At 30.2% G+C, this 44,747-nt stretch carries 44 protein-coding genes, 1 tRNA gene, 1 rRNA gene and 1 pseudogene; 30 read left to right on the top strand and 17 right to left on the bottom strand.

Annotation, left to right across the window (positions count from 1 at the left end; translation table 11 throughout):
- From BR66_RS0113510 to dnaA, 8 genes are all read right to left on the bottom strand, one after another.
- Positions 1-88 (bottom strand): 16S ribosomal RNA (locus BR66_RS0113510); the annotation flags it as partial.
- A 457-nt stretch (positions 89-545) separates the two neighbouring features.
- Positions 546-3,068: a DNA gyrase subunit A gene (gene gyrA / locus BR66_RS0113505; RefSeq protein WP_026883408.1), complete on the bottom strand. Its 2,523-nt coding sequence runs from the start codon at positions 3,066-3,068 to the stop codon at positions 546-548.
- Between the two features lie 32 nt (positions 3,069-3,100).
- On the bottom strand, positions 3,101-5,011 hold the full coding sequence (gene gyrB / locus BR66_RS0113500; protein ID WP_026883407.1) for a DNA topoisomerase (ATP-hydrolyzing) subunit B: 1,911 nt from the start codon (positions 5,009-5,011) through the stop codon (positions 3,101-3,103).
- 27 nt (positions 5,012-5,038) lie between these two features.
- Entirely contained in the window at positions 5,039-5,302 is a 264-nt protein-coding gene (gene remB / locus BR66_RS0113495; RefSeq protein ID WP_026883406.1) for an extracellular matrix regulator RemB, read from the bottom strand.
- 27 nt (positions 5,303-5,329) lie between these two features.
- Positions 5,330-6,415 carry a DNA replication/repair protein RecF gene (recF, locus tag BR66_RS0113490; protein WP_026883405.1) on the bottom strand — a complete coding sequence of 362 codons (1,086 nt, stop codon included), beginning with the start codon at positions 6,413-6,415 and terminating at the stop codon, positions 5,330-5,332.
- 58 nt (positions 6,416-6,473) lie between these two features.
- Positions 6,474-6,680 carry an RNA-binding S4 domain-containing protein gene (locus BR66_RS0113485; protein WP_026883404.1) on the bottom strand — a complete coding sequence of 69 codons (207 nt, stop codon included), beginning with the start codon at positions 6,678-6,680 and terminating at the stop codon, positions 6,474-6,476.
- Positions 6,681-6,723: 43 nt separating this feature from the next.
- Positions 6,724-7,830, bottom strand: a complete 1,107-nt coding sequence (gene dnaN / locus BR66_RS0113480) for a DNA polymerase III subunit beta (RefSeq protein WP_026883403.1) — start codon at positions 7,828-7,830, stop codon at positions 6,724-6,726.
- 254 nt (positions 7,831-8,084) lie between these two features.
- Positions 8,085-9,428, bottom strand: a complete 1,344-nt coding sequence (gene dnaA, locus BR66_RS0113475; RefSeq protein ID WP_026883402.1) for a chromosomal replication initiator protein DnaA — start codon at positions 9,426-9,428, stop codon at positions 8,085-8,087.
- 529 nt (positions 9,429-9,957) lie between these two features.
- On the opposite strand from dnaA, the gene rpmH reads away from it, so the two are divergent.
- The 13 genes from rpmH (at position 9,958) to BR66_RS0113410 (ending at position 19,961) form a co-directional block, all read left to right on the top strand.
- A complete protein-coding gene (gene rpmH, locus BR66_RS0113470; protein ID WP_026883401.1) occupies positions 9,958-10,092 on the top strand; it encodes a 50S ribosomal protein L34 in 135 nt (44 codons plus the stop codon).
- Between the two features lie 57 nt (positions 10,093-10,149).
- The gene (gene rnpA, locus BR66_RS0113465; RefSeq protein WP_026883400.1) at positions 10,150-10,524 is read left to right on the top strand and encodes a ribonuclease P protein component; all 375 of its coding nucleotides are present in this window, start codon (positions 10,150-10,152) and stop codon (positions 10,522-10,524) included.
- Positions 10,487-10,696 carry a membrane protein insertion efficiency factor YidD gene (gene yidD / locus BR66_RS0113460; RefSeq protein ID WP_026883399.1) on the top strand — a complete coding sequence of 70 codons (210 nt, stop codon included), beginning with the start codon at positions 10,487-10,489 and terminating at the stop codon, positions 10,694-10,696. The genes rnpA and yidD overlap by 38 nt, the downstream gene beginning before the upstream one ends.
- A 16-nt stretch (positions 10,697-10,712) precedes the next feature.
- Positions 10,713-11,507 carry a membrane protein insertase YidC gene (gene yidC / locus BR66_RS0113455; RefSeq protein WP_026883398.1) on the top strand — a complete coding sequence of 265 codons (795 nt, stop codon included), beginning with the start codon at positions 10,713-10,715 and terminating at the stop codon, positions 11,505-11,507.
- Between the two features lie 30 nt (positions 11,508-11,537).
- Positions 11,538-12,164, top strand: coding sequence for an RNA-binding cell elongation regulator Jag/EloR (gene jag, locus BR66_RS0113450; protein ID WP_026883397.1), 627 nt, complete (start codon positions 11,538-11,540; stop codon positions 12,162-12,164).
- Positions 12,165-12,240: 76 nt separating this feature from the next.
- Positions 12,241-13,620 (top strand): tRNA uridine-5-carboxymethylaminomethyl(34) synthesis GTPase MnmE, encoded by a 1,380-nt coding sequence (gene mnmE, locus BR66_RS0113445; protein WP_026883396.1) that lies wholly within the window; start codon positions 12,241-12,243, stop codon positions 13,618-13,620.
- A gap of 9 nt (positions 13,621-13,629) precedes the next feature.
- Positions 13,630-15,510 (top strand): tRNA uridine-5-carboxymethylaminomethyl(34) synthesis enzyme MnmG, encoded by a 1,881-nt coding sequence (gene mnmG / locus BR66_RS0113440; protein ID WP_084156520.1) that lies wholly within the window; start codon positions 13,630-13,632, stop codon positions 15,508-15,510.
- 62 nt (positions 15,511-15,572) lie between these two features.
- Entirely contained in the window at positions 15,573-16,292 is a 720-nt protein-coding gene (gene rsmG / locus BR66_RS0113435; RefSeq protein WP_026883394.1) for a 16S rRNA (guanine(527)-N(7))-methyltransferase RsmG, read from the top strand.
- Between the two features lie 155 nt (positions 16,293-16,447).
- Complete coding sequence (locus tag BR66_RS0113430) at positions 16,448-17,254, top strand: ParB/RepB/Spo0J family partition protein (protein WP_026883393.1); 807 nt, start codon at positions 16,448-16,450, stop codon at positions 17,252-17,254.
- Between the two features lie 217 nt (positions 17,255-17,471).
- Positions 17,472-18,239 carry a ParA family protein gene (locus tag BR66_RS0113425; RefSeq protein ID WP_026883392.1) on the top strand — a complete coding sequence of 256 codons (768 nt, stop codon included), beginning with the start codon at positions 17,472-17,474 and terminating at the stop codon, positions 18,237-18,239.
- A 7-nt stretch (positions 18,240-18,246) separates the two neighbouring features.
- Positions 18,247-19,104: a ParB/RepB/Spo0J family partition protein gene (locus tag BR66_RS0113420; RefSeq protein ID WP_026883391.1), complete on the top strand. Its 858-nt coding sequence runs from the start codon at positions 18,247-18,249 to the stop codon at positions 19,102-19,104.
- Between the two features lie 45 nt (positions 19,105-19,149).
- Entirely contained in the window at positions 19,150-19,653 is a 504-nt protein-coding gene (locus BR66_RS0113415; protein WP_026883390.1) for a DUF4446 family protein, read from the top strand.
- Positions 19,654-19,706: 53 nt separating this feature from the next.
- Positions 19,707-19,961, top strand: a complete 255-nt coding sequence (locus BR66_RS0113410; protein WP_026883389.1) for a YkuS family protein — start codon at positions 19,707-19,709, stop codon at positions 19,959-19,961.
- Between the two features lie 95 nt (positions 19,962-20,056).
- On the opposite strand, the gene yyaC is transcribed toward BR66_RS0113410, so the two are convergent.
- From yyaC to BR66_RS0113395, 3 genes are read right to left on the bottom strand one after another with little or no spacing between them, the layout of a single operon-like run.
- Positions 20,057-20,626 (bottom strand): spore protease YyaC, encoded by a 570-nt coding sequence (yyaC, locus tag BR66_RS0113405; RefSeq protein WP_026883388.1) that lies wholly within the window; start codon positions 20,624-20,626, stop codon positions 20,057-20,059.
- 49 nt (positions 20,627-20,675) lie between these two features.
- Positions 20,676-21,728, bottom strand: a complete 1,053-nt coding sequence (gene ytvI / locus BR66_RS0113400) for a sporulation integral membrane protein YtvI (protein WP_026883387.1) — start codon at positions 21,726-21,728, stop codon at positions 20,676-20,678.
- A 34-nt stretch (positions 21,729-21,762) separates the two neighbouring features.
- Positions 21,763-22,446 (bottom strand): LysE family translocator, encoded by a 684-nt coding sequence (locus BR66_RS0113395; protein ID WP_026883386.1) that lies wholly within the window; start codon positions 22,444-22,446, stop codon positions 21,763-21,765.
- 256 nt (positions 22,447-22,702) lie between these two features.
- Between BR66_RS0113395 and BR66_RS0113390 the strand changes: the two genes are divergently transcribed.
- From BR66_RS0113390 to rpsR, 5 genes and pseudogenes are all read left to right on the top strand, one after another.
- Positions 22,703-23,563: a mechanosensitive ion channel family protein gene (locus tag BR66_RS0113390; RefSeq protein ID WP_026883385.1), complete on the top strand. Its 861-nt coding sequence runs from the start codon at positions 22,703-22,705 to the stop codon at positions 23,561-23,563.
- A complete protein-coding gene (locus BR66_RS0113385) occupies positions 23,556-23,759 on the top strand; it encodes a DUF951 domain-containing protein (protein ID WP_026883384.1) in 204 nt (67 codons plus the stop codon). Before BR66_RS0113390 ends, BR66_RS0113385 begins: the two co-directional genes overlap by 8 nt.
- Positions 23,760-23,865: 106 nt before the next feature.
- Entirely contained in the window at positions 23,866-24,153 is a 288-nt protein-coding gene (rpsF, locus tag BR66_RS0113380; RefSeq protein ID WP_026883383.1) for a 30S ribosomal protein S6, read from the top strand.
- An 18-nt stretch (positions 24,154-24,171) separates the two neighbouring features.
- Positions 24,172-24,570: pseudogene (locus tag BR66_RS0113375) on the top strand (single-stranded DNA-binding protein); the annotation flags it as partial.
- 87 nt (positions 24,571-24,657) lie between these two features.
- Positions 24,658-24,933, top strand: coding sequence for a 30S ribosomal protein S18 (gene rpsR, locus BR66_RS0113370; RefSeq protein WP_026883381.1), 276 nt, complete (start codon positions 24,658-24,660; stop codon positions 24,931-24,933).
- Between the two features lie 150 nt (positions 24,934-25,083).
- Here the strand turns inward: rpsR and BR66_RS23875 are convergent, their stop codons facing one another.
- Positions 25,084-26,148, bottom strand: a complete 1,065-nt coding sequence (locus BR66_RS23875; protein ID WP_051624241.1) for a pectinesterase family protein — start codon at positions 26,146-26,148, stop codon at positions 25,084-25,086.
- A gap of 406 nt (positions 26,149-26,554) precedes the next feature.
- On the opposite strand from BR66_RS23875, the gene BR66_RS23870 reads away from it, so the two are divergent.
- From BR66_RS23870 to BR66_RS0113350, 3 genes are all read left to right on the top strand, one after another.
- Positions 26,555-27,148, top strand: a complete 594-nt coding sequence (locus BR66_RS23870; protein ID WP_051624240.1) for a hypothetical protein — start codon at positions 26,555-26,557, stop codon at positions 27,146-27,148.
- Between the two features lie 70 nt (positions 27,149-27,218).
- Positions 27,219-28,709, top strand: coding sequence for a MocR-like pyridoxine biosynthesis transcription factor PdxR (pdxR, locus tag BR66_RS23865; protein WP_084156519.1), 1,491 nt, complete (start codon positions 27,219-27,221; stop codon positions 28,707-28,709).
- A gap of 20 nt (positions 28,710-28,729) precedes the next feature.
- Positions 28,730-29,551 (top strand): hypothetical protein, encoded by an 822-nt coding sequence (locus BR66_RS0113350; RefSeq protein WP_026883380.1) that lies wholly within the window; start codon positions 28,730-28,732, stop codon positions 29,549-29,551.
- Between the two features lie 150 nt (positions 29,552-29,701).
- On the opposite strand, the gene BR66_RS0113345 is transcribed toward BR66_RS0113350, so the two are convergent.
- A complete protein-coding gene (locus BR66_RS0113345; RefSeq protein ID WP_242841161.1) occupies positions 29,702-30,610 on the bottom strand; it encodes an alpha/beta hydrolase in 909 nt (302 codons plus the stop codon).
- Between the two features lie 174 nt (positions 30,611-30,784).
- Between BR66_RS0113345 and BR66_RS0113340 the strand changes: the two genes are divergently transcribed.
- From BR66_RS0113340 to BR66_RS0113315, 6 genes are all read left to right on the top strand, one after another.
- Positions 30,785-31,102 carry a MazG-like family protein gene (locus tag BR66_RS0113340; RefSeq protein ID WP_026883378.1) on the top strand — a complete coding sequence of 106 codons (318 nt, stop codon included), beginning with the start codon at positions 30,785-30,787 and terminating at the stop codon, positions 31,100-31,102.
- A gap of 26 nt (positions 31,103-31,128) precedes the next feature.
- A complete protein-coding gene (locus BR66_RS0113335) occupies positions 31,129-32,112 on the top strand; it encodes a DUF2232 domain-containing protein (RefSeq protein ID WP_026883377.1) in 984 nt (327 codons plus the stop codon).
- A 9-nt stretch (positions 32,113-32,121) separates the two neighbouring features.
- The gene (locus BR66_RS0113330) at positions 32,122-34,155 is read left to right on the top strand and encodes a DHH family phosphoesterase (RefSeq protein WP_026883376.1); all 2,034 of its coding nucleotides are present in this window, start codon (positions 32,122-32,124) and stop codon (positions 34,153-34,155) included.
- Positions 34,156-34,157: 2 nt separating this feature from the next.
- On the top strand, positions 34,158-34,601 hold the full coding sequence (gene rplI / locus BR66_RS0113325; RefSeq protein WP_026883375.1) for a 50S ribosomal protein L9: 444 nt from the start codon (positions 34,158-34,160) through the stop codon (positions 34,599-34,601).
- A gap of 14 nt (positions 34,602-34,615) precedes the next feature.
- On the top strand, positions 34,616-36,532 hold the full coding sequence (gene lonC / locus BR66_RS0113320; RefSeq protein ID WP_026883374.1) for a Lon family ATP-dependent protease: 1,917 nt from the start codon (positions 34,616-34,618) through the stop codon (positions 36,530-36,532).
- An 87-nt stretch (positions 36,533-36,619) separates the two neighbouring features.
- A complete protein-coding gene (locus BR66_RS0113315; RefSeq protein ID WP_026883373.1) occupies positions 36,620-37,951 on the top strand; it encodes a replicative DNA helicase in 1,332 nt (443 codons plus the stop codon).
- A gap of 257 nt (positions 37,952-38,208) precedes the next feature.
- Here the strand turns inward: BR66_RS0113315 and hsp18 are convergent, their stop codons facing one another.
- On the bottom strand, positions 38,209-38,649 hold the full coding sequence (hsp18, locus tag BR66_RS0113310) for a heat shock protein Hsp18 (RefSeq protein ID WP_026883372.1): 441 nt from the start codon (positions 38,647-38,649) through the stop codon (positions 38,209-38,211).
- Positions 38,650-39,048: 399 nt separating this feature from the next.
- Between hsp18 and BR66_RS24875 the strand changes: the two genes are divergently transcribed.
- Positions 39,049-39,699 carry a histone H1-like repetitive region-containing protein gene (locus tag BR66_RS24875; protein ID WP_026883371.1) on the top strand — a complete coding sequence of 217 codons (651 nt, stop codon included), beginning with the start codon at positions 39,049-39,051 and terminating at the stop codon, positions 39,697-39,699.
- A gap of 242 nt (positions 39,700-39,941) precedes the next feature.
- Positions 39,942-40,017, top strand: a tRNA-Thr gene (locus BR66_RS0113300).
- A 130-nt stretch (positions 40,018-40,147) separates the two neighbouring features.
- Here the strand turns inward: BR66_RS0113300 and BR66_RS26255 are convergent.
- The 3 genes from BR66_RS26255 to BR66_RS0113285 all read right to left on the bottom strand — a co-directional run bounded on the left by BR66_RS26255 (position 40,148) and on the right by BR66_RS0113285 (position 42,959).
- Positions 40,148-40,297, bottom strand: a complete 150-nt coding sequence (locus BR66_RS26255; protein ID WP_207641262.1) for a hypothetical protein — start codon at positions 40,295-40,297, stop codon at positions 40,148-40,150.
- Between the two features lie 164 nt (positions 40,298-40,461).
- Entirely contained in the window at positions 40,462-41,817 is a 1,356-nt protein-coding gene (locus BR66_RS0113290; RefSeq protein WP_026883370.1) for an acyl-CoA reductase, read from the bottom strand.
- Positions 41,814-42,959 carry a LuxE/PaaK family acyltransferase gene (locus tag BR66_RS0113285; protein ID WP_026883369.1) on the bottom strand — a complete coding sequence of 382 codons (1,146 nt, stop codon included), beginning with the start codon at positions 42,957-42,959 and terminating at the stop codon, positions 41,814-41,816. The genes BR66_RS0113290 and BR66_RS0113285 overlap by 4 nt, the downstream gene beginning before the upstream one ends.
- A gap of 429 nt (positions 42,960-43,388) precedes the next feature.
- Between BR66_RS0113285 and BR66_RS24870 the strand changes: the two genes are divergently transcribed.
- Positions 43,389-43,709: a hypothetical protein gene (locus tag BR66_RS24870; protein ID WP_156946290.1), complete on the top strand. Its 321-nt coding sequence runs from the start codon at positions 43,389-43,391 to the stop codon at positions 43,707-43,709.
- The last annotated feature ends 1,038 nt before the right edge of the window (positions 43,710-44,747 follow it).

Raw genomic sequence — 44,747 nt, 5'->3', positions numbered from 1 at the left:
CTAGAAACCCGAAGGTTTCTCGCTCGACTTGCATGTGTTAAGCACGCCGCCAGCGTTCGTCCTGAGCCAGGATCAAACTCTCATAAAAAAGTGTTTGATTAAGCTCATTTCGCTTAATATAAATATTTTAAATCTTATTTCTAAGATTCAAAGAAATTTGCTGGTTTACTTAATTCTTATTCTCTGTTTAATTTTCAAAGATCACTGTGTTGCCGTTAGGCAACTTTTATATAATATCACAAGTTCAAACCCTTTGTCAATACTTTTTTTCAGTATCAATTTCAGTTTGTTGTTTCTTTTTTTTCTCGTTTGTTTCTTGCGACGTGTTCTATAATACCATAATTATTTGCCATAGTTTAATACGCATTCCTCAATTATTCAAATTAAATTGTGTATCCTTTATTTAATTGTATATATTCATTAATTTATTGTAATTGATACACACGGCATAGTATATGAATTGAAAAACAATTTTAACCATAATATTATCCATCTAGATTAAAAAAGCCAGCAATATTAACTACATATTGCTGGCTTTAAATTAATTAATTTTCATTATTTTCTTCTGGATTTACTTTATCAGCATCTATACTTACTATATCTTCTTCCAAAACATCAACTATATCATCATCTAAAATCAATTTTTCGTCTTGAATATCAATCTTAGCCAATGCTACAACTTGTTCATCGTTGCTTTTTCTCATTAATGTTACTCCCATGGCATTTCTGCTAGTAGTTGAAATATCAGATACATTTATTCTAATAACAATGTCATTGCTATTTATAAGCATCATTTCATCTGTATCTTTAACAAGCCTTGCACCAACTAGTTCTCCAGTTTTTTCAGTTACTTTATAGGTTATTACTCCTTTTCCGCCTCTTTTTTGAAGGGAATATTCGCTAACCCGTGTTCTTTTTCCAAAACCATTAGCGCTTATTACAAGAACTTCTTGCTCTGGATCTATAATCTCTAAACTAACAACTATATCGTCACCTCTAAGCCTTATGCCTCTCACACCAGCAGCATTTCTACCAAGTGGTCTTGCATCTTGCTCGTTAAATCTTATAGCATAACCTTGTTTTGTAACAATTAATATTTCACTACTACCTGTGGTCATTCTTACATCAATAAGTTCATCATCATCTTTAAGGTGAATTGCATTAAGTCCACTCTTTCTTATAGATGAGTATTGATCTAATGATGTCTTTTTAATAACACCTTTTTTAGTACCCATTATTAAATAGCTATCCTCATTAAATTCCTTTAATGTTATTATAGCTTGAATCTTATCACCTTGGTTTAACTGAAGAAGGTTTATTAAATTTGTTCCTTTTGCAGTTCTACCTGCCTCTGGAATTTCATATGCTTTTAATCTATAAACTCTCCCTTTATTACTAAAGAATAAAACATGATCATGTGTAGATGTTATAAATATATGTTCTACAAAGTCATCATCTTTTGTAGCAAGTGCTTGTATACCTCTTCCTCCTCTTCTCTGAGAAGTGTAAGTATCAGCTGGTATCCTCTTTATGTATCCTGCGTGCGTAAGTGTTATTACAACATCTTCTTCTGAAATAAGATCTTCTATATCTATCTCATTTTCAACACTTTCAATTACTGATCTTCTTTCATCACCATATTTTGCTTTAATTTCTGTGAGTTCATCTTTTATTATACCTAAAACTATTTGTCTATCACCAAGTATACTTTTTAAATACTCTATATTCTTCATTAATTCTTTTAACTCATCCTCAATCTTATCTCTTTCTAAACCAGTAAGTCTTCGTAATTTCATCTCAACAATGGCTTCTGATTGTATCTCTGAAAGATTAAATTTATCCATCAAACTCTGTTCAGCTTCACGTACTATTTTAGATGACCTTATAATTTTAATAACTTCATCAATATGATCAAGTGCAATTTTAAGACCTTCTAATAGGTGAGCTCTAGCATTTGCTTTTTCTAATTCAAATTGAGTTCTTCTTGTAATAATTTGTTCTTGGAATACAAGATAGTGCTCTAACATCTGTTTTAAATTAAGATATTCAGGTTTCCCATTAACTAGTGCAAGCATTATAATACCAAAACTATCTTGGAGTTTTGTATGCTTATATAGTTGATTTAGTAGCACCTGAGGATTTGCATCCCTCTTAAGCTCAATTACTATCCTCATTCCATCTCTATCAGATTCATCTCTAAGGTCAGATATTCCATTTATTTTTTTATCCTTAACAAGTTCTGCAATATTTTCTATAAGTCTTGCTTTATTAACTTGATATGGCAGTTCAGTTACAATAATCACATGTCTTCCGTTAATTTCTTCAATCTCTGTTTTTGATCTTACAATAACCTTACCTCTGCCTGTTTCATAAGCACTTCTTATACCAGCTTTGCCCATTATACTTGCAGCTGTAGGAAAATCCGGACCTTTTATTTTAGTCATAAGTTCTAGTATTGTTGCTTCGCTATTGTCAATTAGCATAAAGACGGCATCAATGACTTCATTTAGGTTATGAGGTGGTATGTTTGTTGCCATACCAACAGCAATACCTGATGAACCATTGACAAGTAAATTAGGAAATCTTGACGGCATTACAGATGGCTCTTCTTCTTCACCATCAAAATTTGGAACAAAGTCAACTGTATTTTTACCAATATCTCTTATCATTTCAAGTGTTATTTTATTCATCTTAGCTTCTGTATATCTCATTGCAGCCGCTGAATCTCCATCTACAGAACCAAAATTTCCATGTCCATCTACAAGAGGATATCGTAAGTTAAAATCTTGTGCCATTCTAACTAGGGCACCATATACTGATGAATCTCCATGTGGATGATACTTACCAAGAACGTCTCCGACTATTCTTGCACACTTTCTATATCCTTTTTCAGGGCTTAATCCTAGTTCATGCATTGAATATATTATTCTTCTATGAACAGGCTTAAGACCATCTCTTACGTCTGGGAGTGCACGATCTACTATTACACTCATGGCGTAATCTATATAACATTTTTTCATTTCACTACTTAAATCTACTTCTAAAACTTTACCTTCATTTTTATTCATGTGACACACCTCTTTTACTGTGCTTTATAATATTAAACATCTAAATTTTTAACGTTATCAGCATTTTGTTGAATAAATTCTCTACGTGGTTCTACTTTATCACCCATAAGAATGGTGAATATTTCATCTGCTTCCCTAGCATCTTCTACTGTTGCCTTTAAAAGTATACGTCTCTCGGGATCCATAGTTGTCTCCCAAAGCTGTTCAGGATTCATTTCTCCTAGTCCTTTGTACCTCTGAATATTTGTATTATTGTCTTTTCCACCAAGCTCAGCTATAGCATTCGCCAGTTCGTCTTCTGTGTAACAATATATTTCTTTCTTTCCCTTAGCAACCTTAAACAATGGCGGTTGTGCAATAAAAACGTGTCCTTTGTCTACAAGTTCCTTCATGTATCTATAAAAGAATGTCAATAACAGTGTCCTTATGTGAGCACCATCAACATCAGCATCGGTCATTATTATAATTCTATGATATCTTATTTTTTCTAAATTAAAATCCTGACTTATTCCTGCTCCAAAGGCTGTTATCATTGCTCGTATCATTTCAGAGTTTAAAATTTTATCTATTCTCTGCTTTTCAACATTCATTATTTTTCCTCTTAGCGGAAGTATTGCTTGAAACTTTCTATTTCTACCTTGTTTAGCAGAACCTCCGGCAGAATCACCCTCGACAATATAAATTTCACATTCCGATGGATCCTTTGATGAACAATCAGCAAGCTTACCTGGTAATGTTGTACTTTCTAGAACAGATTTTCTTCTTGTAAGTTCCCTTGCCTTTTTAGCAGCTTCTCTAGCTCTTGCTGCAATTAATGACTTATCTATTATCACTTTTCCAAGTTCAGGATCTTCTTCTAAGTAATTACTTATCTTTTCTCCAACAATATTATCTACGATTCCTCTTACTTCACTATTTCCAAGTTTTGTTTTAGTCTGTCCTTCAAATTGTGGATTTGAAAGTTTAATAGATATAACTGCAGTTAAGCCTTCTCTTATATCATCTCCAGATAAATTCTTATCGTTCTCTTTTATAAATCCGAATTTTCTAGCGTAATCATTTAACACTCTAGTTAACGCTGATTTAAACCCAGCAAGATGAGTTCCGCCCTCTACAGTATCTATATTATTAGCAAATGAAAATAAATTTTCCACATAACCATCGTTATATTGCATTGCAATTTCCACTGCATAATCTTCTCTGTGACCTTCAATGTAAATAGGCTCTTTAAATAATGGTTCTTTGTTTCTATTCAGGTATGAAACAAAAGATTTTATACCACCTTCATAGTGAAATAATTCATGTTTATCACTTCGTTCATCAACAAAGTTAATCTTAATACCCTTATTCAAAAATGCCAATTCTCTTATTCTTTGAGACAATGTATCGTATTCAAACTCTATACTTTCAAAAATTTGAACATCCGGTTTGAAATTAATTTGAGTACCATGTTCATCTGTATCACCCAATTTTTCAAATGCACTGGCTGTCTTACCTCTTGCAAAACTTTGCCTCCAAATGTGCCCTTCATTTTTTACTATAACTTCGCATGTTTCAGACAATGCATTAACTACAGATGCTCCAACACCATGAAGTCCACCTGAAACTTTATAGCCTGAACCACCAAATTTTCCACCTGCATGAAGTACTGTCATAATAACTTCAACTGTAGGTATTCCCATTTTATGATGTATGCCTACAGGCATTCCTCGGCCATCATCCGATATTGATACTGAGTTATCCTTATGGATGATGATATTTATATTGTGACAAAAACCTGCAAGCGCTTCATCAATACTGTTGTCTACTATTTCGTAAACAAGATGATGAAGTCCTCTAAGTGACGTACTACCTATATACATTCCTGGTCTTTTTCTTACTGCCTCTAATCCTTCAAGTACTTGAATCTGACTTTCATCATAAATTCCATTATTTTCTGACATTAAAATCCTCCTATCTAAAAAAACTATCTAAGGTTCTAAATAAAACATTTGACTTCTTTTACATAAAGTCGAAGAAGATATTGGAGACAAAAATATCTTACTCTTCTTATCCACTTCTGCTATTACAAATGATTTCGATTTATCTTCTGTAATTCTCTCAACAAAACCATCTTCTTCTGCCATTCTTAAAAACTGACTAGTATCAGAGCTATACATAGTCGTTTCTATATCAAAAATCCCAATAACATCTTTTATTGGCACCACTACATTCTCACCTAAATGCAAAAACATGATAATCCTCCTTATCTTTAATCTTACTCATGATATTTCTCCGTCTTTAACATTAAATATTTTAAAATTGCCCTCTATATATTTTTCTATTTCGTTAATTCCTGTACAGGTAATTATAGTTTGTATTTCACTTATAGATTTTAAGATGTATCTTTGCCTTGAAGTATCAAGCTCTGATAAAACATCATCTAGCAGTAGCACAGGAGTTTCACCTGTAAATTTTTTTAAAATATTTATTGTAGCAAACTTTATTGTAAGAATAGCAGTTCTTTGTTGCCCTTGAGATCCGTAACTTCTTGTATCTATACCATTTATATTTATACCAAGATCATCTTTTTGCGGTCCAGATGATGATCCCCCCCTATCTATATCTCTTTTTCTATTATTTTTGTAAATATTTAATAAATCTTTTTCTATATTTTCAAAATCCTTAACAGCTGTAATATATTTGAATTCTATATTTTCTTTTTGGTTCGTTATATCGCTATGTATAACGCTACCATACCTGTTTAATTCATCTATATAGTCCAATCTATATTTTATTATTGAACTTCCATATTTTGAAAGTTGTACATCATAAACATCTAAAATATCTAAATTAGTATAGCTCCTACTTCGAAGTACTGCATTACGTTCGTCCAAAACCTTATTGTACTGTACTAGGTTATAATAATACCTATCATTTAGCTTAGTTAACTCTATGTCTAGAAATTTTCTTCTGTAACTTGGTGAATCCTTTATAATTTTTAAGTCTTCAGGTGAAAATATAACCGCATTAAAAACACCAAAAAGTTCAGATATTTTTCTTAACTTAATAGAATTTACATTTATTCCTTTTTTACCTTCTTTAAAAATTTTTATTTGGATTTTTTTATCAAGTCTATCTTTACAGACATAGAGACTTATATATGCCTCATTTTTATTCCAAGAAATAAGTTCCTTATCTCTATTAGTACGGTGGGACTTTCCAATACTGCAGTAATATATACTTTCAAGTATATTTGTCTTTCCTTGGGCATTGTCACCAGTGAAAATATTTATACCTCTGTTCATCTCGATACTAAGTTTTTCATAATTTCTAAAATTAATAAGTTCTAATGACCTTATATGCATAATTCACACCTTATATATTATAGCATAAGTTTTTAAACTTATGGAGAAACTAATTTCTTTATACTATCTTATAACTTTCACCATCAAATTCTACTATGTCACCTTTTACCAGTTTCTTACCTCTTTGAATTTCAATTTCACCATTTAGTTTAACATTACCATTTTTAATATAAAACTTAGCATCAGATCCCTGACTTACAATACCTGACCATTTTAAAAAGCCATCAAGTTTTATTATTTCAGTTTCAACTTTTATCTCTTTCATGCAATTCACCCCTCATATTACATTATAACCAATTTTTATTATTTTAACTATTTAATAACCTTACAGGTAATACTAGATAAGTACAATTATCACTTTCCTTATCTTTTACAACACAAGGGCTTACACTGCTAGAAAATTCCATAAACACTTCTTCACCTTCAATTATTTTTAGTAAATCAATCATGTATTTTGCGTTAAATGCAATTTCTAAAGGCTGACCTTGCAAATTTATATTTAATTCTTCTCTTACGTTTCCCAATTGAGAATTGGAAGTGAGAATCATGTATTCATCCTTAATATCAAACTTTATAAGATTGGTGTTTCCTTCCTTTGCTACAAGGGATGCTCGTTCTATACAACTTAAAATTTCGCCTTTATTTACAGTGATTTTTAAATTGTATTCTTCGGGAATTATTGCTGTATATTTTATGAATTCTCCCTCAAGTAGTCTAGATATTATCTTTGTTTCTCCAAGTGTTATAAGAATGTGATTTGTTGTGAAAGTAATATTCACATCACCTTCATCTTCTAAAATTTTAACAACTTCATTTAAAGTTTTTGCCGGAATTACTGCTTTTACAGCACTTTCAGTGTCTATATCTATATATTCACTTTTTAGAGCCAATCTATATCCATCTAATGCAACTAAGTTTATTTTTTTATCTTTTATTTCAAACAAGACACCTGTTAGTATTGGTCTTGATTCATCTTGTGCCACTGCAAAGATTGTTCCTTTTATCATATTCTTCAATAATTTTTGTTCTATAGAAAAAATATTGTTCTCATCAATAGTCGGAAGCGTTGGAAAATCATCTGCGCTCATATGAACTAAATTAAATTTGGTTTTTTCACATATTATCTCAATAGAGCTATCTGTAGTTGAGCTTAGTTCTATTTCGTTATTAGGTAATTTTCTTACAATGTCACCAAAAAGTCTAGCGTCTACGACTATTTTTCCACTTTCTATTACTTTTGCATCTATTGTAGTTTCGATACTTAAATCTATATCTGAACCTATTATTGTTATTTTTCCATCTGAAGCTTCTAGTAGCAATCCTTGAAGTATAGGCATAGCTGATTTTCCAGTGACTGCTTTTTGTGCTACTGAAATGGCTTCTTGTAATATTGATTTTTTACATATAAATTTCATGTAAGAGCCTCCTTTATTAACATTAATTATAGTGGTTTATTTAGAGTAGATATGATAATAAATATAATAGTAGTAGTAGTAGGGGCTGTTGATATGTGGATAACATCAAAAAACCCATATACTGCGTAATTTTAGCCAAAAATAATTGTGGATAAGTAAACTGCAAAAAAAACGAGTTATCCACACTGTTAACAACTAAATTAAATATACTTTTTATCCACAGGGTTAAAATGATTTATTATAAACAATTGTTATTACTTTTGATTTATCTTTTTAGTAATTTCACTAATTGCATTTTTTAATGAATCATCTTTTTTTAAACACTCAGATATTTTTTCATATCCATGAATGACAGTGGTATGGTCTCTACCACCAAATTCCTCACCTATTTTAGGTAAAGACATATCAGTTAATTTTCGTGATAAGTACATGGCTATTTGCCTAGGATAGGCTATATTTCGAGTACGTCTAGGAGATTTAAAATCTTCAATTCGAAGGTTATAGTAATTAGCAACAATATCTTGTATTAGTTCTATTGTTACTTGCCTTGATTGCCTGTTTGAAATTATGTCTTTTAAAGCTTCAGACGCCAGATCTATACTTATTTCTCTATTAGTTAGAGAAGAAAAAGCAACTATCCTTATCAAAGCACCTTCTAATTCTCGTATGTTAGATTTAATTTTGGTAGCGATATAGACCATTACCTCATTTGGTATGTTTATTGTCTCTACATCTGCTTTTTTCTTTAAAATAGCAATTCTTGTTTCAAAATCAGGTGCTTGAATATCTGCGATAAGTCCCCATTCAAAACGTGATCTTAATCTGTCTTCAAGGGTTGGTATCTCTTTTGGGGGTCTATCACTTGAAAGTATAATTTGTTTGTTATTTTCATGAAGTGCATTAAAGGTATGGAAAAATTCTTCTTGAGTACGTTCTTTTCCACCAATAAACTGAACATCGTCTATAAGAAGTACATCTATATTTCTATACTTAGTTCTAAATTCTTCATTTTTATCATCTTTTATAGAGTTAATAAGTTCATTAGTAAATTTTTCGGATGAAACATATACAACTTTTGCTTTTGGATTATTTTGCAGTATATAATGTCCAATAGCATGCATTAGATGTGTTTTACCAAGTCCAACTCCTCCATATATGAATAATGGATTGTATGCTTTAGCAGGTGCTTCTGCAACAGCCAAGCAAGCAGCATGAGCAAAACGATTACTATTGCCTATAACAAAAGAATCAAATTTGTATTTTGGGTTTAGCATTGTAGGCATATCGTCATTATTGTCTGATAAATTGCTTTCATCTCCATTATGTTCATCTACTTCTGCTGTTTCTTCAGATAGTATATTAAAAATCAGAGAATACTTTTTTGTTGTGATTAATTTTACGGCGTTAGAAAGTAAATCTTTATATCTACTTTCTAGTATTTCCTTAGTAAACTGATTGGGGACACCAAGTCTTATGTAATTGTTATCTATAGATAAAGGAGATATACTTTTTATCCAAGTATTAAAACTAACTTCAGTAAGCTCTCCTTTTATTATGTTTAAGGTTTTTTCCCATATTTCATTTAATTGGGTGCCCATGTTTTATCCTCCAGTGAAAAAAAATTTTTGTTGAAAATAAAAAAGTTATTAACAATGATATCAACAAATTTAGTGTATATATCTTAGGTTGTTGACAAACTAAGCAAAAGTTATTCACATGTTTATAATATTGTTGATAGAAATATTATAATAAAATTATCCACAATATTTTAAATATATATATTAACAGGGTAAAATCGTATCAAAACAGAGTATTTTTGATAGAAAACAAGATAATTGATGGTTTATACTCATTAATTAAACAAGTTATGCACAAATTTGTCCACAGTCTGTGTATAACTTTTTATTATTATAATTATTAACAACCCTTTTTATAATAGCAAAACATAAACATCTATTCAAGAAGTTATCCACAAATAAAATTTTTTTACTTTTATATTTATCAACAAAGGGCTTTATATTGACATTAATATAAGGTGAATATATAATATAAAAGTAAAACTAAAATTAAGTTAGTAAGTAAATTGCTATATAAAAAATTGATTAGCATAAAGGAGGTGCATGCAATATGTTTATGACTTATCAACCAAAAAAGAAACAAAGGTCAAGAGAACATGGCTTTAGAAAAAGAATGAGCACACCACAAGGAAGAAATATTCTTAGTAAAAGAAGATTTAAAGGAAGAAAGAAATTGACAGCATAGAGGCCGCTTTTGTGGCCTTTTTCCATAATTGCAGAGAAAAGGAGCAACAGAATTTATATGAAAGAAGACAAAATAAGAAAGAATTCAGAGTTCAGAATAGTCTATAGAAAAGGAAAATCTTTCTCTAATAAACTTCTTGTATTATATGTATTTAAAAATTTCAAGAATAAGGATATCAATAGAGTTGGAATATCTGTAAGTAAAAAAGTTGGAAAAAGTGTAGTGAGAAGTAGAGTTAAGAGATTAATAATAGAAAGCTATAGATTGAACAAAGAATCATTTAAAAAAAGTTATGATTTCGTATTTATTGCTCGATTTGCTTGTAATGATAAAGGATACAGTGAGGTTGAAACTTCTATGAACAATCTGTTTAGGAAAGCAGGTTTGTATTTTGATGAAAATAATGCTAATAAAATTAATAAAATTTTATAGAAAATATATATCAGTTTTGAAAAGACCAAGTTGCAGATTTTATCCCACCTGTTCCCAATATGCAATTGAAGCAATAGAAAAATATGGTGCAGTAAAGGGTAGTTTTATGGCAATTTGGAGAATCTTTAGGTGTAACCCTTTTAATAAAGGCGGATATGATCCGGTTAAATAAAATATAGGAGGATATAATATTGAAAATCCCTTTCTTAAATAATATGTTCATTAGCTTTTTTAACGCTATAAATAATGGTATTTTAGGTATTGTACCCAATAAAAATATCTCATATGGGTTATCAATAATCATTCTTACAATTATAATAAGGATGATACTATTTCCGTTCAACTATAAACAGTTAAAATCTTCGTTTCTAATGACAAGAATTGCCCCAGAGGTAAAAAAAATTCAGACTAAGTATAAGAGTGACCCAAAAAAGCTTCAGGAAGAAACTTCGAAGTTATATAAAGAAAAAGGGGTTAATCCTTTCGGAGGATGTTTACCACTTATACTCCAATATCCTATATTGATTGCATTATATTTCGTATTCTCCACATTAGCAGGCATTAAAGGCGTTGGATTTTTATGGATTCATGATTTGTCTAAGATTGCCAGTTTTAAAGATTGGACATCATTAATATTGCCTATTTTTTCTGGTGTAACTACATATGTTTCTGGAATGCTTATGACAGCAAACAATGCGGATAAAGCTCAAGCAAAGCAATCACAAAGCATGAATTTAATTATGTCCGGAGTATTTTTATTTATGAGTATGAGATTCAATGCTGCACTAGTTCTTTATTGGACCATAGGTAATTTAATACAAATGGTGCAAACAAGAATTGTTATGCTTATGCTTTCTAGGAAAATGGACGATGAAGATGATGATAATAGTAATAATAATAAAACTATTGGGGATGCAGATTCTTCAGAAAACAAAACAAATAAGAAGGATAAATACAAAAAGAGAATATCTAATAATAACTAGATTTAACCTGCAAAGGGGGTGTCTTACGTTATGAAATGTATGGAATTTGTAGGCAAAACTATTGATGAAGCAAAAAAGAATGCACTTAGTGAACTTGGTGTTGATGAAAATAGGGTTCAAATTCAAGTTATTGATGAAGGTAGTAAAGGAATTTTAAGTTTTATAAGAAAAAGACCTGCCAAAATATCAGTAACGGTAAGTAAAGATTATTGTGAAGAGGCAAGAGCCTTTTTATCAAGTATTCTTGAAAATATGAAAATAGAAGCAGAAATAGACATAAATGAAAATAACAATGTACTTAAAATTGAACTTAAAGGTTCTAGTATGGGTATTTTAATTGGATATAGGGGTGAGACTTTAGATTCTATTCAATATCTTGTTAATTTAGTTGTAAATAAAGGTCAAGATGGACAATATAAAAGAGTTGTACTTGATGCTGAAAACTATAGAGATAAAAGAGAAGAAACATTAAAAAGATTAGCAGTGAGGATGTCTCATAGAGTTGAAAAAACAGGTAAACTTATGAGACTGGAGCCTATGAACCCTTATGAAAGAAGAATAATTCATTCAGCACTACAAAGTGATAAATACGTTAGAACCTACAGTGAAGGTGACGAACCTCGTAGATATGTAGTAATTGATTTAAAGAAAGCCTAATGGCTTTCTTTTTACTTGTTATGAGATTAAAATGAAAAGAGGAGGGAGTTGGTAAGAATTTCTTACCATAAATAATATGAAAGAATTTGATACTATAGCAGCAATAGCCACTGCAATAGGGGAAAGTGGAGTTTCAATAATAAGAGTTTCCGGAAGTAATTCATTAGAGATTGTAAATAAAATTTTTAGGGCCAAAAACGGAGAAAATATTTTGGATATAAAACCATATAGTATGCGTTATGGAAATTTAATAGATTCAAATAACGGTAGTATTATTGATGAAGTAATAATTAGTTTTATGAAAGGTCCCAAAAGTTTCACTGCTGAAGATACTGTTGAGGTTAATTGCCATGGTGGAATCTTTGTTACAAGTAGAATATTAGAAGAAATTTTAAAATGTGGAGCTAGAATTGCCGAGGCAGGTGAATTTACTAAGAGAGCATTTTTAAATGGAAGAATAGATCTTAGTGAGGCAGAGGCAGTAATGGATATAATAACAGCAAAAACAGAAGCAAGTATGAAAGCTGCTGTTATGCAAGCAGAAGGTAGGGTGTCCAAAGAGATAAATATTCTGAGGGATGAACTATTGGAAATCATTGCTCATATAGAGGCCACTGTTGATTATCCCGAGGATGATTTAGAAGAAATGACATCTGAAAAGACTACAGCGGTACTTGAAGTCGTTTTAGATAAAATCACAAAACTTATTTTAACTGCAGATGAAGGTAAAATATTGAGAGAAGGCCTAAAAACTGCAATTGTTGGTAAGCCTAATGTTGGAAAGTCTTCACTCTTAAATGTATTATTAGAAGAAAATCGAGCAATTGTCACAGATGTTGCAGGAACAACAAGAGACGTTATTGAAGAATATATAAATATTGATGGTATACCAATAAATATAATGGATACTGCAGGAATACGTGAAACAGAGGATATAATAGAAAAAATTGGCGTTGAAAAGTCAAAACAAAAGATAGAAGAAGCTGATTTAATAGTATTCATGTTGGATTCCAGCTCCGCTTTAGATGAAAAAGATTTAGAGATAATTGAGTATATAAAGAATAAAAAGTATATTGTTTTATTAAACAAAATAGATTTACCTAGAAAAATAGACGAAAAGAGTATAAAAGATATTAATCCTGAATTTATAATTGAAATTTCAGCGAAAAATGCTCTTGGTATAGTTGAATTAAAAAACAAAATAAAAAATCTATTTTTTAAAGGCGATATTAAATTAAATGATTATATTATTACCAATACTAGGCATAAAGCTGCATTAATAAAAGCAAAAAATAGTCTAATTGATTCATTAACAGCACTAAAAAACACACAAGCAATTGATTTAGCTTCAATAGACGTAAGAAATGCTTGGTACGCTTTAGGTGAGGTTACTGGAGATACATTAGAAGAAGATCTCATTGATAAAATATTCAAAAATTTTTGTTTAGGGAAGTAGGTGAATGTTATGATTAAATATGATAGTGATAGTTTTGATGTAATAGTAATTGGGGCTGGACATGCGGGATGCGAGTCAGCACTTGCATCAGCTAGAATGGGAGCAAAAACGTTAGTATGCACAATGAATTTAGATAGTATAGCAATGATGCCTTGTAATCCCAATGTAGGAGGAACTGCCAAAGGACATTTGGTTAGGGAAATTGATGCATTGGGTGGAGAAATGGGTGTAAATATTGATCATACCTTTACCCAATCAAAGATGCTTAATTTATCAAAAGGACCAGCAGTTCATTCTTTAAGAGCACAAGCGGATAAAAAAAGATACTCAGAAAGAATGAAATATGTGCTAGAAAATCAAGAAAATTTATATATAAAACAGATAGAAGTTATTAGTATTGATATGGATGGTGAAAAAGTCAAAGGGGTTCTTACTAAAAATGGCGCTTATTTTCATGCTAAAGCTGTTGTTTTAGCCACGGGAACATATCTTAAAGCAAGAATAATCATTGGAGAAGTAAATTATAGTGGCGGACCTAGCGGACTGTTTCCGGCAAATGAATTATCACAAAGCCTTATAGATGCAGGTATAGAGCTTAGGCGTTTTAAGACAGGTACTCCAGCTAGAGTAAATAAAAGGTCAGTGGATTTTTCAAAGATGATAGAGCAGCCAGGGGATGAAGTACTTACGCCATTTTCATTTATAAGCGAAAAGATAGAAAGGGAACAAGTACTTTGTTATCTAACTTATACTAATGAGGAGACTCATAATGTAATTAGAGAAAATATAGACAGGTCACCATTGTATAATGGAACCCTTAAAAGTATTGGACCAAGATATTGTCCGTCTATTGAAGATAAAGTTATGAGATTTCCAGATAAAAATCAGCATCAAATATTTATTGAACCAGAGGGCGAAAATACCAATGAAATGTACGTTGGAGGAATGTCTAGTTCTCTTCCTGAGGAAGTTCAATTAAAGATGCTTAGAACGGTAACTGGACTTGAGAATGCGGAAATACTAAGAACTGCATATGCTATTGAATATGATTGCATTGATCCCATTCAATTAAAGTTGTCTCTAGAATTCAAAAAAATACAAGGATTATTTGGTGCGGGGCAATTAAATGGAAGTTCAGGGTATGAGGAAGCTGCAAGCCAAGGTCTTATGGCAGGAATTAATGCGGCATTAAAGGTAATGAATAAAGAACCTCTAGTGTTAAGCAGATCAGATGCTTATATTGGTGTGTTAATTGATGATTTAGTGACTAAAGGTACAAATGAACCTTATAGAATGATGACGTCTCGTGCAGAGTATAGGCTTCTACTTAGACAGGATAATGCTGATTTAAGGTTAACTGATATGGGTAGAAAAGTTGGATTAGTTACTGACCTAAGATACAATAGTTTCACGAGTAGAAAAAAAGCTATTGAAGATGAAATATATAGATTAAAGAAGCTTCAAATTACTAACAAAGTTGAAGTGAATGATTTCCTTGTTACTTTGGACTCAACACCATTAAAAAAACCGGTTAGCTTATACGAACTTATAAAAAGACCTGAGCTTAACTATAATATTTTAGAAGGTTTAGATAAAGAAAGACCGGATTTATTAAAGCACATAACTGATGAAGTTGAAATTATGACTAAGTACGAGGGATATATTTCTAAGCAAATTGAGCAGGTGGGTCAGTTCAAAAAATTTGAAAGTAGAGTCATACCTGATGATATAGACTTTAATATGGTTAGAGGCTTAAGAGTAGAAGCAATTCAGAAGATGGATAAATTGAGACCGGCTAATTTAGGTCAGGCATCACGAATTTCAGGAGTTTCACCTGCAGATATATCAGTTTTAATGATATATTTAGAGCAATACTTCAGAACAGCATAATAATATACATTAATGCAAACAAATATCAATAAATAGCAATAATATAACTTAAAGGAGGAAAAATGATATATTTTGATGCAATGAGCAAGGCATGTGAAAAAGTAGGGTTAACCTTTGATGAAAATAAATACAATAAATTTATTAAATATAAAGAAATGATACAGGAATGGAATAAAAAAATTAATCTTACAGCTATAACAGATGATTCGGAGATAATCCAAAAACATTTTATTGATTCTATAAAATCCTTTAATTTTAAATTTTTAAAAGATGCAAAGAATATTATTGATGTGGGTACAGGTGCTGGATTTCCTGGCATACCAATAAAAATAGTTAATAGTGGCAAGGAAGTTGTACTTCTTGATTCATTAAATAAAAGAATAAACTTTCTTAATGAAGTGATAAATGAACTAGATTTGAAGGATATTAAGGCAATTCACGGTAGAGCAGAAGATTTTGCTAAAGATAAAGAGTATAGAGAAAAATTTGATATAGCAACCTCAAGGGCTGTGGCTAATATGACAGTATTAAGTGAGTTTTGTATGCCATATGTAAAAGTTGGAGGATATTTTTTGGCTCTTAAAGGTCCAAGTATTGAACAGGAGCTTAAAGATTCAAAAAATGCTATAGGTACTTTAGGCGGTAGAATACAAGAAGTTATAAAAGTAGATATGGAAGATAGTGAAATGAATCATAATTTAGTTATAATAAAGAAGATGAAATCAACAGATATAAAATATCCAAGAAAAGCTGGTATGGTTACAAAAAAACCATTGAAATAAATAAGTTTATTAAATTATTGTTAAAAAGAAGGATTTTATCATTTAATGAAGAAAAATATAGGTTAGGGCATCTTGAAAAAATAACTAGTAAGTATTCTAAGTTATTCCATTTCACCTGCCTAATGAAATATATATGAGGGATGGTTTCTACTATGATTAGTGAGGATATACTATATATACCAACAGATTGTGTTTATGCTAATGCGTATCAGCCAAGAAAGTTTTTTGATGAAGGAGCACTTAATGAGCTAGCGCAATCAATAAAAAATTATGGTATAATACAACCATTATCAGTTAGAAAAGACATTGAGGGAAAATATGAACTTGTGGCTGGTGAAAGAAGACTAAGAGCAGCAAAAATTGCTGGGTTGAAATCTGTTCCAGCGATAGTGGTAGATATTTCTGACAAGGACTCAGCTGCTATTGCGCTTCTTGAGAATCTTCAAAGGGAAGATTTAAATTTTATAGAAGAGGCAGAGGCTTATTACAATCTTATTAAAGAGCATGGATATACCCAGGAAAAGCTTGCATTAAGTATTGGTAAAAAGCAATCAACAGTAGCAAATAAGATAAGGGTATTGAAACTTGATAGTGAACTTAGAAAATTTATCTTGAAAAATGCATTAACTGAGAGACATGCTAGAGCATTATTGAAATTGCCCAATTTAAGGCTACAGAAAAAAGTCTTAAAATTAATAATAAAGCAGGAATTAAACGTTAAAAAGACTGAAGAATTAGTTGAAAGAGAATTATTTAAAATTGCTAACGTAGATATAGCATCAGATGGAACGAAACGAATAAAAGGAATTTTTAGTCCTAAAATTTATATTAATACAATTAAACAGGTATTTGATAAGTATGGAATAGATGCTAACTATAGATCACGTGAATTAGAAGAATTTATTGAAGTTACAATTAAGATACCTAAAAAAAATGTTTCACGTGGAACAAAGAAAAAATAGACTCACATTTTATGTGAGTCTATTTTTTATGAAAATTCATATATTTGTAGCTAAAGTTATGAAAAATCAAAGTTTATTATAAATGTTTTGTAAAATCTATTTATAAAGTTTAAGTATCATATTATAATGATAATGTGAAATAATAAAATTTTGTTGTATTATTTTATATTATATCTGCTAAAATAAGATAGACATTAATGGAAAGAGGTGAAATTAAATGAAAGTAGTGAGCATATTCAATCAAAAAGGTGGGGTTGGTAAAACTACAACCAACATAAATCTATGTTCATATTTAGCAATGCAAGGTTATAAAATATTGACTATAGACATTGATCCTCAAGGAAACACAACAAGTGGATTAGGATTTGATAAAACAACAATACAAGAATCAATGTATGATGTTATTACCACAGATCAAAAATTACAGGATATTATAATTAAATCAGAAATTATTGATAATTTCTTTATAGCTCCATCAACTTTAGAACTAGCGGGAGCAGAAGTTGAAATAATTGATATTAAAAATAGAGAATCTATATTAAAAGATAAGATTAAAGAAGTTGAAAATGAATATGATTATATATTTATAGACTGTCCACCATCTCTTGGGCTTTTAACAATTAATGCGTTATGTGCATCAGATAGTGTGTTGATTCCAATACAAGCTGAATTTTATGCATTAGAAGGGGTTGGACAGCTTATTAATACAATTCATTTAGTTAATAAATCATTAAATAAAAACCTTGCTGTAGAGGGAGTAGTCCTAACTATGTATAGTAACAGAACAAAACTTTCAAACGAGGTTTATAATGAGGTAAATAAATACTTTGGTGAAAAAATTTATAAAACCACTATTCCAAGAAACATTAGGCTTGCGGAAGCACCGAGTTTTGGATTACCAATTTTGCTTTATGATGAGAAATGTAAGGGTGCGGAGTGCTACAGAGAGCTAGCTGAAGAGTTTTTAATGAGACAAAAGAGGTGATTAAAGTATGAATAAAAAAGGTGGATTAGGTAGAGGTCTTGGAGCATTAATCAATCAAAATAATGTGGAGGAAGCTAGAAATAGTAGTGTGAATCTCATATCAATTAATTTGATTAAAGCAAACACAGACCAGCCAAGAAAAAATTTTGATGATGAAAAAATAAAAAATTTAGCTGAATCAATCAAGGAACATGGAATTATTCAACCTCTTGTTTTAATGAAAAAGGATGATAATTATGTAATTGTCGCTGGAGAAAGGCGATGGAGAGCTGCAAAGAGCATTGGGCTTTCTGATATACCTGCAGTAATAATGGAATTAACAGATAAAGAACTGCTTGAAGTTTCATTAATAGAAAATATCCAAAGAGAGGATTTAAATCCAATTGAAGAGGCTTTAGCATATAAAAAACTACTTGGAGAATTTAATCTAACTCAAGAGGAGTTAGGGAAAAAAGTGGGGAAATCAAGAACTGTAATCACAAATTGTATTAGATTATTAAATTTAGATGGAAGAGTTCAAGCGTATTTAATGGATGGTATAATTTCAGAAGGACATGCTAGAACAATTTTAGGAATTGATGATAATGAGCTTCAATATAAGTTAGCACAGCAAATAATAGATGAAAGCCTTAGTGTAAGGGAAACAGAGAAACTAATTAAAAGATTACAAGAAAAAAAAGAAGACGTAATTAAAGAAGATGTGGATGAAAAATTTGCAGGATATATAAGGGATATACGTGATAGATTAGAAGGAGTATTTGGTACGAAGGTAAATTTGAAAAGTAAAAATAACAAAGGAAAAATCGAAATAGAATATTACTCCAATGATGATTTGCAAAGAATACTTGAAATACTAAAATTGTAAATGTTTCACGTGGAACATAGCGTAATTATGAAAGGAAGAATCTAGATGCAAAATATAATGGAAATTTATAATGCCTATAGTATATACATAGTAGCAGCACTGATTTTACTTGTTATTATATTGTTTATAATTATAATAATTTATGGCAAATCAATTGATAGAGTTGAAGTGAGACTTAAAAAGCTCACAAGGGGTATAGATAATACCAATCTTGAAGAATTAATATCCTCATATATGGATAGAGTGGAAAAGACAACTGAGGAATCAGACGAAATAAAAAAATTATATTCTGATATACATGAAAAAGTTGATAAATGTTTGCAAAACATTTCAGTTTTACGGTTTAAAGCTTTTGAGAATGTTGGAAGTGATTTAAGTTTTTCAATAGCGATGCTTGATAATAATAAAGATGGTGTAGTTATTACAAGTATTTATGGAAGAAATGAGAGCACAACATATGCAAAACCAGTTGATAAAGGTATATCAAGATATGAGTTGTCTGTCGAAGAAAATACAGTATTAAATAATGCTATTGAAAAAATAGGATAAAATGAATATAAAAACCTCTCTATGGAAATAATATTCCAAGGGAGGTTTTTTATATGAAAATATGTGTTTCAGATGAACTTAGGTATGTAAGTGAGGAATTAAAGAAAAGAGGTTATACAATTGTAACTATAAATTCAAATAATGATTGTGATGCACTTATATGTGATTTGAAAAATGGAGGATTAAATCATATTGGTTGTGAAAATAGCATAAAAAAAGATGGTATGTTAATAATCGACATAGGTAGTAAAAGTATAGATGAAATAGAATATATACTAAAGAACAGACTTTATACATCAATTTTTTAACTTCTCATAGGTGAAAATTCTCATTCAAACAAGCTTTATAAATAAAAAAACAAAATAAAAAGTTAAATCATTAATATAAAATTCAAAGGATTAAATTAGATAGAGGAAATTTTTTTGAAATTTAGAGTTTTAATTATGGAGTGGTAGATTCCCTTTGAAATAATATCAGCCAGTTGCATAACAGTAAAAAGTCTTGTATTTTGCAGAACTATAAATTCTAATGTTCCAGAAATATTTACAACACCAGTAATACTTAAGTCACCAACAGGTGGAAGGAGTTTATGCATTGCTGCACCAGGGAAAAGAGGCTTACTTTCTATTATTATATTACCTACACTTTGACTACTACCTAGACAGGCATCTATAGCTATTATGTACGGATTATTGTATGTTTTTTTTATTTCATTTAGAGTGTTAGTTAAGTTTTTAGCATGTACAGGGGATTTTAGATTTCCATAGCAAAATATTTTATTTCTTAAAAGTAAAGTTAATTTATCGCCTACAAGAGGTCCTAAGGAATCACCAGTAGATCTATCTGTACCGATGCATAAAAATACAATTGGTCTGTCTTCTTTTAGTACTAATGAAAATTCTTCTGATAATATATCTGTAAGTATGAAAATAGATCTTGTTTCATTGGAATTAATTATTGTTTTATCAATCATAAAAAAACCTCCTTTTTTGTAATTTTCACCTAAAAGGAGGTTTTTTATACTATAATATTTCTATATTCTTAAGCATATTAAAAATTAGTACGTAGAACATACAGAATATTATGCCCATAACTCCACCAGCTTGTAGTCCAATAAATAATGCTGCTAATGCGGCAACAGGGTGTATACCCATGGTGGATGAAACAATTTTAGGTTCAATAATCTGCCTTATTATTGAAATTACAACATAGGCAATTACAAGACCTATTGCAGTAAAATAATTGCCCATTAAAAGGTAGATAAGTGCTGCAGGGAAATATATAATTGCTATGCCCACTATTGGTAAAAAATCACAAATAGCAGTTATTAAGGATAATAAAATTATATAATTAACCCCAAGTACTGAATAAGCAATTAGTGTTTCTACAAGAGTAATACCTATTATAATTAGTTCTGACAAAAAGTAATTAAAAAACATTTTCTTAACATGAGTAATTATATCAAGAATTTTATCACTTTTATCCGAAGGTAAAGAGTCTTTAAATTTATGTTTAGCATTAGAAAGATCTCTTGTAAAAAAGTAGGTGGAGATAAAAGTGAAGGTTATAACCATAACTACGTAAGGTATAGATGATACTAAATTCACTATATAAGTCATTAATTTTCCAGATATATCCAAAGTAGTACTTAATGTTTTTGTAACATAACTAGAAAGATTTTGCTCTATAGTATTTGCTATTGAAGGATCCAGGTTTTTATAAATTTTCTGTAAGCTATCTACTAAATTATTTACCTTTGGAGATGCTTGAACAACATATGTCTGAGCATTTTTAGCCAAAGTAATTCCTTCATTAGTTATAGAGGCGATTATAAATACCATAATGAAAATAATAGTCAAAGAAAAAATAGTTGTTGTAATAAGAGCAGCAATATAATTTTTTAACTTTAATTTTTTAATAAGTAAATTTGTTGGAATCTGAATTATAAATGCAAATAATAAAGCAAGTACAAATGGTAAGGTATAAGCAATGGTTTTAAAAAATATTACAAAACAAAATGTATAAATAACGGAAAAAATTATAGCTCTGTCAAGTTTAGCTAGAAATCTATCCAAATGAATTAAACCTCCTTACAGTATAAAATGTTTTTTAAATATGAGGTAGCAATAATAAATTAAAGTCAAAATACCGATAAATCCCCCAAATAATAAAAGCAAAACCAGTAAGAATTGTACCTAGCATTAAAAATGAAACTGTGTTTGTTGACTTTTCATGTGATAAAATATTAAATCCTTTGTAGGCTAGGAAATTTAATAGAGAAAACCATAAAATCATTCCTATAATTATAGAAATAATAAAAACAAAGTAGCCTACTTTACTTATATGATACCATGCTTTAAGTACAGTTCCACTCATTGCTAGCCATATTGATGGAGTCATTGGGTTAGATGCTGTTATCATGAAACCAGTGGCAAAGGATAATGAACTTATATTTGAATTTTTCATAAATCTAGAAAAAACAGTAGTATTACCCTTGTGGTTCCTAATTGAATTATACCCAATTAGGGACAATAATAAACCGGATATTATCCAGAATATTGCTTCTGTTTTTCTATTTCTGCTTAATATGTTTGCTAGGCCTGCATTTATTAACAGTAGATAAAATATATCAGCACTTACTGCACCTAATGAAACTTTAAGACCCTCCTTATAACCCATAGATGCGGTTCTTTTAACTGATTCAATTCCACTTGGACCAATAGGAATTGACATTATAAAGCCGGTAGCTATTCCTATAATTGTTGCTTTCATTAAGAGCATAAGCATGTTCATAAATATACCTCATTAATATTATTAAATTATATATCATTTAAGTGTGCAGTTATATATTCTATAAAAAGGCTATCAAAGCTAGAATATGGGTGCACAAACGTTAATACAAGGATATATGGTGTATTATACCATATATATTATTAACTTTATAAATAAATATTATTTATTTATAAAATGCGTAATACATGTATAAGTTAACTTTTGAAAACAAAGAATTTATGATATATTATAATAAAAATATTAAGGTGGTTGTAAAATGATAAATATGACGTCAATATTTACAGATTTGAGTGTTAAGCTAGATAAACTCAGTGGTGTAAATTTAAATATCAGTAAATTTTTTGATGATTGCTTTCAAATAGTAATAACCATTTTACTCATGTATGCTACCATAAAGATAGGTAGTAAAGTAATTGAAAAAACATTAAAAAAACAACATACAATGTTTTCCACAGATTTAAAAAAAGCAAAAACTCTTAGTGCAGTACTACAAAGTTTGCTTAAATATGTGGTGTATTTTTTTGGTATTATGACCATATTTGGAACTGTAAATCTTACATTAGCTAGTATTGGTGGTGTAACAATTGGACTTGCATCACAAAATTTAATTAAAGATGTTATAAATGGATTTTTCATACTTTTTGAAAATCAATATGTAGTAGGAGATCATGTAACAATTGAAGAGAAATCAGGTATGGTTGAAAGCATAGAATTAAGAGTTACAAAAGTAAGAGCATTTAACGGAGATTTATATATTATACCCAATGGTACAATTAAAGATGTAACTAATCATTCTAGAGGAAACATAAGTATTAGTGCCTTAATATGTATAGATTACAAGGAAGATATAGATAATGTTTTTAAAATAATAAATTTGGCATGTGATAATTTTTATAACCAAGCGAAAGATGAAGTAATTATGAAACCTGAAGTTTTTGGAATAACAGAATTTAAAGTCATTGGCATGAATATATCTGTTATTGGAAAGGTAAAACCATCAACTCAGGCTCATAATGAAGTTGATCTTAGAAGATTTATAATGTACGAATTAGAAAAAAACAACATAAAAATAGCCAGTAATAAAACAGATACAATAACGGAGGGGAAAAATGAATAAAATATTTAATTTGGGCGATATTGTAAAGATGAAAAAGCAACATCCATGTGGAGTAAATGCATGGGAAATAATAAGAAATGGAGCAGATATAAAAATAAAATGTACAGGTTGTGGAAGAATAGTTATGATACCAAGAAGCAAGTTTGAAAAGGATTTAAAGGAGATAATTCAAGCAAAACAAGAAGGTGTTGAGTAAAAAAAATTGATATTTTTTAATAATTATGATATAATTATTTTTTGTAATCCCTGCTATGTAAAATGCATAGCCATAGACCAAGGGGAGGAGGTGAATGTAAATGATAATGAGAAAGTATGAAACTCTATTCATATTGGAACCATCATTAGACGAAGAAGCTCTTAAAGCTGGCGTCGAAAAGTTCAAAGGTGTAATTGAAAATGGTGGTGGAACAATCGATAACGTTGATGATTGGGGCAAGAGAAAACTTGCATATGAAATAAAGAAAGTAAACGAAGGTTTTTATACATTGATAAATTTCACATCCGGTACTGAATTACCGAAAGAATTAGATCGTGTATTCAGAATTACTGATGGTGTTGTAAGACATATGATAATAAGAGAAGAAGAATAATTTAACGGTGGTGTTAAAATGAACAAAGTTGTTTTAATAGGCAGACTTACTAAGGACCCCGAGCTCAAGTTTACTCCGGGAAATGGAAATGCTGTTGCCACCTTTACTGTAGCAGTTGATAGAAGACTTCCAAATAAAGATGGTGTGAGAGAAGCAGATTTTGTTCCAATAGTAGTATGGGGCAAACAAGCTGAATCTACAGCTAACTACATGAGCAAAGGAAAGCTTATAGGAATTAGTGGTAGAATACAAACCAGAACTTATGATGCAAAAGATGGCACAAGAAGATATGTGACGGAAGTAGTTGCTGAAGAAGTGCAATTCCTTGAATGGGGAGGCAATAAAGCCTCTGCAGGAATGGATGAAAATCAATCTGATTCAATGAGAGATACAAATAGACCGAGTTCCGGTAGAGATATGAATAAATCAAGTATTGGTGAAGATATTACGCCAATAGACGATGGAGATATACCGTTCTAAATTTTTAGGTAAGGAGGAGAAAAAATGAGCAGAGATAATGGAAACGCAAGAGAAGGAAGAGACGCTAAAAAAGGTGCTCCAAGAGGAAGAAGAATGAAGAAGAAGATTTGTTCTTTCTGCATCGATAAAGCTGTCCACGTGGATTACAAAGATATTAATAAATTAAGAAAATATATCACAGAAAGAGGAAAGATTCTACCTAGAAGAATTTCTGGAAACTGTGCAAAACATCAAAGAATGTTAACTGAAGCTATTAAGAGAGCAAGAAACATAGCTTTACTACCATATACAACTGAGTAGTAGTAGCAATTTTAATAATTGTTATTAATATGTTTAGGAATGTAAAAAGACTTGTGTAAACAAATCCTTTTACATTCCTTTTTTTTATTGATTTTTTAGGTTCTATCCGAAAAATCTTCTATAACTTGTCACTCTTAACTTTTAACCGTTTCATTTGGGTTCCCAGCCACATAAAACATTTTTTTCGGTACAGTTTTTTGCCTCTTTTTTTGAAAGTTGTTTTCTAGATGGATTTTGAGCTACGCCAGGTCCTTTATTCTCATATTCATAAAATCTTGAAGTCTCAGGCATAAACCAAATTAGATCACCCTTTTTATCCCTGCCCTGCATCTTCTCCCAACCGTTTATAGTAATGTGTGAGAACATAGTGCAATTCATATATATAACGCTACCTACAGCGTTTGGGTCTGCCTCCCGAGTACCATTAGGAAATGAGGTTGTAGGGTGCCATGGCCTTCCTAAAGAGACAGTGTGATCAGTGATTTTATTGTGTCCTTTTTTTATAGTGCATTTGTAAAAAACAAATCCATATTTATTTAATATATTTGTACTTGCAGCAGTTATATAACCATTATTAGTATTACTACCCATATCTAAAGACACTATGTCGCATTTGTTAAAAAAAGCTTGACCAGCACCAAAGATAAAATCAATACATCCAGCGATGTAGCAGTTTGTGAAGTATAAAGTACCGGAATTAGCATATAACGTGTCTTGATATCCGGTAATTATGCAATCTTTAATGTAGGCGCGATTACAGCCATTATCAAAGCTAAGTGCAACTGCTTGTGGATTTGCCAGTTTTGTTTGATCATTATCAGGTTTAGATTTATTTTTAAGGTAATCAAAGGCATTTTCAAAAGTTAAATTTTCTGCTTTAAAATTTTCCGCAATAACAGAGACACTTGCGCTACCGAAAGTTCCATAAGTTGTTCCATCCGGTTTTAGCATTGAATTTGCTGCGGCGAAGGTGATTTTTGTTTTACTCATGTTTTGGCCAATAAGAGTTATATTTGGCTTATCCACTGTTATTTTTTCATTATATCGTCCGGATTTTATGAATATTATATATTCAGTTTTTGATGATTTTGGAGCTTTTGATAAAGCTTCTGTAATGGTTTTATAAGTTTCAATTCCGTTGAGTTTTGTTCCATCAGATCCTTTAAAATTAATATCAACTACAGTATTGTAAGATATAATTGTTGAATTTTTCATTTAAATCCCCCCATAATATAGAACATATATAAGTTGCAAAAAAGATTTTAACTATATGGAAACGTTAACAGCAATATACAATATTAGTATAATAAACACTAGCATAAAAATCAATATAAATACTCAAAAGGTATAAATATGTTTTCATGTTAAAATATATAATTAAAATTCATGTAAAATTCTATGTTATGATTGCATATTTGTGGTAGAGGAATATAATAAACTATAAGGCAGATTAGTTAAAAATCATAAAAGATAAATTTATATAAAATAGGAGTGGTTTATTCAATGGAAAGTGGCCCGAAATTTTGTTCTATAAAAATAAAAAAGAATAGTATCAAAGGGGTGTACTGAAAACATAAGTAAATCATTTTAGTGCATTCTTCTGATACAAGGGGGATGTACTATGGAAATGAATGGTTTTTATTTAAGTAGGATCCTTGGAGGTAAAGTTTTTACAAAAGACAGCAAATTTTTTGGAAAAATAAAAGACATTGGCGTTGTAAATAAACTAAAGAATCCAATAGTTAAGGCTGTAAAAGTAAAAACTTCAAAAGGGATTATAAATTTTAAATGGCAAGACATCTTTGTAAAAAAACAAGATGGTCAATATATAATGATTATCAATAAAATTGAAGATATTAATTTGGAGCATGTGGTATTTTTGGCACAACATGTATTAGACAAACAAATAATTGATGTAAACGGTAGAAAAGTAGTTAGAGTAAATGATATAAGATTATTAAACTACGGTACAAATATTTTTGTAGTTGCTGCTGATATTGGAACAGAAGGAATTCTTAGAAGAATGGGAATTGCAAAGCCAATGGTTAGATTGGGTTTCAAATTATCAAGTAAGCTCATATTATGGAATGATGTAGAGACAATTTTCAGATCAAATGAAAATATTATGCTCTCAAAGACTTATAATAAAGTATGGATTCTTAACCCATCAGACTTAGCAGATGTCTTTCAAAAAACCACGGATTATGGAGTTTAAAACAGAAACATAAGACTAAAAAAATTATTTTTTTTAGATAATAAGGGCTAGGAATATAAAGGTGAAAGTTATGCTATTTGATATAAATTTACATGGTAAGGCACCAGCGTATATACAGATAAAAAACTATTTTAAAGATATGATACTAAAGGGAATGCTTTTAAAGGGTGAAAAATTACCATCAACTAGGGAACTTGCTGGGATTATTAAGGTAAGCAGAAATACTATAATAACAGCATACGAGTTTTTAGAAGATGAAGGTTTAATATACATTAAAAAAGGTCAAGGTGCTTTTGTAGACCATATACATGTTACCAATTTACAAAAATGGAGTTTGACTTGGGAAGACCAAATAGCAGATTATGCTAGAAACTCAGAAAAATTAGATATAATGAAACATGAAATTTTATATAAAAAAGGTATGATTTCATTTAAAAGTATAGCCCCTGATGAAAATTTGTTTAATATTGAGGATTTTAAAAGAGCATTTTTAAACCGTATTGCCCTAGAGGGAAGCAAACTTTTGAATTACGGTTATGCAATAGGTTATAAGCCTCTTATTGAATACCTCATGCAGTATATGGAAAGCAAAGGAATTAATACATCAGAAAAAAAGATTTTGGTGACAAATGGGTTCACTGAAGGGATGGATATAATTTTAGCATCAATTACTAGGCCTGGAGATAATGTAATTACAGAAAATCCAACCCACAATACAGTAATAAAGCTTATGAGGCTTCATGGCTTAAATATAATTGGCATAGATATGGATAAAGATGGTATGAAAATTGACGTGCTTAGAGAAAAACTTAAGGAGAACAGAGTTCAACTTTGTTATTTGATTCCTTCATATCATAATCCAACTAGCATTGTTACATCATCTCAAAAAAGAGTAGAGATATACAATATTTTAAAGGAATTTAAGGTTCCAATTATAGAAGATGGCTTTAATGAAGAACTTAGATATACAGGATCACATATAGCACCAATTGCAGCACTTCAAGGGGAAGGAAATAGTGTAGTCTATGTGGGGAGTTTTTCAAAAATACTTTTCCCTGGACTTAGAATAGGTTGGATATTGGCAGATGAAAAGCTTATATCTATATTAGAGAGTGTAAAAAGAAGTAGAAACATACATACATCTTTTTTAGATCAGGCTGTGCTATATGAATATCTAAAAGAAGGTAACTTAGAAAGGTATATTAAATCCATAAGAAAAGAATACAAAAATAAGTATGAATTTGCGCTAAAGTGTGCAGAAAAATACATAGCATACAGTTCTATATATGGCGAAGGTGGAATGCATATATTTATAAAATTAAAAGGAATAGATGCTAGAGCGGTTTTAAAAGAATGTGTTTACAAAAATGTAATATTTACTCCAGGTGATATTTTTTATGTAGATGGTGGTGGTAAAAACACGCTGAGGCTTGGAATTTCAAGGAATTCCTTAGAAGAAATAGAAAATGGATTTAAAATTATCGGAGAAGTAATAAACGGTTTACATAAACTACCATTGCACAATAATGGTGAAATTGACTATAATGAAAAAAGGTTATAAAAAAATTAGGTGGGATATTAATGAAAAAAGGATTTATAATAATTGTTACAATAGCTATTGGAGCATCTTTAGCAGGTTGCAGTTCATTAACGACTAGTACTAGTGCCGGTAATAAAAAAGCTCAAACAAAACAGATTGCTAATGTAAATGATACTGAGTTGCTAAAACCTATTGATGACAAAGTTAAAGCAATAAATAATAAAAATATTAATGATTATCTTTCATCTTATATAAGTGGGACAACTACTTACAATGTACAGAAAACAACAGAGACCAAGTATTTAAAGGATTACACTGTAAAGGCTAATGTAACAGATAAGCAGGTTATTAATAAGGACAAGAGTACTGCACAGGTTCAGTATATAATAAGTACTTCCAAATTAAAGGGACCAGCATTTCTTGACAGTAAAGCCCTTTATGTAAGTAATTTAAAAATGGTAAACGGAAAGTGGAAAATAGACAGTGAAAGTGTACTTAAAAATGAATTTGGCAATGATGTGTTTAACAGTGTGAATGATAATATAATAGCATTAAATAAAAGGGATATAAATGCATATATGGCAACCATTGACGGAACAGATACAACTGTATATAGTAAATTTAAAGATGATCAATTGGATCAGTTTGATAAATATAATTTAACGTATACCCTAGAATCAGCAGATATTATTGGGTCGGTTGACGATAAAGACACTGCAGTTAAGGTTGTTGAAACTATTGTTAAAAATGGAAGTTCAGATTATCAGAACAATAGAACAACTGAAATGATTCAGTTAAAAAAAGTACAAGGCTTATGGAAAATATATAAGGTTGAAACTAAGAAGACGGAAAACATCAATTAAAATAGTTACAAGTGACAGGTTCAGGAAGATTTTCGGCTAGGCCGAAAATGAATACAATAGGAAGCAGGTAGATTTGTTTACACAAACCTACCTGCTTCTTATTGTATTAGAACAAGGTAAATTAAAAGATTTCGTCTTTTAATTTGTCACTTAACAAATGTTAATACTATTTAAAAATTCGCCAACTAGCATATCATAATCTTTCATGTTTTTTAAGTATGACTGAACGTGGTCAGCATTTGGAGCAATGTACAGCTTTTTAATCCCACGTTTTTTTGCGTTATGTAAGTCTATACTCATTTTATGTGGAATATAATTATCTTTTTCTCCGTGAATAAAGAACATAGGAGTTTCAACATCTGCTATATCTTTAATAGGTGAAATTTCATCATAAAACACATTGGTAGTTAGTTTATATAACAAGCTTGATATTGGTATTAGTGGAAACGCAGGAAGATGGTAATCAGCTTTTATACGTACTTTAAACAATTCAGTAAGATCTGAATATGGACAATCAGCTATATAAAAAGCTATTCGTTTGTCGATGCGAGAGTTTTGAAGAATAGTAGCGGCACCCATAGATTCGCCAAGGATACCAACAATGGAATCTTGTCCACATTTTTCAAATACCCAATCGGCTACATTTTTTAAATCAAATTTTTCGAAGTAGCCATAACTACAGTTTGGACCACCACTTTTCCCATGAAATCTATGATCATAGATAACTACATTAAAACCTCGTTTTATGAATATATCCATATATTTCATAGAGGCAAATAAAGAATCTGTAATGCCATGACAAAGAATTATAGTCTTTTTTGAATTATTATTTGGGAAAAATACTGTGTGAAGCTTGTATCCATAATTTGATTTCAAATAAAATTCTTCATTTTTTAGAGTATTTATGAAATTGTCTTTTATTGCACCTAATTCCTTCTGTAGTCTAAAGGTCGCATCATAAGCACGTATTTGTGGGAAAAGTACTATTCTAGATAGGTATATGGAAGGTATAAATAAGAGCAAAACTATTATAAGTATTGTAATAACAATTAAAATCAAAATGTCACCTCCTTGCTATTAAAACTATTTTATATTACTATTAAAATTATATCTTAAAAACAACTTAAAGTCTTTATGAACCAGTTTTAAATTTTTATATGAATGTGGTGGTTGCATAAACCTATAAAAATAACTAAAATAGATATAAAGGGTTTAAGGGGATGAGAGTTTTTTATGAAGCAGGAAGATTTTAAGATAATGTCAAATATTAAAATTATAGAGGAGTTAAAGGCAAATATAATATGTATTATAGGTGATTTATATAAACTTTTTGCCAAGGGAAGTAATGTAGCGCAAAATTCTATATTAGAATGTATTTCCGGGGCAATAATATTATTGTATGTTTTAGGTGGTAGAATAGGTTATACTCATGTAGAAATTGATGATGAGATGAAAAAAAAATTGAAATTGGGTATAATTGAAGAAGATGACATTGAAAAAGACGGAAGAGATTTAAGTAAGTTGTATAGTCACTTAAAAGAAAGAAATTAATTTGTGGCATAAAGTAGGAGGAAAAAATGCAAAATAAAATAAATAGTACTAAAGCAATGGTTGAGTCTGGAATAATGGCAGCAGTATTAGTGGTAATAATGCTTTCATCAAATTACATTCCTGGACTTGATATAGTAGCATACGTCATATTGCCAACAATCATTGCTTTGATTTATGTTAAAAATGGATTTAAATATGCACTTTGTTCTTCGATTATTGCATTAATTCTTGGATTTGCTTTGATAAATATAGTTACAACTGTATTATATGGGGCAGTTTTGATTTTTGTTGGTTTAACTTTAGGTTACTTCATAAAAAATAAAAAGAAGCCAGTTAATACTATTATATTTTCCAGCATAGGTTTTGTAGTTGTTGAGGCAATAGATTTTTTTATATTACCTTTGTTGTTATTCCCTGATGGATTTATTGGTTTAACTAATAGACTTGTAAATACCGTTAATGAGTCATTAAAAACAGTTAAAGACATGTACATAGCGGCAGGTATAAGTAAGGCACAGATAGATCAATTGATTCCTTCAACCTTTTCACTTTCAAATACCAAGGTATATGAAATTATAACTCCACTTATAATTATAATGGCTTTTATACTTGCTTTTATAAATTATAAAATAACTGAAATGATATTTAAAAGAATGAGAATTGAAATGGAAGAGAGAAAAACCTTTACATCTTTTTATGTTCCCAATTTATTGTTAGCCTTTTTAATAATTATTGTTTGCATAGGGCTTATGCTACAACATTTTAATATACCTATTGGAGAATATGTATTTATTTTTTCTTGGGAAATCTTTCAGTTCATATTGATTCTTGATGCCATAGCATATATAGCGTATTTACTGAGACGTAGATTTAACATGGCAAAACCTCTGTGTGTTTTAATAATAATATTATTAATGATATTTCTTAACAGTTGGTTTGTTATAATAGGTGTTGTAGATAGCACATTCGATTTGAGAAAGCTTGATTCTAATAGAATTAAAAAGGATTAGGTGAATAATATGGAAAACAAATATAATTATATGTCTCCAAGCAATTTATTATATATGTTAATAATTGGAGCATTGGTATTAACACTTTTATTTTACAGTCATTTTGTAGTTGGTATTATATTTTTATTGTTTTTGCTAGGATTAATAGTATACAATATAAAATACAATAAGATTAGGAAGGATGAATGGAAAAAATTTATCCTGGATTTTTCATCTAAGATGGATTCTGCTACAAGAAATACATTAGTTAAACTTCCATTTCCACTCATTATTATAGGAGATACGGGAAATATACTTTGGTATAATAAAAATCTTTCATTGATAATAGAGTACAAAGATATTCTTGGAATGAAGATAGATGACGTAATAAATAAAATAAATGTTAAAGATATATTAGAGGAAGATAAAAATTATTACAGGTTTATAAAAATTGGGAAAAAGTTTTATGATGTACATATAAGTATTGTAAATACTACAGAGAGTAAAAGTAGTAAAAGTAGTAAAGACAGCATGATTCTTTTATATTTTTATGATGTAAGTGATAAATATGAACTTTTAAATCAAATTGAAAATATAAAAGAATCTGTTATGCTTATTGAGGTGGATAATTTAGATGAAGTAGTAAAAAGTACTCCAGAAGATAAAAAACCACTTTTGGTTGCAGAAATTGATAGAAATATTAATAGTTATGCTCAAAGTATAAATGCTATGTTTAAAAAATATTTATCCGGTAAATATGTATTAGTAATTCAAAATAAAAATTTACAAAAGGAAATTGAAAAAAAATTTGCAATATTAGATACTATGCGAGAAATTAATGTTGGAAACACTTTAGCTGTAACCCTTAGTATTGGTACTGGAAAAGGGGGAGAAACCCCTATTGAAAATTATAATTTTGCAGTATCAGCCAAGGAGCTCGCACTTGGTAGGGGTGGAGATCAGTCAGTTGTTAAGAAAAAGGATAAACTTTTGTTTTACGGTGGTAATGCTAAAGAAGTTGAAAAGAGGACTAAAGTTCGGGCAAGAATAATAGCTCAATCTTTAGTTGACCTTGTAAAAGAAAGTAGCAACATAATTATAATGGGACATAGCAATCCAGACGTAGATTGTTTTGGTGGAGCAATTGGTATATATAGCTCAATAAGACTGTTTAATGATGAGAGCTACATATTAGTTGATAAAGTAAGTGATAATGTAAAAGGAATACTGGATAAATTCAAAAATGACGTAGATTATAAAAACAGCTTTAAAAATATAAAGGAAAGTGAAGACATAGTTGATGAAAATAGTCTTCTTATATTGGTGGATGTAAATAGTAAAAGCTACGTTCAGAGTCCAAATCTTTTAAGTAAATTCAAGAGGGTTGTGATTATAGATCATCATAGAAAATCTCCTGATTTAGTTGAGGATGCAATACTTAGTTATATTGAGCCATATGCATCATCTACTGCAGAACTTGTAGCAGAAATGGTTCAATATATGAATGAAAAATACAAGATGAAGCCAATAGAAGCAGAAGCACTACTTGCAGGCATATGTGTGGACACTAAAAATTTCTATTTTAAAACAGGGGTAAGAACTTTTGAAGCAGCAGCATATCTTAGAAAACAAGGTGCAGATACAATTGATGTTAAAAAGCTTTTTTCCAGTGATTTAAATAGTTATATTAAAAAAGCAGAAATTATAAAATCAGCAGAGATAATTGAAAAAAATGTTGCTATTGCAATATGCCCAATTGAAATTCAAGATAATATATTGGCCGCTCAAGCAGCAGATGAGCTTCTAAATATTAGTGGCATTGAAGCCTCGTTTGTATTAGTTAGGATAAAAAATGAAATTTTAATAAGTGGAAGATCCTTCGGTGATATAAATGTTCAACTTATAATGGAGTCACTAGGTGGCGGAGGGCATATGACAATGGCAGGAGCAAAGATAGAAATTACATCTAAAAACAAGGGTTTAAGTGATAATAAAACTCAAATGGACGATGTAGTAATAAAATTAAAAAAATTAATTACAAAGTACGTAAAGGAAGGGGAATAGATATGAAAGTTATACTTTTAAAGGATATAAAGGGCGTAGGGAAAAAAAGTGAGGTTATAAATGCATCAGATGGTTATGCTAGGAATTTTTTGTTTCCTAAAAAATTTGCTGAAGAAGCCAATGATTCCAATTTGCATATACTAAACAGAAAAACTGAGGCAACTAGAAGAAAAAAACTTGATGAAACTGAAGCAGCACAAGGTTTAGCAGATTCACTTAAAGGAAAACAAGTAAAAATAGCCGCAAAAGCAGGAGAAGCTGGTAGATTGTTTGGAGCTATAACAAGTAAAGACATTTCAGCTGAAATTAAAAAACAATTTCAAATTGATATAGACAAGAAAAAAATAATTACAGATGCTATAAGACAACTAGGGAATCATGAAGTTGAACTTAAAATTTATCCAGAAGTATCCACTAAGATAAATGTATTTGTAGTAGAGCAGTAGAGAGGAGAATAAATTTGAAACTACAATTTGATTCAGATAAAAAAGGTAATAATGATGATAACAAATATATACCCTTAGATATTAAGGTTGACATACTATTTAACACGGTGAAAAATGTATTTGATCAAGGAACTATTAAATCAAAAGTAGTAAAATACAAACTGCAAAAATTTATGAAAAGTGATGATGTTTATAAAAGAATATATGCACTGAATAAAATAGTTTGTGATAGTGAATCAATTGATATAATACCAACTGAAAAAAATGCAGACCAAGTAATTGAGGATACAAATAAATTTTTAGTTGATTATATCGCAAGAGAATATGTTGAAAATAAACTTCAAAGTGATGTTGAGCAGGCTTTGATGGAAAAACAAGATAAATACATTGAAGAAGTAAAACTTGGAATTATCAAGAAGAAAAAAGGCGTTGAAAATGCTAAAACAATGCAAAAGCTAAAACACTTAGAAGATTTAGATGCAAATAAACTTACAAAAAGCATACAGTCACTATTAAGACCAGATTCTTTCCAAGAGATTATAGGACAAGAGAGAGCAATTAAAGCAATTTTATCAAAAATTGCATCACCTTATCCTCAGCATATTATATTATACGGACCTCCTGGTGTTGGTAAAACAACAGCGGCAAGAATAGCACTTAATGAATCAAAAAAACTAAAATATACTCCTTTTGGAGAAGATTCTAAATTTGTTGAAGTTGATGGTGCTACATTAAGATGGGATCCAAGAGAAATTACAAATCCCCTTTTAGGATCTGTTCATGACCCAATTTATCAAGGAAGTAAGAGAGATCTAGCTGAGGGTGGAATACCAGAGCCAAAAACTGGGCTTGTTACTGAAGCACATGGAGGAGTTCTATTTATTGATGAAATAGGTGAACTTGACAATATACTTCAAAATAAATTATTAAAGGTTTTAGAAGATAAAAGGGTTGAATTTTCATCTTCTTATTATGATCCTGACGATGAAAATATACCAAAGTATATAAAATATCTGTTCGAAAAGGGAGCACCAGCAGATTTTGTTTTAATCGGTGCAACTACAAGACAGCCTTCTGAAATAAACTCTGCACTTAGATCAAGATGTACAGAAGTTTATTTTGAACCACTTTCCGCAAAGGATATACAAATTATAGTTGAAAATGCTAGTGAAAAGCTGAATGCTAAATTGGGAGCAGGAGTCAGTGAACTAATTAGTAGATATACTATTGAAGGAAGAAGAGCAATAAATATTTTAGCAGATATATACGGGTTTGTTTTATATAAGAAAGGGATAGATCCAAAGGATAAAGTTACTATTACTGTTAAAGAAGCAGAAGAAGTAATAGGAATTAGCAGACTTGTACCCTATGAGAGTATAGATAAAAAAGATAACTATGAAGTAGGGCATGTCTATGGACTTGGAGTTAGTGGGTTCATAGGTTCAACTATTGAAATAGAGGCAGCTGTTTTTGAAGCTAAACAAAAAGGTAGAGGAACATTAAGATTTAATGACACTGCTGGAAGTATGGCTAAGGATTCAGTATTTAATGCTGCATCTGTAATAAGGAATATAACAGACAAAGACATAAAGGACTATGATATACATGTAAACTTTGTTGGTGGTGGTAAGATAGATGGACCATCAGCAGGAGCTGCTATAACAGTCTGCATTATAAGTGCTCTTTTAGATAGACCATTAAGACAAGACATCGCAATAACAGGAGAAATATCTTTAAAAGGTAAAATAAAGCCTGTTGGTGGAATATTTGAAAAAGTATATGGAGCAAGAAGAAAACAAATAAAACTAATTACTGTTCCTAAGGAAAATTTAAAAGAAGTTCCAAAAGGATTGAAAGACATTGAAATAAAGTCCGTTGACAATATAAAAGAGTTAATGGATATAGTTCTTAAGGAAGATTCAAAAAATTAAGGAAGCTTAGGGAAAATAGCTAGCAAACATGCTAGTCTATTTTCCCTAAGGTGCCTAATATTTAGATACACATAGGAGAGATTATAAATGGATGCACCTCTTAGGAGTTTACCACAAAATATAGAAGCAGAGCAGTCAGTTATTGGTTCCATGATTCTAGATAAGAACTCAGTAGCTGAGGCATCAGAAGTTTTAAGGGGTGAAGACTTTTATAGGGAGAATCACAAATTGATTTTTGCTGCAATAATGGAGCTTTATCAAAAAGATATGCCTGTAGATATGATAACCCTAATAGATCATTTAAGGTCAACAGACAAAATTGACGGAGCAGGTGGAATTACGTATATTACGGAACTATGTAATTCAGTACCATCCACTGTAAATTTACATTCATATATTGAAATAGTAAAAAACAAAGCAGTGCTTAGAAAGCTTATTAAATCTTCTAATGAGATTATTGATGAAAGTTACAGCCTACAAGACAATGTGCCAAAGGTACTTGATAGTGCTGAAAAAAAGATCTTTGATATTGCTCAGAATAAATCAACTAATGATTTTGAAGCCTTGAGTACAGTACTTGAAAGAGGTTTTTCTGAAATTGAGAGATTATATAATAATAAGGGTGAAGTTTCAGGTGTTCCTTCAGGTTTTCCTGAACTTGATGCAAAAACCTCTGGTTTTCAAAAAGGTGATATGATTCTTGTGGCAGCGAGACCATCTATGGGAAAAACTACTTTTGCTTTGAATTTAGCAGAATTTGCAGCTTTAAGACATGCAAAAAGTATAGTTATATTTTCACTGGAAATGTCAAAAGAACAACTTGCCTATAAGCTTTTATGTTCAGAAGCAAATGTAGATATGCTAAAACTTAGAACTGGAAATCTTGAAGACAGTGACTGGGATAACATAGCAAAAGCTTCAGGACCACTTGCAGAAGCAAAGATTTATATTGATGATACAGCAGGAATATCCGTAATGGAAATGCGTTCTAAATGCAGAAGAATTAAAATAGAACACGGCATAGATATGATAGTAATAGATTATCTTCAGCTTATGTCAGGTTCTGGAGAAAGCAGACAGCAGGAAGTTTCAGAAATTTCAAGATCTATAAAAGCACTAGCAAAAGAAATGCAATGTCCAATAATAGCACTTTCCCAGCTTTCACGTGCGCCTGAACAGAGAACAGACCATAGACCAATGCTTTCTGACCTTAGAGAATCAGGATCTATTGAGCAGGATGCTGATATAGTTATGTTTCTATATAGAGACGAATACTATGATAAGGAAACAGAAGATAAAAATGTGGCTGAGTGTATTATTTCAAAACAAAGAAACGGCCCAACTGGAACAGTTAAACTTGCTTGGCTTGGGCAGTTTAGTAAATTTGCTAGACTTGATGTTATCCACAGAGAAGAATAAAAACTTATCCACTTTGTGTATAAAAAATCATGTTCAAATATAATTAACATGTGGATAAGTTTTTATTTTTGTAATTTTAAAACAATCCACAGGAGTGGACAGTTTTAAAAAACAGTGACAAGTTACAAGGTAATGAGGATTTTTCCGCCTAAGCAGAAAAATCAAAAAAATGGAAATGGTATAGATTTTATTAGATCTATACCATTTCCATTTTTTTTCACCATTGTAATTTTTAATTAATCTGAGAAATTTTCTAATTAATTAATATCAATTTTTTTTCGTTGAATTCCTTTTTCTTTTTTTGGAAGAGTTATTTTAAGTACACCATCAGTAAAGGAAGCATCAACAGTATTTTCATCAATATTATCTATATAAAAACTTCTCTTAAATTCTCCGTAAGTTCTCTCACGTCTTACAAAATTATTATCATTGTTTTCACTTGTTTCATCTCGTTTTGCAGAGATAGTTAAATAATTATTGTCGTATTCAAGTGAAATGTCTTCCTTTTTAATTCCAGGTAAATCCGCTTCTATTGTATAATTGTTTTCATCTTCTTTAAGATCTACGCTAAAATTACCGCTACCTGTAAGCATTGGTGAAAAAAAATCATCCCTTAAAAAATCGCTGAATAAATCATCTAGGCCAAACCCTTTTTTTGCTAGTACATTGTTTTTTCTAAATGGAACCATATCAAACATAAAAAAACCTCCTCAATACTTTTATATTATTAATTTTGTCTAGGAAAGTTATTAGTGGCTTTCCTTGACTACACCTATATAATACAACTAAGGTCAAAGAAAGTCAAAGTCTATAAAATTTAGATTTTAAGAGAAAATAAAAGAAATAAATAGATATTTTAATATAAATGATTTATTTATAATTATTTACAGAATATGCGGGATATTTTATAAAATTAGAGGGATTAGCTAGATGTATAAAATAATGTGTATATAAATATTTAGAGTGCTGGTCAGAACAATTAAACATAGAATTTGTAATCATACAAAAATAATTTTATTAAAAAAGTCATATTAAAGGACTATGGCAATATATGTAGAAACTTATATATAGGACTATAAATAAAGGGGACTTTAAAAATGTATAGTAAAGAAAAAATCTATGAAAAAACATGGTTTATGTGGGCTACATTGATTTTATTTGCTCCAGTTGGTATTTTTCTTATGTGGAAATATAAAAGGTTAAATAAAGTTCCTAGAATAATAATTTCATGTGTATTTGCAATTTGTTTTGTAGCATTTTATGGGAATCAATTAAATACGTATAATACTGTAAGCAGTACGCAAACCCAGGCGAATGAGCAGACAGTAACAAATAAAAAATTGGCAGCCGATAAAGTGGCAGCAAAGAAAGTAGCAGCAGATAAAGTTGCAGCGGATAAAATAGCGGCGGATAAAGTAGCAGCAGATAAAGCAGTGGCAGATAAAGCAGCAGCAGATAAAGCAGCAGCAGATAAAGCAGTGGCAGATAAAGCAGTAGCGGATAAAGTAGCAGCAGATAAAGCAGCAGCGGACAAAGCAGTAGCAGATAAAGCAGCGGCAGATAAAGTAGCAGAAAGTAGTTCAGCAACTGCTCAAAGCCAAAATAATGAGTACACTGTGTATATAACAAAAACGGGTGATAAATATCATAGAGCTGGATGTAGGTACTTAAGTAAAAGCCAAATAGCAATATCAAAATCTGATGCTATAGGTAGTGGATATTCGCCTTGTAGTGTTTGTAATCCATGAACGTACAGAAATAGAAAAGTCATGAGGTGTAAAAATTTTTTTTCCACCTTTTTACTGTAAATTATAAAACCAAGAAAAAATAACCCAAACAAGTTGAATGTTTATAGTAGAGCGATTACAAACATTGACTAAAAGTGTACAATTGATTATTATTATATAGGTGGGTATTTAATATTCAATTATATACTTTTGATAAAAATACGATATGATGCTAATAAAACTTAACTTTTAACAAAAAATATGCTTCCGTAGCACAGCTGGTAGTGCAACTGATTCGTAATCAGTAGGTCGAGTGTTCAAATCACTTCGGGAGCACCAAGACAAAGCTTGTAGCCTCAATGGTTACAGGTTTTTATTGTTTTTTGTAAAATGGGTTGCAAATGGGTTCCAATGATATAAAAAACCACTGAAGTTTAAGTTAATTTACAACAAAAAAACAAGGTTATTTCTAGCCTTGTTTTTTAACCTCTTTATTTTTATTAAATAAATTTTCTAGTTTATCAGCTGTAGTAGCAGTAATATTCGTCTTTCCTGCAGTGACTCCCTTTAAAGTTCCATTCACAAAAACCATTTCAATTGTTAGATTATGAAATGTCAAATAAATCAACATATTTATGTGGAGAATTTACTGATTTAGAAAACTCTATTCTATGTCACTTGTATAAGCTGGATAAGCGCATGAAAAAAGAACACTAAAGAACACAATGCCTATCAATAGTTTTTTATCATTTTTTCTCACTTAAAACATCTTCTTGAAACTTATCATATTTGGTTACTCACCATGTATGTCATTTCTTTAAGATTGTGGATACCATCATGAGTAGTACCAGGATAGCGTACAGACATCTCACCAGGTTTTGTTACTATGCTTACACCAATTTGCGTCATCTTTTCTATGAAATTTTCATCATTCCCACTATACCCCATAGTCTGTAAATAATCTTTTAAATTTTCATCTATATATTCACAAACTTTATCCTTACTTTCATAAGGACAAATTAACACAAATCTGTTAAAGCATCTATTTATATCCTCTTGATCTGGGAAGCTTTCTTCTAAAAGAACAGTATAATCTGCATTAAACGAAGAATAAAGCTTTACTTTTTCACCTTTATTTATTCCATATTTAAGTAAACAATATTGCCTATCTTGTATTGTTTTTATAGAACTCCATGCATTCAAATATGCCTTCGGAAATACTTGACTTAAAAAATTTAGTGCTTTAGACAATTTTACAGCAAACTGGTTAACATCTAAATTTTTGTTTACAAATATTATCCTAGGAGACAAGCAAGCTTTTTGCTCCCACAAAACAATATCTCTGGCAACATTTTTTGCAACAATATTCCCATCATCTACCTTTTCTATAACCTCAAAGCTTATCTTTGCTCCATGCATTACTAAATGTGTCCCATATTTTGCACATAACTCTGCCATAATCTTACCTGAATGTTCTCCACCCCAGTGTACTATGCAATCACTCTGTTTTGCTACAGTTTCATATATATTTTTATTACTGCTATCAAAATAAACTACTGAAAGTCTATCTTTTATGCTTTCATCTATTTCACATAAACTTTTGTAAAACATATACGCAAAATACGGTTCATCTGCAGAAACTTTTACAAGATTGCAATTTTTTGATAACAATCCCATAGATATGCTTGTAGGTATGACCACAAAGGCATTTCCAGAGACATTATGAAACAAAATCCCTCTAGGCTGTCTGTGCACCTTTCCAAAGCTTGTCCCAACCCATTCATCCATTATTTTCAAATCACCAATTTCTTCTGATATGGTTTTTACAATATTTTCTCTAAGCAACATTTTCATAGATCCTTGTAATTCATAAGATACTAATTCATAACTTTGATTTGTAATCTTTGAAAGCATTTCAATATGTCTATTTGAATATTCTTTATTAAGCCAAAGCTTTGCACACTTATCTAAAATATCTATGGTCTTCTCAGTAGCTATATCATGAGCCTTTATTTTATTTTCCTTAAGTTTTTTAATCTCACTTTCTATTTCTTTTTCATTTGAAATCAAAAGCAACTTCTTGTAATAATCTATTTCTTTCTCTACTGATACATTTTTAGTATCATATTCAACATTCATATCTTTTCGATCTCCTTTATATCCAGTGTAGCTCCACAGCCCTTAGCTTCTGCGCCTTTAACTCTACCAATAATTTTTATTGTCATAGCCTCAGTTCCACATTCTGGACACCTTTTTTCTGAAACTATTTCTGCCATATCATCTACTATTACAGATGCTCCTGCAAAAGATGAAGTCCCATATGCATTAAGCATTTCAATGAAGCCTCTTTCACCTTCATTATGAAGTGGTTCTAATGTTTTTATGTCTCTTATAATAATTCTGCCCCAGCTTGGCACATGAAAAAGATAGTTTTTATATTCTTTAGAATAGTGTCCATTTATAGGAAAAGTATTTTCTGTAAATGAATAAGAATCAATAAAATTTTCTTCAGGTATGCCAAGAAAATTAGAAATTTCTTCTACAAATTTTGATCTTTCTATTTTAGTCCCTAAATTCACATTTCCTTTTTTGCCATCCCAACCTCCTCCACAAGTTTGTACCGTACAACTCTGACCAAGTTCAAATGGTTCCATTTTATCTTTTAAACTTTCTACTGCATTATAAAGTAACAAAGTTGAACCTCTTAAAGATACACGTTGATTTTTCTTATTGTGTTCATTCAAAAACTCTACAAATTGTTCCATGTTAATGGAAAATTCACCTTTATACGGATACAATAAAAAATTAGTGTTTTTACTAAATGGGAATATTCTAAGCATATTTCCTATAAATGATTCGGTAGGTTTATCCAATATTTGGATACTTTTGTGTTTCATCATAACTTCTGGTTCCGGATAAAAAACACAATTATACTGATTTGATGAATCTAAAGTCCTTTGTTCAAGTTGAATAAATTTTTTTATTTGTAAAATATCCTCCTTGGTTCTTCCAACAATACTTGGATCACCGCTTGTACTACTTGATGTTGTCCATTTTTCCAAATTTTTGGGTTCTGTTCTAAGTAGATTTCTATACATATTAGCCGATTTTTTAAAGAGAGTTGTTGTAATAAACGGTACATTCTCTATGTCTTTCTCCACTTTTAATTCTTTAATTGGATCATAGTTTTGACTATTACACAATAGTTTATAAGCATCACACTCATCATACTGCCCAATTACATTAGTTCTAAAATCCTGAAAAAAATTATACTCTTCCATATTATCCCTCCTATTTATAACTCACTTTTCGCACATAAGAATTAAGATGAAAGCCTGTAAAATAAGCACATAAGGCAAAATGAAATTTCAATTTTTCTATAAATAAATTTTAATTGGCGTAAGTTCTTATTTTTGTTATCTTCATCTATAGTGAAAGGTATCCTTATACCACTTGCATTTACTCTCCTTTCTTCAGCTAATGAAAAAACAGATTATGCTCTGAAAATCAAAGCATGGTTGAGAGAAAGAATGGAACTAAAATCCATATGAATGCTATTTTAAAGTCGCCTGCGGAAATGCTTAAATTGGAAATACAAGCTGTAGAATATGGAATTCCAGCTTTATATGTTCTATTTGAAAGTTGGGTTCACTTATCATAAAATTATCATACAAATTTGTTCTTTAAAACTTAATACTGTTGTTCTGGTTATGCCAAAGGTTTATTACAATCATAATTGTAAATTTGTAAATCTTAAGACACTTTATGCTTCTGTAAGAAAAAAACGAGGTAAATCTAAAAGGCTATCATCTGCAATTGTAGTAACTGGCAATTATGAAAATAGTAACGAAGTTAGTGCAAAAACAGTATTTGTGAGAGATAGAAATCATAGTAGACAGTGGTTAGCTCTTATTTCTACAAATATATCGCTATCTGATGATGAGATTATCAGAATTTATAGTAACTGTTGGCCTATAGAAGTTTTCTTTAAAATGAGTAAATCATTCTTAAATTTTGTCAAAGAGATCTAATGCTATTCTTATGATTCCGTAATTTCTAACACATCTATAGTTTATACAAGATACATTATGTTGTCTTTAGAAAACCTTAACAACAAAAATTTACGCACCATTGTGGATTATGTTAGCAATGTTGTGACGAACTTCAAGATATTCAATTCTATGAAGCTTTACAACTTATAATTAAAATGATTTAAAGAAAAATTTAACACTTTCAAAGGAGACTATTGATTCTATAATTCATAATCTTATTCAGTCTCTGCCTTGCTATATTAAAAAAACTAACCTTTTTCTCCTGCGAAAGTTAAGTTATAAGATTATTATAGTACTAATATGTAAATTTGTAAATTTATGTTTAAAAATAAATTCCAATTTTCATGTGGCAATTCATTATTTACTATATTTATTTCAATATCACCTATAATTCTTATTGAGATTTTAGTCATGTACACTACCTATTAACCTTTAAAAACAATTGACTAAAGATTTTCAACCAATATTGGAGAAGCTGAACATCTTTAGTCCCATCTTAAGCTTGCCCAATTAAATGGTATTTTCCCAAATAGAACACTTACTTAAAAATAGTAGGTGTCTTATATTTTATTGATATTAGAATTAAATAATGTGCCCATAACTTAAGATATAAGCGAGTAATTGCACAATAGAAAACAAAACACGTGTACAAGGATTTAAATGAGTTTAAGAGGTATATGGTCTAATTTCATAAAGCAGTGACTTATATTATAAGGAATTGAGGTAAGGGTAAACGTTAGTTAGTTAGTTAGTTAGTTAGTTAGTTAGTTAGTCAATGAATTGATTTCATATCTGATTATTTGATTTAAAAATTATGGTATAGCTCCCCGCCCTAAGCCACAATCATTTTGCTTTTTTTAAGACCGTTGGTAATCATTCAAATAACACATGGAATGCCCTATAGGGGGTGTAGTCCAAGGAGAGGTAAAGGTAGGTGATTTTAATGAAAGATGGTAGCAAAAGTGTTGATATATCAAAAGGTGAAAGGATTTTGGGAGAGATAAAAAAACTCAATAA

The organism is Clostridium akagii DSM 12554, assembly GCF_000686725.1.
Classification (GTDB): Bacteria; Bacillota; Clostridia; order Clostridiales; family Clostridiaceae; genus Clostridium_I; species Clostridium_I akagii.
Note: the sequence above shows the minus strand (reverse complement) of the source record. Positions and strands in the feature narration are given on the sequence as shown.

Coding starts and splice junctions, on each gene's coding strand:
- gyrA (WP_026883408.1), bottom strand. CDS start 3,068: ATGAATAAAAATGAAGGTAAAGTTTTAGAAGTAGATTTAAGTAGTGAA.
- gyrB (WP_026883407.1), bottom strand. CDS start 5,011: ATGTCAGAAAATAATGGAATTTATGATGAAAGTCAGATTCAAGTACTT.
- remB (WP_026883406.1), bottom strand. CDS start 5,302: ATGTTTTTGCATTTAGGTGAGAATGTAGTGGTGCCAATAAAAGATGTT.
- recF (WP_026883405.1), bottom strand. CDS start 6,415: ATGCATATAAGGTCATTAGAACTTATTAATTTTAGAAATTATGAAAAA.
- BR66_RS0113485 (WP_026883404.1), bottom strand. CDS start 6,680: ATGAAAGAGATAAAAGTTGAAACTGAAATAATAAAACTTGATGGCTTT.
- dnaN (WP_026883403.1), bottom strand. CDS start 7,830: ATGAAATTTATATGTAAAAAATCAATATTACAAGAAGCCATTTCAGTA.
- dnaA (WP_026883402.1), bottom strand. CDS start 9,428: ATGGGCACCCAATTAAATGAAATATGGGAAAAAACCTTAAACATAATA.
- rpmH (WP_026883401.1), top strand. CDS start 9,958: ATGTTTATGACTTATCAACCAAAAAAGAAACAAAGGTCAAGAGAACAT.
- rnpA (WP_026883400.1), top strand. CDS start 10,150: ATGAAAGAAGACAAAATAAGAAAGAATTCAGAGTTCAGAATAGTCTAT.
- yidD (WP_026883399.1), top strand. CDS start 10,487: ATGAAAATAATGCTAATAAAATTAATAAAATTTTATAGAAAATATATA.
- jag (WP_026883397.1), top strand. CDS start 11,538: ATGAAATGTATGGAATTTGTAGGCAAAACTATTGATGAAGCAAAAAAG.
- mnmE (WP_026883396.1), top strand. CDS start 12,241: ATGAAAGAATTTGATACTATAGCAGCAATAGCCACTGCAATAGGGGAA.
- mnmG (WP_084156520.1), top strand. CDS start 13,630: ATGATTAAATATGATAGTGATAGTTTTGATGTAATAGTAATTGGGGCT.
- rsmG (WP_026883394.1), top strand. CDS start 15,573: ATGATATATTTTGATGCAATGAGCAAGGCATGTGAAAAAGTAGGGTTA.
- BR66_RS0113425 (WP_026883392.1), top strand. CDS start 17,472: ATGAAAGTAGTGAGCATATTCAATCAAAAAGGTGGGGTTGGTAAAACT.
- BR66_RS0113420 (WP_026883391.1), top strand. CDS start 18,247: ATGAATAAAAAAGGTGGATTAGGTAGAGGTCTTGGAGCATTAATCAAT.
- BR66_RS0113415 (WP_026883390.1), top strand. CDS start 19,150: ATGCAAAATATAATGGAAATTTATAATGCCTATAGTATATACATAGTA.
- BR66_RS0113410 (WP_026883389.1), top strand. CDS start 19,707: ATGAAAATATGTGTTTCAGATGAACTTAGGTATGTAAGTGAGGAATTA.
- yyaC (WP_026883388.1), bottom strand. CDS start 20,626: ATGATTGATAAAACAATAATTAATTCCAATGAAACAAGATCTATTTTC.
- BR66_RS0113395 (WP_026883386.1), bottom strand. CDS start 22,446: ATGAACATGCTTATGCTCTTAATGAAAGCAACAATTATAGGAATAGCT.
- BR66_RS0113390 (WP_026883385.1), top strand. CDS start 22,703: ATGATAAATATGACGTCAATATTTACAGATTTGAGTGTTAAGCTAGAT.
- BR66_RS0113385 (WP_026883384.1), top strand. CDS start 23,556: ATGAATAAAATATTTAATTTGGGCGATATTGTAAAGATGAAAAAGCAA.
- rpsF (WP_026883383.1), top strand. CDS start 23,866: ATGAGAAAGTATGAAACTCTATTCATATTGGAACCATCATTAGACGAA.
- rpsR (WP_026883381.1), top strand. CDS start 24,658: ATGAGCAGAGATAATGGAAACGCAAGAGAAGGAAGAGACGCTAAAAAA.
- BR66_RS23875 (WP_051624241.1), bottom strand. CDS start 26,148: ATGAAAAATTCAACAATTATATCTTACAATACTGTAGTTGATATTAAT.
- BR66_RS23870 (WP_051624240.1), top strand. CDS start 26,555: ATGGAAATGAATGGTTTTTATTTAAGTAGGATCCTTGGAGGTAAAGTT.
- pdxR (WP_084156519.1), top strand. CDS start 27,219: ATGCTATTTGATATAAATTTACATGGTAAGGCACCAGCGTATATACAG.
- BR66_RS0113350 (WP_026883380.1), top strand. CDS start 28,730: ATGAAAAAAGGATTTATAATAATTGTTACAATAGCTATTGGAGCATCT.
- BR66_RS0113340 (WP_026883378.1), top strand. CDS start 30,785: ATGAAGCAGGAAGATTTTAAGATAATGTCAAATATTAAAATTATAGAG.
- BR66_RS0113335 (WP_026883377.1), top strand. CDS start 31,129: ATGCAAAATAAAATAAATAGTACTAAAGCAATGGTTGAGTCTGGAATA.
- BR66_RS0113330 (WP_026883376.1), top strand. CDS start 32,122: ATGGAAAACAAATATAATTATATGTCTCCAAGCAATTTATTATATATG.
- rplI (WP_026883375.1), top strand. CDS start 34,158: ATGAAAGTTATACTTTTAAAGGATATAAAGGGCGTAGGGAAAAAAAGT.
- BR66_RS0113315 (WP_026883373.1), top strand. CDS start 36,620: ATGGATGCACCTCTTAGGAGTTTACCACAAAATATAGAAGCAGAGCAG.
- hsp18 (WP_026883372.1), bottom strand. CDS start 38,649: ATGTTTGATATGGTTCCATTTAGAAAAAACAATGTACTAGCAAAAAAA.
- BR66_RS24875 (WP_026883371.1), top strand. CDS start 39,049: ATGTATAGTAAAGAAAAAATCTATGAAAAAACATGGTTTATGTGGGCT.
- BR66_RS0113290 (WP_026883370.1), bottom strand. CDS start 41,817: ATGAATGTTGAATATGATACTAAAAATGTATCAGTAGAGAAAGAAATA.
- BR66_RS0113285 (WP_026883369.1), bottom strand. CDS start 42,959: ATGGAAGAGTATAATTTTTTTCAGGATTTTAGAACTAATGTAATTGGG.
- BR66_RS24870 (WP_156946290.1), top strand. CDS start 43,389: ATGCCAAAGGTTTATTACAATCATAATTGTAAATTTGTAAATCTTAAG.